Origin of the sequence: Acinetobacter sp. AOR41_HL, from assembly GCF_027854645.1 — a bacterium.
Lineage (GTDB): Bacteria > Pseudomonadota > Gammaproteobacteria > Pseudomonadales > Moraxellaceae > Acinetobacter > Acinetobacter nosocomialis.
Genome location: NZ_JAKTHZ010000023.1, coordinates 1 through 57,671 on the forward strand (window position 1 = coordinate 1; position 57,671 = coordinate 57,671).

At 40.6% G+C, this 57,671-nt stretch carries 48 protein-coding genes, 1 pseudogene and 1 riboswitch (1 of these 50 running past the window's edge); of the genes and pseudogenes, 15 read left to right on the forward strand and 34 right to left on the reverse strand.

The genetic code is table 11. The features are described 5' to 3' along the window. Positions 1-75 precede the first annotated feature (75 nt). The gene (locus tag MKL35_RS08350) at positions 76-1,284 is read left to right on the forward strand and encodes an IS256-like element ISAba26 family transposase (protein ID WP_000343018.1); all 1,209 of its coding nucleotides are present in this window, start codon (positions 76-78) and stop codon (positions 1,282-1,284) included. 88 nt (positions 1,285-1,372) lie between these two features. Here MKL35_RS08350 and MKL35_RS08355 read toward each other — a convergent pair whose 3' ends face one another. Together MKL35_RS08355 and gabT are read right to left on the reverse strand one after the other, a co-directional pair. Continuing rightward, positions 1,373-2,821, reverse strand: a complete 1,449-nt coding sequence (locus tag MKL35_RS08355) for an NAD-dependent succinate-semialdehyde dehydrogenase (protein ID WP_002052182.1) — start codon at positions 2,819-2,821, stop codon at positions 1,373-1,375. Further along, positions 2,818-4,110, reverse strand: coding sequence for a 4-aminobutyrate--2-oxoglutarate transaminase (gabT, locus tag MKL35_RS08360; protein WP_004884860.1), 1,293 nt, complete (start codon positions 4,108-4,110; stop codon positions 2,818-2,820). The genes MKL35_RS08355 and gabT overlap by 4 nt, the downstream gene beginning before the upstream one ends. A gap of 156 nt (positions 4,111-4,266) precedes the next feature. Here gabT and pdxR point away from each other — a divergent pair, with 156 nt between their 5' ends. Further along, positions 4,267-5,766 (forward strand): MocR-like pyridoxine biosynthesis transcription factor PdxR, encoded by a 1,500-nt coding sequence (gene pdxR, locus MKL35_RS08365; RefSeq protein ID WP_032011889.1) that lies wholly within the window; start codon positions 4,267-4,269, stop codon positions 5,764-5,766. Between the two features lie 64 nt (positions 5,767-5,830). Here pdxR and MKL35_RS08370 read toward each other — a convergent pair whose 3' ends face one another. Both MKL35_RS08370 and MKL35_RS08375 read right to left on the reverse strand, forming a co-directional pair. Further along, on the reverse strand, positions 5,831-7,273 hold the full coding sequence (locus MKL35_RS08370; protein ID WP_032011888.1) for an amino acid permease: 1,443 nt from the start codon (positions 7,271-7,273) through the stop codon (positions 5,831-5,833). A gap of 305 nt (positions 7,274-7,578) precedes the next feature. Further along, positions 7,579-8,127, reverse strand: a complete 549-nt coding sequence (locus MKL35_RS08375; protein ID WP_002117406.1) for a helix-turn-helix domain-containing protein — start codon at positions 8,125-8,127, stop codon at positions 7,579-7,581. 68 nt (positions 8,128-8,195) lie between these two features. Between MKL35_RS08375 and MKL35_RS08380 the strand changes: the two genes are divergently transcribed. Together MKL35_RS08380 and MKL35_RS08385 are read left to right on the forward strand one after the other, a co-directional pair. Continuing rightward, entirely contained in the window at positions 8,196-8,891 is a 696-nt protein-coding gene (locus tag MKL35_RS08380; RefSeq protein WP_032011887.1) for an AzlC family ABC transporter permease, read from the forward strand. Beyond that, positions 8,888-9,211, forward strand: a complete 324-nt coding sequence (locus MKL35_RS08385) for an AzlD domain-containing protein (RefSeq protein ID WP_002052226.1) — start codon at positions 8,888-8,890, stop codon at positions 9,209-9,211. Before MKL35_RS08380 ends, MKL35_RS08385 begins: the two co-directional genes overlap by 4 nt. A 40-nt stretch (positions 9,212-9,251) precedes the next feature. Here the strand turns inward: MKL35_RS08385 and ssb are convergent, their stop codons facing one another. The 3 genes from ssb to MKL35_RS08400 form a co-directional block, all read right to left on the reverse strand. Beyond that, entirely contained in the window at positions 9,252-9,836 is a 585-nt protein-coding gene (ssb, locus tag MKL35_RS08390) for a single-stranded DNA-binding protein (RefSeq protein ID WP_002053972.1), read from the reverse strand. A gap of 51 nt (positions 9,837-9,887) precedes the next feature. Further along, a complete protein-coding gene (locus MKL35_RS08395) occupies positions 9,888-11,252 on the reverse strand; it encodes an MFS transporter (protein ID WP_004711530.1) in 1,365 nt (454 codons plus the stop codon). A 146-nt stretch (positions 11,253-11,398) separates the two neighbouring features. Beyond that, positions 11,399-12,481 carry a DUF475 domain-containing protein gene (locus MKL35_RS08400; RefSeq protein ID WP_032011886.1) on the reverse strand — a complete coding sequence of 361 codons (1,083 nt, stop codon included), beginning with the start codon at positions 12,479-12,481 and terminating at the stop codon, positions 11,399-11,401. 263 nt (positions 12,482-12,744) lie between these two features. On the opposite strand from MKL35_RS08400, the gene tenA reads away from it, so the two are divergent. Further along, entirely contained in the window at positions 12,745-13,419 is a 675-nt protein-coding gene (tenA, locus tag MKL35_RS08405) for a thiaminase II (protein WP_004711529.1), read from the forward strand. Positions 13,420-13,469: 50 nt separating this feature from the next. On the opposite strand, the gene MKL35_RS08410 is transcribed toward tenA, so the two are convergent. From MKL35_RS08410 to MKL35_RS08425, 4 genes and pseudogenes are all read right to left on the reverse strand, one after another. After that, complete coding sequence (locus tag MKL35_RS08410) at positions 13,470-13,811, reverse strand: GlpM family protein (RefSeq protein WP_002053924.1); 342 nt, start codon at positions 13,809-13,811, stop codon at positions 13,470-13,472. Between the two features lie 52 nt (positions 13,812-13,863). Beyond that, a pseudogene (locus MKL35_RS08415) lies at positions 13,864-14,217 on the reverse strand (DUF1304 domain-containing protein). Between the two features lie 66 nt (positions 14,218-14,283). Next, positions 14,284-15,261, reverse strand: a complete 978-nt coding sequence (locus MKL35_RS08420) for a zinc-binding dehydrogenase (RefSeq protein ID WP_032011885.1) — start codon at positions 15,259-15,261, stop codon at positions 14,284-14,286. 3 nt (positions 15,262-15,264) lie between these two features. Then, positions 15,265-15,867: a TetR/AcrR family transcriptional regulator gene (locus MKL35_RS08425; RefSeq protein ID WP_004711527.1), complete on the reverse strand. Its 603-nt coding sequence runs from the start codon at positions 15,865-15,867 to the stop codon at positions 15,265-15,267. A gap of 294 nt (positions 15,868-16,161) precedes the next feature. On the opposite strand from MKL35_RS08425, the gene uvrA reads away from it, so the two are divergent. Beyond that, positions 16,162-18,996 (forward strand): excinuclease ABC subunit UvrA, encoded by a 2,835-nt coding sequence (gene uvrA, locus MKL35_RS08430; protein ID WP_032011883.1) that lies wholly within the window; start codon positions 16,162-16,164, stop codon positions 18,994-18,996. A 33-nt stretch (positions 18,997-19,029) separates the two neighbouring features. Here the strand turns inward: uvrA and MKL35_RS08435 are convergent, their stop codons facing one another. Next, positions 19,030-20,736, reverse strand: coding sequence for a GGDEF domain-containing protein (locus MKL35_RS08435; protein WP_032011882.1), 1,707 nt, complete (start codon positions 20,734-20,736; stop codon positions 19,030-19,032). Between the two features lie 992 nt (positions 20,737-21,728). Here MKL35_RS08435 and omp33-36 point away from each other — a divergent pair. After that, on the forward strand, positions 21,729-22,631 hold the full coding sequence (gene omp33-36 / locus MKL35_RS08440) for a porin Omp33-36 (protein WP_002054064.1): 903 nt from the start codon (positions 21,729-21,731) through the stop codon (positions 22,629-22,631). Positions 22,632-22,690: 59 nt separating this feature from the next. On the opposite strand, the gene MKL35_RS08445 is transcribed toward omp33-36, so the two are convergent. From MKL35_RS08445 to MKL35_RS08460, 4 genes are all read right to left on the reverse strand, one after another. Beyond that, positions 22,691-24,658 carry a BCCT family transporter gene (locus MKL35_RS08445; RefSeq protein ID WP_032011881.1) on the reverse strand — a complete coding sequence of 656 codons (1,968 nt, stop codon included), beginning with the start codon at positions 24,656-24,658 and terminating at the stop codon, positions 22,691-22,693. Positions 24,659-24,824: 166 nt separating this feature from the next. After that, positions 24,825-25,517, reverse strand: a complete 693-nt coding sequence (locus tag MKL35_RS08450) for an ion channel (RefSeq protein WP_006580844.1) — start codon at positions 25,515-25,517, stop codon at positions 24,825-24,827. A gap of 169 nt (positions 25,518-25,686) precedes the next feature. Then, the gene (locus MKL35_RS08455; protein WP_016803583.1) at positions 25,687-27,402 is read right to left on the reverse strand and encodes a cation acetate symporter; all 1,716 of its coding nucleotides are present in this window, start codon (positions 27,400-27,402) and stop codon (positions 25,687-25,689) included. 1 nt (position 27,403) lies between these two features. Then, positions 27,404-27,736 carry a DUF485 domain-containing protein gene (locus tag MKL35_RS08460; RefSeq protein WP_002053967.1) on the reverse strand — a complete coding sequence of 111 codons (333 nt, stop codon included), beginning with the start codon at positions 27,734-27,736 and terminating at the stop codon, positions 27,404-27,406. 183 nt (positions 27,737-27,919) lie between these two features. On the opposite strand from MKL35_RS08460, the gene MKL35_RS08465 reads away from it, so the two are divergent. Both MKL35_RS08465 and MKL35_RS08470 read left to right on the forward strand, forming a co-directional pair. Next, positions 27,920-31,417, forward strand: coding sequence for a hybrid sensor histidine kinase/response regulator (locus MKL35_RS08465; RefSeq protein ID WP_209796486.1), 3,498 nt, complete (start codon positions 27,920-27,922; stop codon positions 31,415-31,417). A gap of 389 nt (positions 31,418-31,806) precedes the next feature. Then, positions 31,807-32,574, forward strand: coding sequence for a hypothetical protein (locus MKL35_RS08470; RefSeq protein WP_006580841.1), 768 nt, complete (start codon positions 31,807-31,809; stop codon positions 32,572-32,574). 42 nt (positions 32,575-32,616) lie between these two features. Here MKL35_RS08470 and MKL35_RS08475 read toward each other — a convergent pair whose 3' ends face one another. After that, the gene (locus MKL35_RS08475) at positions 32,617-33,267 is read right to left on the reverse strand and encodes a response regulator (RefSeq protein ID WP_001023261.1); all 651 of its coding nucleotides are present in this window, start codon (positions 33,265-33,267) and stop codon (positions 32,617-32,619) included. A 376-nt stretch (positions 33,268-33,643) separates the two neighbouring features. Here MKL35_RS08475 and msuE point away from each other — a divergent pair, with 376 nt between their 5' ends. After that, entirely contained in the window at positions 33,644-34,381 is a 738-nt protein-coding gene (gene msuE / locus MKL35_RS08480) for an FMN reductase (protein WP_032011878.1), read from the forward strand. A 44-nt stretch (positions 34,382-34,425) separates the two neighbouring features. Next, on the forward strand, positions 34,426-35,538 hold the full coding sequence (sfnG, locus tag MKL35_RS08485) for a dimethylsulfone monooxygenase SfnG (RefSeq protein WP_270913372.1): 1,113 nt from the start codon (positions 34,426-34,428) through the stop codon (positions 35,536-35,538). Positions 35,539-35,630: 92 nt separating this feature from the next. On the opposite strand, the gene MKL35_RS08490 is transcribed toward sfnG, so the two are convergent. Continuing rightward, entirely contained in the window at positions 35,631-36,044 is a 414-nt protein-coding gene (locus MKL35_RS08490) for an Lrp/AsnC family transcriptional regulator (RefSeq protein WP_032011877.1), read from the reverse strand. Between the two features lie 105 nt (positions 36,045-36,149). Between MKL35_RS08490 and MKL35_RS08495 the strand changes: the two genes are divergently transcribed. Further along, entirely contained in the window at positions 36,150-36,692 is a 543-nt protein-coding gene (locus tag MKL35_RS08495) for a cysteine hydrolase family protein (RefSeq protein WP_032011876.1), read from the forward strand. Between the two features lie 42 nt (positions 36,693-36,734). On the opposite strand, the gene acs is transcribed toward MKL35_RS08495, so the two are convergent. Next, entirely contained in the window at positions 36,735-38,684 is a 1,950-nt protein-coding gene (acs, locus tag MKL35_RS08500; RefSeq protein ID WP_031953540.1) for an acetate--CoA ligase, read from the reverse strand. Positions 38,685-38,978: 294 nt separating this feature from the next. Here acs and MKL35_RS08505 point away from each other — a divergent pair, with 294 nt between their 5' ends. After that, on the forward strand, positions 38,979-39,554 hold the full coding sequence (locus MKL35_RS08505; protein WP_002053807.1) for a DUF805 domain-containing protein: 576 nt from the start codon (positions 38,979-38,981) through the stop codon (positions 39,552-39,554). Between the two features lie 113 nt (positions 39,555-39,667). Further along, positions 39,668-40,639 carry a mechanosensitive ion channel family protein gene (locus tag MKL35_RS08510; RefSeq protein WP_002053811.1) on the forward strand — a complete coding sequence of 324 codons (972 nt, stop codon included), beginning with the start codon at positions 39,668-39,670 and terminating at the stop codon, positions 40,637-40,639. On the opposite strand, the gene MKL35_RS08515 is transcribed toward MKL35_RS08510, so the two are convergent. The 5 genes from MKL35_RS08515 to prfB all read right to left on the reverse strand — a co-directional run bounded on the left by MKL35_RS08515 (position 40,628) and on the right by prfB (position 45,477). Further along, positions 40,628-41,335 (reverse strand): 16S rRNA (uracil(1498)-N(3))-methyltransferase, encoded by a 708-nt coding sequence (locus tag MKL35_RS08515; RefSeq protein WP_032011012.1) that lies wholly within the window; start codon positions 41,333-41,335, stop codon positions 40,628-40,630. The genes MKL35_RS08510 and MKL35_RS08515 overlap by 12 nt on opposite strands. Next, positions 41,332-42,624 (reverse strand): 3-deoxy-D-manno-octulosonic acid transferase, encoded by a 1,293-nt coding sequence (locus tag MKL35_RS08520; RefSeq protein ID WP_032011014.1) that lies wholly within the window; start codon positions 42,622-42,624, stop codon positions 41,332-41,334. The genes MKL35_RS08515 and MKL35_RS08520 overlap by 4 nt, the downstream gene beginning before the upstream one ends. A gap of 168 nt (positions 42,625-42,792) precedes the next feature. Beyond that, positions 42,793-43,851, reverse strand: a complete 1,059-nt coding sequence (locus tag MKL35_RS08525) for an alkene reductase (protein WP_209796404.1) — start codon at positions 43,849-43,851, stop codon at positions 42,793-42,795. A 28-nt stretch (positions 43,852-43,879) separates the two neighbouring features. Then, the gene (locus tag MKL35_RS08530) at positions 43,880-44,182 is read right to left on the reverse strand and encodes an ArsR/SmtB family transcription factor (RefSeq protein ID WP_002053977.1); all 303 of its coding nucleotides are present in this window, start codon (positions 44,180-44,182) and stop codon (positions 43,880-43,882) included. Positions 44,183-44,381: 199 nt separating this feature from the next. Continuing rightward, positions 44,382-45,477 (reverse strand): peptide chain release factor 2 gene (gene prfB / locus MKL35_RS08535; protein ID WP_106479485.1). Its coding sequence is split into 2 segments (ribosomal slippage): positions 44,382-45,404 and positions 45,406-45,477, totalling 1,095 coding nucleotides; the frame shifts between segments, so codons are not numbered across the junction. A 392-nt stretch (positions 45,478-45,869) separates the two neighbouring features. Here prfB and MKL35_RS08540 point away from each other — a divergent pair. Beyond that, complete coding sequence (locus tag MKL35_RS08540; protein ID WP_002053751.1) at positions 45,870-46,637, forward strand: putative porin; 768 nt, start codon at positions 45,870-45,872, stop codon at positions 46,635-46,637. A gap of 43 nt (positions 46,638-46,680) precedes the next feature. On the opposite strand, the gene recJ is transcribed toward MKL35_RS08540, so the two are convergent. The 10 genes from recJ to aceE all read right to left on the reverse strand — a co-directional run. Next, a complete protein-coding gene (recJ, locus tag MKL35_RS08545; protein ID WP_032011016.1) occupies positions 46,681-48,381 on the reverse strand; it encodes a single-stranded-DNA-specific exonuclease RecJ in 1,701 nt (566 codons plus the stop codon). Then, the gene (gene pdxH, locus MKL35_RS08550; protein ID WP_006580832.1) at positions 48,382-49,038 is read right to left on the reverse strand and encodes a pyridoxamine 5'-phosphate oxidase; all 657 of its coding nucleotides are present in this window, start codon (positions 49,036-49,038) and stop codon (positions 48,382-48,384) included. It abuts the gene before it with no gap. A gap of 10 nt (positions 49,039-49,048) precedes the next feature. Further along, the gene (gene glmM / locus MKL35_RS08555) at positions 49,049-50,386 is read right to left on the reverse strand and encodes a phosphoglucosamine mutase (protein WP_002053874.1); all 1,338 of its coding nucleotides are present in this window, start codon (positions 50,384-50,386) and stop codon (positions 49,049-49,051) included. 149 nt (positions 50,387-50,535) lie between these two features. Further along, complete coding sequence (guaB, locus tag MKL35_RS08560; protein WP_002053986.1) at positions 50,536-52,002, reverse strand: IMP dehydrogenase; 1,467 nt, start codon at positions 52,000-52,002, stop codon at positions 50,536-50,538. A 135-nt stretch (positions 52,003-52,137) separates the two neighbouring features. Next, complete coding sequence (locus tag MKL35_RS08565) at positions 52,138-52,503, reverse strand: YkgJ family cysteine cluster protein (RefSeq protein WP_023188061.1); 366 nt, start codon at positions 52,501-52,503, stop codon at positions 52,138-52,140. Positions 52,504-52,595: 92 nt separating this feature from the next. Beyond that, a complete protein-coding gene (locus MKL35_RS08570; protein ID WP_009505311.1) occupies positions 52,596-53,393 on the reverse strand; it encodes an MBL fold metallo-hydrolase in 798 nt (265 codons plus the stop codon). Positions 53,394-53,660: 267 nt separating this feature from the next. Continuing rightward, a complete protein-coding gene (locus MKL35_RS08575; RefSeq protein WP_032011020.1) occupies positions 53,661-54,236 on the reverse strand; it encodes a TMEM165/GDT1 family protein in 576 nt (191 codons plus the stop codon). 15 nt (positions 54,237-54,251) lie between these two features. Further along, positions 54,252-54,448: riboswitch (yybP-ykoY riboswitch) on the reverse strand. 36 nt (positions 54,449-54,484) lie between these two features. Further along, positions 54,485-54,757, reverse strand: a complete 273-nt coding sequence (locus tag MKL35_RS08580) for a hypothetical protein (protein WP_006580828.1) — start codon at positions 54,755-54,757, stop codon at positions 54,485-54,487. Positions 54,758-54,906: 149 nt separating this feature from the next. Further along, positions 54,907-56,889: a 2-oxo acid dehydrogenase subunit E2 gene (locus MKL35_RS08585; RefSeq protein WP_032011022.1), complete on the reverse strand. Its 1,983-nt coding sequence runs from the start codon at positions 56,887-56,889 to the stop codon at positions 54,907-54,909. A gap of 2 nt (positions 56,890-56,891) precedes the next feature. Beyond that, positions 56,892-57,671, reverse strand: the 3' portion of a protein-coding gene (gene aceE / locus MKL35_RS08590; RefSeq protein ID WP_032011024.1) for a pyruvate dehydrogenase (acetyl-transferring), homodimeric type. It continues 1,938 nt past the right edge of the window; 780 of the gene's 2,718 nt are visible here — the last part of the coding sequence; the start codon falls outside the window, past its right edge; its stop codon occupies positions 56,892-56,894.

Sequence of the window (57,671 nt, forward strand, 5' to 3'; positions counted from 1 at the left end):
GGGACTGTTCTAAATTTTGTGTAAGTACTTAATTTTCATTTATCCTTCAGAGGATAATTACAAAAGGTACTTCACATGGATGAAGCAACAATCAAAAGTATGGCTGCCGAATTGGCTAAAGGTCTAAAAACACCAGAAGACTTAAACCAAATGACAGCAGTCTTTAAAAAATTCATGATTGAAACTGCACTCAATACTGAACTTTCAGACCATCTCGGTTATGAAAAGCATCAGCCCAAGAAAGGCTCAAATAGCCGTAATGGGTTTAGTTCTAAAACCATTACAACTCAAGATGGACAACTGGCTTTAGATATTCCCCGTGATCGAGAAGGTTCATTTGAGCCACAAATTATAAAAAAGCACCAAACACGCATCACCAGTATGGATGACCAAATCCTCTCACTGTATGCAAAAGGAATGACTAATAGGGAAATTGTAGCCTTCTTCAAAGAAATGTACGATGCCGATGTGTCAGCATCTCTCATCAGCAAAGTTACCGATGCTGTGATTGAGCAAGTGACTGAGTGGCAAAATAGAGCCTTAGATAGCCTTTATCCTGTTGTCTATCTTGACTGTATTGTTGTCAAAGTCCGTCAGCACTCCAATGTGATTAACAAGTCCGTATACCTTGCTTTAGGCATCAATATGGATGGGCAAAAAGAATTACTGGGTATGTGGATTGCTCAGACAGAAGGTGCCAAATTCTGGCTGTCAGTCATGACAGAGCTAAAAAATCGAGGAGTACAGGACATTCTTGTTGCCTGTGTAGATGGATTAAAAGGCTTCCCTGACGCGATAGCCTCTGTTTACCCTCATACTGATATTCAACTGTGTATCGTGCATGTTGTACGCAATAGCCTGAGATTTGTAAGCTGGAAAGACTACAAAGCTGTTACGTCGGGTCTGAAAGCGATTTATCAGGCAAGTACAGAGGAAAATGCTTTAAAATCCCTAGACATCTTCTGTGATCAATGGAATCACCAGTATCCCAAAATTGGAGAATCCTGGCGGGCCAATTGGGAAAATATCCGAACGATCTTTAGCTATCCAGCCGAAATACGTCATGCAATTTATACAACAAATGCGATTGAGTCGTTGAATAGCGTAATACGCCATTCAACGAAGAAAAGGAAAATCTTTTCATCTGATGACTCAGTAAAGAAGGTCATTTACTTAGCAACATCAAATGCTGCGAAGAAATGGACGATGCCAATTCAAAATTGGCGTTTAGCAATGAATTGGTTTACGATTCAGTTCGATGATCGATTAAAAGATCATTTATAAAAAATGGAACTTACACAAAATAATTTACAGGCTCCATACAGCATAACTGCATGTTTTCGTTCAGAACAAAACGAACTCGCTTTGTTCCTTACTCAGATAAGTCTACGCAGAGGTATTTCATTTCGACATATTCTTCAATGCCGAATTTTGAACCTTCACGGCCTAGACCTGATTGTTTTACGCCACCAAACGGAGCAACTTCGTTTGAAATCGCGCCTGTGTTAATGCCGACCATACCGTACTCAAGTGCTTCACCCACTCGCCATTGACGAGCTGTGCTTTGAGTAAACAAATAAGCAGCTAAACCGAACTCGGTATCGTTCGCCATTGCCACTGCTTCATCTTCAGTTTTAAAGCGGAACAGTGGTGCAAGCGGACCAAAAGTTTCTTCTTTAGACACTTTCATGTCTTGTGTTACGCCAGTTAACACAGTCGGTTCAAAGAATGTACCGCCAAGTGCTGAACGCTGCCCACCGATACGAACTGTTGCACCTTTCTCAGTTGCATCTGCAATATGAGACTGAACTTTTGCAACTGCATCTTCATCAATTAAAGGGCCTTGAGTTGAACCTTCTTGACGTCCGTCACCTACTTTAAGCTTAGACACAGCTTCAACCAAACGCTCTGCTAACGCATCATAAATACCGTCTTGAACATAGATACGGTTAGCACATACACAGGTTTGACCACTGTTGCGATATTTACTTGCCATAATGCCCTGAACTGCTTGTTCAAGATTAGCATCGTCAAATACTACAACTGGTGCATTACCACCGAGTTCAAGCGAAAGTTTTTTGATGGTTGGCGCACATTGTTGCATCAAGATACGGCCAACTTGTGTTGAACCTGTAAAGCTTAACTTACGAACAATATCGCTTTCGCATAGGGTTTTACCCACTTCAACCGCATCACCACTAATGTTAATTAAAACATCGGCTGGTAAGCCTGCCTGTAAAGCCAATACTTCAAGTGCATAAGCGGTTAACGGCGTTTGTTCTGCTGGTTTAACCAACATAGAACAACCTGCAGCAATCGCTGGACCTGCTTTACGCGTAATCATGGCAGCCGGGAAGTTCCACGGCGTAATCGCAGCAGTAACACCAATTGCTTGTTTAATTACGAGCAGACGTTGATTTGGTTGAGTAGGTGTTAACACTTCACCATCAATACGGCGAGCTTGCTCGGCAAACCAACGAATGAATGAAGCTGCATAACCAATTTCACCACGTGCTTCTGCCAATGGTTTACCTTGCTCAGCCGTTAAAATCTGTGCCAGATTTTCTTTGTGCTCAAGCATGAGGTTGTACCATGCCAATAACACATCAGCACGCGCCAAGGCAGTTTGCTTTTTCCAAGCAGCTTGCGCTTTTGCCGAACGGTTAATTGCAGCTTCAACCCCTGCACGGTCATAGGTTTTTACCCATGCCAAAGTTTCACCTGTAGCAGCATCATTCACCTCGATATAGTCATTTGATGCAGGTGCTTCTAATGAAATATCAGGATGTTTTAATAAATACTGCAAATTATTTTGAATCATGCAGATTGCTCCATTGCTTTTGCACTACCTGCTTTTAGTGTTGCAAAACCTTGTTTCAAGATATCAAGACCTTGACGGAATTGCTCAGCAGGAATGGTTAATGGATATAAGAAACGAATTACATTACCGTATTTACCACAAGTAAGAAGTAACAACCCGTTTTCCATTGCATAGTTTTGTACAACTTTTGCTTGTTCAGCAGTTTCAAGTTCTACTGCAACCATTGAACCTAATGCACGAATATCAGTGACCACGTCACCTGTTGCTTGCTGAATATCTTTAAGCGTAGCAACTAACTCAGCGCCTAATTCATTTGCACGGTCGCATAGGTTTTCTTCTTCAATCGCGTCAATCACGGCATGCGCAGCTGCAACTGCAATTGGGCTACCTGCATAAGTACCGCCTAGACCACCTGGGTTTGGCGCATCCATGACTTCTGCACGGCCTACAACACCTGAAATAGGGAAACCACCACCCAAGCTTTTCGCCATCGTGATGAGGTCTGCTTTAGTTTCATAATGGTTCATCGCAAACAATTTACCAGTACGGGCAAAACCAGATTGAACTTCATCAGCAACAAGTAAAATACCGTGCTTGTCACAAATTGCGCGTAAACGTTTTAAGAACTCGGCTGGCACAACATTGAAACCGCCCTCACCTTGTACTGGCTCAAGTACAATTGCTGCAACATCATGTGGCGCAATATCTTCACTGAAAATATCTTCAACGCTTTCAATTGCTGCATCTACTGAAATGCCTTTAGCAGGTACTGGGTAACGTGCATGGAACACACCCGCTGGCATTACACCAAAGTCACGTTTGTAAGGCGCAGTTTTACCTGTCATTGCCATAGTCATAAATGAACGGCCGTGGAAACCGTTACCAAACGTGATAATGCCATGACGACCTGTATAAGAACGGGCAATCTTCACTGCATTTTCAACTGCTTCTGCACCTGTTGTGAAAAAAGCTGCCTTCGCAGGACCCGCAATTGGCGCGCGTTCATTAATACGTTCAGCCAAAGCAACATAGCTTTCATAAGGCGTAACTTGATAGGCAGTATGCGTAAATTTAGTGAGTTGTTCAGTCACCGCTGCAATTACTTTAGGGTGGCGATGGCCTGTATTTAAAACCGCGATACCACCAGCAAAGTCGATAAATTGGTTGCCTTCCTTGTCCCAAAGCGTGGCATTTTCAGCTTTTTCCGCATACCACTGACACATCACGCCTACACCACGTGGAGTTGCTTGCTGTTTACGTGCGTTAAGTGCAGAATGTTGATTATCCATTTGATTCCCTCATATTTTCATCATCAGTTGCAGCTTTGGTTTCTTGCATCCTGTGCTTAATTTTCAGGGTGCTTTACAACGACTGCCTATGCATGTAATTTCGCTCGTCTGATGCCAACTGACGAGAGCCACTTTTTAACTGTAGGAGAGAGCCAATTGCGTAGTTTACTTGGAGATCATTTGCTGCAACGACTCCAACAGGACACTGAAGGGAAACTACATCAACGCCTTTTCCGTTGCCTGCGTGGTGCCATTATTGATGGAGTCATCCAGCCGAAGACTCGTCTACCTGCATCACGCGATTTAGCCAGTGAAATTCATGTTTCGAGAAATACGGTACTGAGCGCCTACGAACAACTACAGGCTGAAGGCTACTTAGAAGCACGGACAGGACATGGCACTTGGGTTGCCGAAAAGTTACCAGAGAGTTTTTTAAATACACAAAATAAGAAAAAAGTAGTTTCTAGCCCAAATGTTCAAAGTTCTTACGCCCTCTCACAACGTGGCTCAAATTTATTAGGCTATGCCGCAGCCTCGCCACATCAATGGGGAGCCTTTGTTCCGGGAGCGCCTGATGTTACCGAGTTTCCTCATCATATTTTTAGCCGTATTCAAGCACGCTTAAGTCGCGAACCAGACATTAACCGCCTGATTTATAGCAACGCTGGTGGCTGTATAGAGCTTCGAAGTGCATTGGCAGATTACTTACGTGTTGCACGTTCAGTTCAGTGCGATGCAGACCAGATTATTATTACCGAAGGCATTCACCAAGCGATTGATTTAGTCTCACGTGCACTGAGTGATATGGGAGATAAAGTCTGGATTGAAGATCCCGCTTATTGGGGAATGCGTAATACATTACGAATTAATGGCCTCGATATTCAGCCCATGCCTGTCGATGCTGAAGGCATTATTCCTGAAGAAAATCCGACAGTACCGCCTAAACTCATTTTTGTCACACCATCACATCAATATCCGCTTGGCTCACATCTAAGCCTTGATCGTCGCAGACAATTGATTCAAATTGCACGTCAGCACAATAGCTGGATTGTAGAAGATGACTATGACAGTGAGTTCCGTTTCTCGGGTCAGCCTTATCCATCTTTGCAAGGCTTAGAAAATAACGCACCTGTTTTATATATGGGCACGTTTAGTAAAACCATTTATCCATCCTTAAGAATTGGTTATTTGGTCGTCCCTAAGCCGCTATTTTCACCGCTACGTATTGTCGCAGCCGAGCTTTACCGTGGTGGGCATTTGCTTGAGCAAAAGGCTCTCGCTGAATTTATTCGTGAAGGTCATTATGAAGCGCATATTCGCCGTATGCGTCTGCTCTATGGTAAACGCCGTGACTACTTAGTGAGCTTAATTCAACGCTACCTTGGTCCCGAATTTATTCATGAATATGACGAAGCGGCAGGGTTACATCTGGTTTTAAAACTGCCGAACGCTTGCGATGATGTCGCGATTGCAGCCACAGCGCTTGAACGTGGTGTTAAAGTTCGCCCACTGTCTCAGTACTACATGCAGTCGCATGCACATGCCGAACGTGGACTGCTGATGGGCTTTGCCTGTGTAAATGAAAAAGATATGGTGATGGCTTTTGGTGTCTTGCTCCAATGCTTACGTGAAGCAGGCGTACCTACGCTGAATTAAAGATTCTTCCATATTAAGACAAACAAAAAGAGCCTCATAGTGAGGCTCTTTTTTATTTAAAAATTTAAACTAATTTTTCTTCATGGCTATGAGTTAAATGAGTCGCTCTACGCTCTTTACCCCAACCTAGCTTTTCAGACAACAATCCGAAGAACACAATAATGCCGAATAGCGCTGTAGTGTAAATCACTTCTTTAAAATAGGTGCCTTCAATCAACATGGTAAGAATTGCACCAATAATTGCAAAGATCACCAGGTAAGTTAAGTAAGGGAACATCCACATTTTAAAGTCAATTTTCACGCCTTCAGCTTCTAATTTTTTACGCATACGAAGCTGAGAATAAGCAATGGTTAAGTACACATATAGTGTTGCTGCACCTGTTGTTAGCATGAAAAAGTCATACACATCCATACTCTTGGTTGCAGTTAAAACCACGGCAATTACAGAGAAGAAGCATGACACAATCACGCCCACCCACGGACTACTTTTACTGTTTACAGAGCCAAAACTTTTTGGTGCATCACCACGTTTAGACAACGAGAATAACATTCGTGAACATGTGTAAAGCGCCGAGTTAAAGCAGCTACATACCGATGTTAGAACTACAAAATTTACAATATGGCGCGCGCCCGGAATACCAAGAGCAGACAACGTAACGCTATAAGTACCCCAAGTTGAATCTTTCAAAAGTTCATTGTTGTGAGGAATTAAACATACCGCAACAAACATTGATCCAACGTAGAATAAAATAATTCGCCAAACCACAGAGTTTGAAGCTTTACGAATTTCTTTAGATGGATTTGCAGACTCTGCCGCTGCTACAGTCACAATTTCAGCGCCAATATAGGCAAACATCACCCCAAGCAAGGCGGTAATCACTGATGAACCGCCATTTGGCATAAAGCCTTGAGAGGTTAAGTTACTAATACCAGATGCAGCCGGATTACCCCAAGGCCATAAATGCATGATGGCTAAACTACCAATCACAAGGAAAACAACAATCGCGATAACTTTGATGAGTGCAAACCAGAACTCGAATTCACCATAGTTCTTGACGTTTTGTAAATTAACAGCAACTAGTGCACCAATCACCACGGTCATATAGACCCAGATCGGTATAAACGGGAACCAGTTATTTAAAATTTTTCCTGCTACATAAGCTTCCCAGCCCATGAGCATTGCCAGCGTACACCAGTACAACCAACCAATTGAAAACCCTGCCCAACGACCAATCGCACGATCCGCATAAGTTGAAAAAGAGCCACTGTCGGGATTTAAAACGGCCATCTCGCCTAACATACGCATGATGAACCAAACGAGTAAACCACCTAAAGCATAAGTTAGAAAAACCACCGGACCGGTGTTGTAGATAATACTGCCTGAGCCAACAAAGAGAGAGCCACCAATAACCCCAGCAATCGAGATCATGGTTAAGTGGCGTGATTTAAGTCCATGTTTTAAACTTTGGGAGTGATTGGCTTCAGAACCATTTTGATGAGCTGCCATATCATTTTCCTTAATATATGGAGGATATCGGCTAGTCTCGGAAATCCTCCGAAGCCAAAAAATATCCCCTAAAAATTTAGCCGTTCTGCTCAACTCCTAAAACAGAAAATTCACTGAGCTTATCCGGCGCTTCCGTATGCATACTTCCAATGGCTTTAATTTGTCGTTTCGGCTCTCAAGAAACGAGAGCCATTTTTGTAATAAAAGAGAGAGCCAATTGCAAAATTTATACGCAAAATTGGCCCTTTTTGTATTAAGTGAGGCTAAATAGCTTTTAGTTTTTATTTTAAGCAGTTTGAAATACTTTAGTTTTGTTCAGAAATTAATAACGCTTTTGTGCCTGTTTCTAAGGCTCTAAATATATGTTTTTGATCGGCTGGATAACAAATGTAATCACCAACTCCCAGCTCAACCGCTTCATCAATTAAACCCACCAAAGCTTTACCTTCAACCACAATAATATGTTCGACAGAACCGACCGGATGTGGTTCTGAAAGACGATCTTCACCCGGCTCAACAATCAATAAATACACATCTCGACGCGCATGGGGGGGACAGGTCGCCAACAAAATTGCTTTGTAATTGGCAATCTCCGAACTCACCGTTGGCCCATCACCACAGCGAATGACTTGCACTTGATTGCTCGGTTCTTCCATCAAACGTGCAAATGGAATATTGAGTGCAACACAAAGTGCCCATAAGGTTTCAATACTTGGATTACCTTGCCCTGCCTCTAATTGAGAAAGTGTAGATTTGGCAACACCTGCACGGCGCGCAACCTCCGCTAATGAAAGACCTGCTCTTTGGCGTTCACGCGTTAAACCTTTGGCAATAATTTCAATTGGCTGAGACATTCACCACACCCGTTCTATAAAAAAAACGATCGTTCGTTTTGACAAAACAATCAGACTTATTCATTATAATGGAAAATCGTTCGTTATATCATGCTATGTCTACATACTCTCTGATTAAAAAACTTAGTAAAGACACTACTCGCTCGATTTTCTTTGTGTGTCTAGCAACAAGTGTGGTGGGTATGTCCTTAGGTTCACTCGCCGCAAGTTATGACTTAGCACTCTGGATCCCACTTTGCCTGTCCGTATTTGTGCTGGCAGGAACTGCTGAATTTATCTTTATTGGATTCTTGGCGGTAGGTGGTAGCCCGATTGCGGCTGCAATTGCAGGACTACTCGTCAATTTAAGACATCTACCTTTTGGCATTGCGGTCAATGAACTGATCCGAGGCAAATTCTCTCAGTATTTTGGGTCTCACATCATGAACGATGAAAGCGTTTTGTTTGGCATGGCACAACCTGATTTCCAAACCAAAAAGGCTGCTTACTGGCTATGTGGTATAGGCATCATGCTGACTTGGCCACTCGGCGTCACTGCTGGTTATTTTATTGGGAGTGCTATTCCAGACCCAAAAACATTTGGCTTAGATGCCATTTTTCCTGCCATTTTAATTGCTCTTACTTTTAATGCTTTAAAGAATAAATCGACTCGAAAAGCTGCATTTGCCGGATCAACTTTAGCACTGATGACTACACCTTTTTTAGCCTCAGGGCTTCCAATTCTGATTTCGCTTTTTGGCTTAATATGGGGTAGAAAGAAATGAGTCAACAGTTACTTATTATTGTAGGAATAGCCCTACTTGCATTTGGAACGTATGGTATTCGTTTTGCCGGCTTTCACTTAGGTGCCAAGTTTTCGTTTTCTGAAAAATACCAAGTTTTACTCTCAAATGGCGCAACCGTTTTGCTCTGTGCCATTGCGGTGACCACTACATTTTTTGAAGGCCAACATTTTGCAGGTTTTGCACGTATATTTGGGGTGGCTCTAGCACTGTTCTTGGTTTGGAAAAAAGTACCGTTGTTATTGGTGATTTGTTTGGCTGCTGTGGGTACAGCCTTGTTACGTTTGCTTGGCATTGAATAATAAAAAAGGCGAGATAAACTCGCCTTTTTTGAAACTTTGATTAGAACGGTAAATCGTCGTCTAAATCAGCTGGTGCAGATGCTGGTTGTTGCGGCGCTTTAGGAGCAAAACCACCACCTTGCGGACTGTTGCCACCATTACCGAAACCACCTTGGCCACCATAACCACCACCATTGTTTTGACCGTAGCCGCCACCTTGGTTGTTGTTTTGATAACCGCCACCTTGTTGAGGTGCATTAAAACGTGGTTGATTAAAATCATTACCGCCAGCGAAACCTTGTTCACCTTGTTGACGAGCATCTAACATTTGCATCTGGTCGCCACGGATTTCTGTAGTGTAACGTTCTTGACCATTTTGGTCTGTCCACTGACGCGTACGTAATGAACCTTCGATATAAACCTTAGAACCTTTACGTAAAAACTGCTGAGCAATTTCCCCTAAACGGTTATGCAAAACAATACGGTGCCATTCTGTTTGTTCTTTACGTTCACCTGACGTTTTATCGGTCCAAACTTCACTTGTCGCGATTGAAAACTGGGTTAACGAGCCCCCATTTGGAAAAGTTTTTGTTTCAGGATCACGACCCAAAGTACCAACCAAAATAACCTTATTTACACCACGCATTAGCTGTCTTCATCCTATTCATTTCTATGTTTTACTTTATAAGAGTTATGCTTAAATGGCTACCTCTTTACCAAACAACTGCGTTAAATCACGTCGTGCAGCATCATCAAGAGACTGTTTATCGACTTTAATATAAGCAACTTGCTGGTCAGGCATCACCACAACTTCTTCAATACCACGAATTGCCAATAGCTGTGTGGTCCACTCATTCACCTGTTGCACTTGCGGCAATGGCAGCACAATCGATGACAAATACCGCGGCTGAGCTAAACCAAAACTAATTAGCAGCCATATTATAGCAATCCCTGCTAAGACACTCCATCCAATCGCAGTATTATGTAACATCAATAATTGACCACCTAGTGTGCCGCCAAAAAAAGCCCCTAAAAACTGGCTACTAGCATTTACACCCATAGCGGTGGCTTTCGACTGAATTGGAGCAGACTTTGATAACCAAGATGGTAATAATGCTTCCATCACATTAAAAGCGATAAAGAAAATACCTAAGCCTGCAAGCAAGACATATTTGGACTGATAACCAAATATCAGTAATAGTAAACCTGCAATAATGCCTGTAATTGCGGTTAAGAAAATGCCGCGCATTTTGCGGTATTTCTCAGCGATGATAATGCTCGGAAATGCAAAAAATAAACTAATCACCAAGAGTGGCAAATACACTAAACCATGGCTCGCCAAAGGAATATGCGCAAACTCGATAAGCTGTGAAGGCACATAAATAAACATGGCTGTCAGTAATAAGTGCAATGCAAAAACTGACACATGTAAACGGTTTAAATCACCCATTTGAATGACTTGTTTAAGCTGTGCCATATAGCCTTGCTGATAATTACGATGATGGCGGGTCACTTTAGGCACCAGCAATAACATCAAAATCGCAATTAAGCCCATAATGGTTGTCACAAAGAACAAACCAGAAATACCAACAAGACTGGTGAGCCAAGGCCCTAGACTAAATGCCACCACAAAAGACAGACCAATACTCATGCCCATGGCAGCCATGGCTTTAGTACGCTGCTCTTCACGTGTCACATCGGCTAAAAGCGCCATGACCACTGCCGAAACTGCACCCGCCCCAGCGATAGCACGGCCAATAATTACGCCATAAATCGTGTCTGATAAACCCGCAATTGCTCCACCAATAGCAAAGAGTAGCAGACCAAATACTACAAGTGGTTTACGGCTAAAACGATCTGCCAGTAAGCTAAAAGGAATTTGTAAAATAGCCTGACTTAAGCCATATATACCCACAGCCAAGCCTATGAGTGCTGGAGTCGCATATTGATATGACTGTCCGACTACAGAAAAAACCGGAATAATCATGAACAGACCCAACATGCGTAGTGCAAAAATACTACTTAAAGCAAAAGTTGAGCGGCGTTCCAAAGCATTCATCATATCAATACACGTTATCAAACTAGGCAAATTATAAGCCGATTCGTTTCTAAAAATACGGGAGAGATGATTTAAAATAACGATTTCGGCTTAAAAAAATAAAGAGGCATTTAGCCTCTTTATTCTATCGAACTTTACTGAAAATTAGCTTAAGACGATTCTTGTTCACGTTTTGCATATTGGATAGATGCAATTACTGCCCATGCAATAAATGCAACACCAATGAGGCCTGTCACGACTTCTGGTATATGTAAACCTGTACCACTTGCAATCATAATGAAAGCCAATGCACCAATCGCATAATGTGCACCATGTTCTAAAAACACATAAGCGTCTAATGTGCCCTTTTCAACAAGATAAACCGTCATTGAACGAACGAACATTGCACCAATTGCAAGACCTAACATAATCACGACAACGTCGCTGGTAATGGCAAATGCACCAATTACACCATCGAAACTGAATGATGCATCTAACACTTCAAGGTATAAGAAACCACCCAAACCGGCTTTAATCACACCAGAAGTAGCGCCTGAACCGTCTTGCATGACTGCATTACCATCTTCATCAATTTCAGGTTCGCCGCCCAATAAATGACTAAGAACTTGTACACCAATGTAAACCACAATGCCCCAAACACCAGCCATTGTTACAGCTAAACGCTCATGATCTTCAACATAGCCCGCCATTACAATTAATGCGATGAGTGCAATAAAAACCGACATTGCTGGTACATTGGCTAGGTCAGATAATTTAACTTCAAGCCATCTAAACCAATGGGTTTCTTTCTCTTCATCAAAGAAGAAGTTTAAGAAAACCAACAATAAGAATGTTCCACCAAATGCAGAAATTTCCGCATGGTGAGCCATTAAACGTTCAGAATAGGTTTTTGGATCATTGAGTGCCATTTTAGCAACTTCAATAAAGCCCATGTCGGCAGTCATAGAAACAATCAAGACAGGGAAAATCAATCGCATACCAAAAACGGCGATGAGAATACCGACTGTCAAAAAGATCATTTTCCAAAAATGATCCCAACCACGAAGTACCGATGCATTTACGACAGCATTGTCAAAAGATAATGAAACCTCCATTACAGCTAAAATTGCAGTAATAGTTAAAGCTTTAAACATGGTCGACACGCCAGCTTCAGGTCCATGGGTAAAACCCCAGTAAGCGGCGAGTGCTAAACACACCACCGTAAAAAATATCGAAAATCGGAAATGCTTCATGGATCAGACCTATACCAAGAACTAAATTTAATCTTTATTAAAAACCGCGGCTATTATATCGATAATTAACCACAAAACGATGTTGTTTTATGCCGTTATTACCTTTACTTTATCTTCATGTTTAATAAAGAAATTTATAATATTTAATTAACTTGTTAATCGTATTAAATATTTTCTTGCGATATATCTATCATTATTATTTTTGTATTTTAAAATTGATTTAAAATCGAGGTTAGCTGTCTAATTTTAAATGGAATGATTTTATGCTTTTTTCTCAAGAACTCTGGCAACGTAATTTAAATTTATATCAAAAAATTCTCGACCTGCCTTTTAATCAGGAACTTGCTAACGGTACTTTAGATAAAGAAGCTTTTTGTCATTATGTTATTCAAGATGCTCAATACTTAGTGGCCTATGGTCGCGTACTGGCTGTTGCAGCAGCAAAAGCCTTTGATGCTGACGATATTATGCAGTTTTCAGATGCAGCTAAAATTGCAATTGTGGTTGAGCGCAGTTTGCATGATGACTTTATGAAAAATTTTGGTGTCACCAAAGAAGAATTTCAAAATACACCACTGACCTTGGCAGGCCATCATTACACTTCATTTTTAACAGCAACGGCTTGGTCTGAAAGCTACCCTGTTGTACTTGCTGCACTGTTACCTTGCTTCTGGATTTATGCCGAAGTCGGTAAAGATATTGTAAGCAAATCAATTCCTAACAACCCTTACCAAGCATGGATCGATACCTACGCAGGTGAAGAATTTCATACCGCCGTTCGTAATGTGATTGCCACTATAGACAAAGTTGCTGCACGTTGTGATGCAGATACTTTAGAGAAAATGCATGCTGCTTACACAATGGGTGCAAAACTTGAATGGTTATTTTGGGATAGTGCCTACCATCAAAGACAATGGTTAGGTTTAGATCAGATCTAAAATAAGATGAGGCTCTGACCATTTACTTCGTTAAATGGTCAGTCTTTCATTTAACTTTGGAACAACTGCCAACCATAAATTAAACCTGCCGCAGCGACCACCCAACATAAGGTTGCCAAGCCCAGACACGACCACATCGACACGCGTGTTGCCAGCATGTAAACCGCAACTAAATAAATGGCATAAGGAATAAGTGACCATAGACCAAACAGAGCCGTTTTTTGTAACGCTTCGGCTCCTTTTTGCTGAAAAACAATCACATGAGCAATTAAAGCAAAGGTAGGAAAAAGCGGGACTAAACCTGCAATATAAAATGCCTTACTTTTCGATAAAATCGAAATAATAAGGACAACCCCAGCCCCCAACATACACTTTAAAAATAACGCCCACATGCGCTGATCCTATTTGGTCATTTCCATTTCAAAACGCTTTATTTTGCGCTTTTTAAAGAAAATTAACAGCGGCTAATGCAATCAATGCAGGAACTGCCTGAATATAAATAATCTTTTTACTTGCAGTCAGCCCACCTTAAATACCCGCAATCAGTACACAGCCTAAAAAGAAGTTAGCAATTGATGTGGCAAATGGCGCATCAGCCAATAAAGACCAGAATAAACCTGCTGCTAAAAAGCCATTATAAAGACCTTGGTTCTGTGCCATGACTTTGGTGAGTTTTGCTTTTTCGGCATTATTTCCAAAGGCTTTCATGCCATAAGGTTTGTCCCACAAAAACATCTCTAACACTAAAATATAGACATGTAATATTGCGATAAGCGCAATGAATATTTGTCCGATCATACGTTTTTCCTTTTTATTTTAAAGATATGAAAAAAGATCAGTCTCTCGACTGATCTTTTTTATGTTTTACGGCTTTAGTAATACCTTGCCTTGACGAGCACCCTGCGTTGCTTTTTGAGCAGCAGTTTTAATCTCATCAAAACTAAATACACCTTCTACAGGCAAGATTAATTTTTTCTGAGTCGCTAGTGTTAGCAGCTCAACGATCAGTTCCTTTTTACGCGCGGCTGGCATTTCTTTATTGACCACACTCGCCCAGAAACCTTTTACTGTCGCTTGTTTGAAAATCAAATCGCCCGATGAAATCTGCATGGTTTCGCCAGTCATACTACCAAATGAAACGAGTAGGCTATTTTCACTAAGTAAATTCAGCATTTCGCCACTTGCTGTTCCACCAATCGAGTCCACACCAGCAATAAGAGGTTGGTCACCATGAATCTGTTTAACTTGCTCTTTCCAATTCGGCTGATCAGTCGCAACCACATGTTGGATGCCTAATGCTTGCATCTCGGCAATTGCATCAGTACGACGAACCAGATTAATCACAGGTAAACCACGTGCCTGTGCAATCATCGCAACCGTTTTACCTACTGCACCATTTGCCGTGTTTTGGATTAACCATTGACCCGGTTGAACGTTAACAAAGTCTAAAAGCATGAGAGCACTAATTGGCATACCAATCAGTTGCGCTGCTGTTTCATCATCAATTTCATTATTTAAAGGAATAAGGCCTTGAGCTGGTGCAATAAAGTATTCAGCCCAACTTCCATGCACAGCTGCCACAGCAATACGCTGGCCTACCTGTACATGAGTAACGCCTTCACCCAAGGCATCTACAATACCAACTGCCTCACTGCCACCAATTGCAGGTAAAGTTGGCTTATAGCCATAGCTTCCGCGTACAGTCCATACATCATGATTATGGATAGGAGACATAATGGTTTTAATACGCACTTCGCCTGCTTTCGGTTCTGGCTTTGGCATATCCGCCTGCTCTAAAACGTCTACAGGTTCGCCAAAATTACGATGGATAATACTTCGCATGCTTTATTCCTCTATCGGTTTTAAGAGTTGTTGGGTGGTTTCTAAGGCTAGGTATAAATGCGCTTTGTCTTGCGACAGTTTTGTGAGTAAAGCAGCACCTAACCATAACTGATACATGACTTGCGCAGTTTTTAAAGGCTCAATATGTTTTGGAATTGAACCTTCTTGTTGACCTTCTTTAATTAGCAAAGCCAAACGTTGCGTTAGTTTGTGTACGCCTTCATTGAGAATCTGGCGCATATCTTCTGATAAGTCCGAAACCTCGGCTGCCAGTTTCACAATTAGACAGTTTTCAGCCCAGCTACCATTTACTGGATCATCAATCCACGCCTGCCATAAGGCCATTAAACGGGCATGGGCGCTTTGCTCACCGTGCTGCCAAAGTTGTTCCATACGAACTTTATAGTCAGCCATGTATTGCTCGAGCAACGCACAGCCGAAAGCCTCTTTCGAAGCAAAGTAGTGATAGAACGACCCTTTAGGTACATCACAAGACTTTAAGATTTCTTGCAAACCAACACCGACGAACCCTTTACGTAGTACTAGCTCAAAGCTGGTATCTAGAATGTGTTGTCGTGTAGTTTCGCTTTTGTTTAATCGTTTCATACATTCATCATAAACAACTATTAGACCAGTCGTCTAGTAAAATTATGTTGCTTGTGAAAATAGGCTAAGAGTAGAAATGTAGAGTGAGGAATGTTAAAAATACAATCTGCTTATTTAAACAAATTTTGTCGATTGTCGTTTAACCGTCACAATTTGTCGCTTTAAATCATTTTGTAGCACTTGAACAATTTTAAATCGTTATCATATAGGGTCTGTTGTTTATAAATAGCCATATCTCCCTGTGACTAATCAAACAACACCTAAATTTTCATCAATACATAATTGAGATGTTTTATGAGCCAAAGTCATATCCGTATTCGAGGCGCACGTACCCATAACTTAAAAAATGTGTCTCTCGATATTCCACGCGATAAATTTGTGGTGATTACGGGGCTATCAGGTTCAGGAAAATCTTCTCTTGCCTTTGATACCTTGTACGCCGAAGGACAGCGCCGTTACGTCGAATCACTTTCGGCCTATGCCCGTCAGTTTTTATCGCAAATGGAAAAACCTGAAGTTGACTCGATTGAAGGTTTATCACCAGCGATTGCAATTGAGCAAAAATCTACCAGTCACAACCCACGCTCAACCGTCGGTACCATTACCGAAATTTATGACTATTTACGTTTGCTTTATGCCCGTGTCGGTACGCCTTATTGCCCTGAACACGACTTGCCTATGGTTGCGCAAACCGTTTCTGAAATGGTCGATGCGGTAAAAACGCTTGAGGAAGGTACAGCACTTATGTTGCTTGCCCCAGTGGTACGTGAGCGTAAAGGTGAATACAGCAACCTGTTCGAACAACTACAAGGTCAAGGTTTTGTTCGTGCCCGTGTAGATGGCGAAATTATTGATATTGATACGCCACCGGAACTCGACAAAAAGAAAAAACATACCATTGAAGTCGTTGTTGACCGCTTCAAAGTACGTGATGACTTAGGCAACCGTATTGCTGAATCATTTGAGACCGCACTACGTTTAGGTGGTGATATAGCAGTTTTATCGTGGATGAATGGCGAACACCCAGATCGCGTTTTTTCTGCAAAACACTCATGTCCTGAGTGTGATCGCGCAGTTGCTGAACTTGAGCCACGTTTATTTTCATTTAACAACCCGTTTGGTGCCTGTCCTGTTTGTGATGGCTTAGGTACACGTAGCCATTTTAGTTCTGAGAAACTGATTCCAAATCCTGATCTTGCGATTAGCGAAGGTGCTATTCGTGGTTGGGATCGTCAACGTCCTTATTACTATTCAATGCTGCAAAAAGTTGCCGACCACTTCGGTTTTCAACTTGATACGCCTTGGAACCAGTTAGATAAAGACACGCAAAAGAAATTTCTACAAGGTACTGGCAAAGAAAAAATCGATTTAAGTTATATCGATGAACGCGGCCGCAAACATACACGCGTACAACCTTTTGAAGGAATTTTGCCACACCTTGAGCGTCGCTACCGTGAAACTGAAAGTAACTATGTACGTGATGATTTAGCTCAATATTTATCTAATGCAGCATGTGATGCATGTGGTGGTTCACGTCTAAATGAAATTTCACGTCATGTTCGTGTAAAAGATAAAACCATTGCAGACATTACCCGCATGTCGATTGGCGATGCAGAAAGCTATTATCAAGATTTAAATCTTGAAGGTGCTAAAGGCGAAATTGCCGATAAAATCTTTAAAGAGATTCGTGAACGTCTACACTTCTTGGTAAGTGTTGGTCTGAACTATTTAAGTCTGGCTCGTTCTGCCGAAACACTATCGGGTGGTGAAGCTCAGCGTATCCGTCTAGCTTCGCAAATTGGTGCAGGTTTGATGGGTGTTATGTATGTACTCGATGAACCATCAATTGGTCTCCATCAACGTGATAATGACCGTTTATTACAAACGCTAATTCGCTTACGTGATTTGGGCAATACAGTATTAGTCGTTGAACATGATGAAGATGCAATCCGTGCAGCTGACCATATTATTGATATCGGCCCGGGTGCTGGGGTACATGGTGGCGTTGTCATTGCTGAAGGAACTTATGAGGAGCTGGCTAAACATGCCGACTCTCTTACAGGTCAATACCTTTCAGGCAAGCTTAAAATTGAGGTGCCAAAAAAACGTACTCAATCGCCACGTCCAGATGAATTCATCAAGCTTTCAGGTGCATCAGGCCATAACTTAAAAAATGTCGATTTAACTATTCCACTTGGCATTATGACTTGTGTAACTGGGGTTTCAGGTTCGGGTAAATCAACACTGATTAACCGTACGTTACTTCCATTGGCTGCAACACAGCTCAACGGTGCAACGACTTTAACAGCTGAAAAGTTCGACTCAATTGATGGTCTACAACACCTTGATAAAGTCGTTGATATTGACCAAAGCCCAATTGGCCGTACACCACGTTCTAACCCTGCAACGTACACAGGGCTATTTACACCAATTCGTGAGTTATTTGCTCAAACTCCAGAGGCGAAAGCCCGTGGTTATAGCGCTGGCCGTTTCTCGTTTAACGTGAAAGGCGGACGCTGTGAAGCATGTGAAGGCGACGGCATGATTAAAGTCGCAATGCACTTCTTACCAGACATGTATGTACCTTGCGATGCTTGTCATGGTAAACGCTATAACCGTGAAACACTTGAAGTGGGCTATAAAGGCAAAAACATTTCTGATGTTTTAGAAATGACGGTTGAAGATGCTGCTGAGTTCTTTAGTGCTATTCCAGTCATTCACCGCCGCTTAGAAACCTTAACTCAGGTTGGCTTAGGCTATATTCGTTTAGGTCAAGCTGCTACTACACTTTCTGGTGGTGAAGCGCAACGTGTAAAACTTGCACGTGAGTTAGCAAAACGAGATACAGGTAAAACGCTTTATATCTTGGATGAACCGACAACAGGTCTACATTTCCACGATATTGCTAAGTTGCTCGATATTTTGCATGAGCTACGTAACAAGGGTAATACCATTGTGGTGATTGAACATAACCTTGATGTGATTAAAACAGCGGACTGGGTTGTCGACTTAGGTCCAGAAGGTGGTTCGGGTGGTGGTATGATCATTGCCGAAGGTACACCTGAACAAGTGGCTGAGGTTGAGATTTCCCATACGGGTCGTTTCTTGAAACCGATGTTGAAGCAATAAAACAAAAAAGCCGGAAAGTGATTTCCGGCTTTTTTATCCCTCTACAACATTTCGGCCCCGAGCTTTAGCTCTTAAGAGTGAACGATCTGCTTTTTCTAACAGCTCCATCCAGCTTGTCGCTCCAATCGCAAACCCTATACTGACTGATACATGTAATTTTTCATTTGAGCCAGATAAATTAATTTCTTCTAAAGCAATCGCAATACGAATTTTTTCCGCCAATAGACGCGCATCTAAAAACGGCACCTGTTCTAATAAAATTAAAAACTCATCACCACCATAACGCACAATTAGATCAGAAGCGCGCACATTCGCTTTCAATTGATCGGTAATACGTTTAATCACTTGGTCACCAACAATATGACCATATTGATCATTCACATCTTTAAAGCGATCTATATCAATAATCATTAAACAGGTTTGTGAAAACTTTTGAGGATAGCTCTCAACAATTTTTAAATACTCAGATAAAGCTAAACGGTTGGATACACCAGTTAACGGGTCTGTATTGGCAATATTTTTAAGTTGGAATTCAAACGCATCTCGCTGCTTAAGCATTCTTTGCAAACGGTCAATCGCTTCAAACAGTGAAATGAACTCACCTTTTTTAGGGTTCAATTCATCTACTGGATAATCTTTGCTATGAGACAAATCAAGAATTAAGGTACGAGCTTGAATAAGAGGCTCAAATACCCGTCTCTTTGCATAAATTAAGGTAAGTAAAGCAGCTGCTAACGATATGCTAGAAATAAGCAAAGTAAGAAAGAATTTCTTTTTTGCCAAATAGTTTTCTTGAGATGCAATCAAGACACTTTTATTAAGTAGAAAATTTTGTAAATCAATAACTGTTGTAAATTTATCAACGATTTGGTCTGTAAGTTCAGTTCCATTTAAATGGTAAGCCTCATGCTTCTGGCTTTCTTCTAAAAGTTGACCAACAATAGGCACACCTTTATCTAAAAATTCAGTTTTAACTCTTGCGTAAAGGCGATGATATTCAGGAGTCTTGGCTTGCTCAGACTGTAGCGTATCTACAAGTGCCCATAAGTAACGGGCTTGCTGTTGAGTCTGTAAAGAACGCGCCCGATTATCATTAGGAATCGTTTCTTTAAATGTCACTGGCGCAATAACATTAGATGCGGTACGACCGGCCTGATCACGCATGTCAGTTAAAACCACAATCAAAGTAAAATAGTTATTAATTTGGCTATCTTTACTTTTTAGCTGCAACATAAGCTTTTGCAAAATTTCCCGACAACTATCCCAAGCACCAAACATACCCAAAATGGCATTATCAAATTGCAAAGAGGTTCTTGCCTGTTCAGGTGTTGCGGCATAATAGTCGACTACAGCCCGCGCCTGTTTCAAATCATCTTTAAATTTAGTATCTAAAATACGTGCTAAATCGGAATAACCCTCTTCTTCTAAAATACGAATAGTTTCATTAATTTGCTGATCGACAGTAAGCCGATACTCTAATAACTTTTTCTGATTTTTTAAAAAGTCGGCAGCGTTACTCGACATTAATTTATTTGCTGGCGCACGTTCTTTAGATACTTTATTTGCAACTTCAGCAATCGACCTTAAGCTTTTGATTTCAACCAACGCTTGTTTAGTTTTTAAATATTCTTGATAACTGCTGACAATAAGAGGCACAGCCATAAACAGTAAGGACAGAATAATGACCAACATAAAGAAAAATAGTCGATTACTGATATGTTCTGAACGTAATCCTGACATTTCTAGCTGGTACTCCGTAAATGCCCTACCATCATCACTACTATAAAATGAAGTAATTAATCCGCATCCTAGCACTTTAATGAGCAGAAGTTCAGCAACAAAGTTTGAATAACGTAATATAGGTCTTCATCGTTTGTATTTCATGAAAATCTGATCGAAAGAGCAAATGATGGCTATAGCAAAACTCCATTTTACAGCTGAAGTAAATTTCGCAATTCTATAGTTAGCTTCTTTTTCCTCTTGGATGCCTCTCCCAGCATCCGAAACCCAGCGCTAAGCTGGGTTCTTTTTTATACAGATCAAAAAGAAGAAATTTCATGTAATTTTTTTAATAAATGTTAATGTTTTCTTATAGATAAAAAAAAGCTCAACCTTGGGGAAAGCTGAGCTCGTAAAGTCTGATGTGATAACACATCGTATCTGGGAAAGTACTACCAACTATAAAAATGTTAGATAGTGAACTTTGCAATTGAATTGTGTGACTTATCTCTAATTTTGTAAAGTTGATTAAATTGATCAGAATTAATTTTTTAATCGTTTTTTTGATTTAAAAATGTTTTTTTTTAGCCTTATTCAATTATATAATTATTTTAAATAGATAGATTATTTAGATAAACTTATCAAAATAATGATAACTATTCCTCAAAATATATGAAAATTGAAACAGGAATAATATTCGAACGACTATTTATTAAACGAATCGACAAATTTATGAACGTTAAATCCGATCAATAAAATCATTTTTTCCAATTATAAATGTAATTATTTTGAAACTATTTCAAGCCAAATCCTTATGAATCTTAAGGTTTAGCTTCTTGTTAATGTTCATTTTTTTAGCAGGTTGACATAAGACACTCTGATTGTTTACTTTTTAAACATTTTTAACATAAGTGTCAAATTTCCTTAACATTACGTTTCATCTATTATTGACTTCATAAATTGTTACAATACAATGACCCCAGCTTTATCTCTTGTTAATGCTGGAAATGATTATGAAAAAACTTGGTTTAGCCACTGCTGTATTATTAGCCATGACCGGTGCTCATGCTTATCAATTTGAAGTTCAAGGTCAATCTGAATATGTTGACACAACTGCAAACGATAAGAACTACACTGGTGACGTTGCTGGTACATTCTATTTGAAAAATGTTGATACAGCTAAGGGTCCTTTAGCTGAAGCAGCTTTCTTAAACCAAGCTTCTAGCGTGTCTTTAGGTTACAGCTATCAACAATATGACCAAAACAACGGTTTAAACTACCGTGTAGGTACATACGGCGTTAAAGGTGAGGCTTACGTTCCAACTCCTTACCTTCCTGTATACGCTAGCGCTACTTATAACCACACTGATGTTGACGGTAAAAACGCGATTTCTCGTGATGACCAAGGCGACCGTTATGCTTTAGAAGTTGGTGCAATGTTGTTACCTAACTTCTTGATGGCTGTTGGTTATACAAGCGTAGCTAACCAATTTGCTTTAGATAACTTCGGTATCATGGGCAACGGTATCTACTCTGCTGTTAACCAAACTGCTGCAATCCAAAACGATCAAGATGCTGTTACAGCTCGTGCTAAATATGTAGGTCCAATCGACGGAACTAACATGGCAATCGGTTTTGAAGCTGCTGGTGCTTTCGGTCAAGAAAACCAATACGGTTTAAAAACTGACCTTTACTTAACTCCTAAGTTAAGCGTTGGTGCTGCATTCATCGGTAACGACGGCGTAGCAAACATCAAAGGTAATGACCTTGGTGAATTCCGCCAAGCTTGGGGTGGTAACGTAAACTACTTCATCACTCCTGCTCTTGCAGTTGGTGCGTCTTACATGAAAGCTGACGTTAAAAAGTCTAGCTACGACACACAAACTATCGGCTTAAATGCTAAATTCCGTTTCTAATTTAATTTAGAAATTGAATTAAAAAAAAAGGACTCAATTGAGTCCTTTTTTTATGGCTATTAACTACGTACGATATTTAAGAAATGTAAATGACGTTCATACTGATCAATAATATCCTGAATCAAATCTTCCTGCGTCCAGTCCATTACATCGTAGTTCTGCCCACCCTCTCTCAAAAATACTTCGGCTTGGAAATATTGACCATCTTCTGCTTCCGTACGACCAATTAAAAAACTTGGTGGTACTGTTTCACGTGAAACAACTTTATAAATAAAATTAATTTCATGATGATGATCGACTCGAAGCTGCATACCATCTTCAACTTCACTAATTGAAACTTCAAGATGACGACGTCTAAACTCATGCTGAATATTTTCAAAAGCTCGTGAAACCTGCTTTTCAATATATTGCTTCACCTCTTCTTCACTATGAGGATAATGCATGATCAAACCTAATCGTTGTTGCCAACTTCTTGGGTTATGAATGGCACGTGGGGTAATACGAGCTTCCTGAATTGCTTGCATTTTCGTGACATCAAGATGCAAAGCTTTTATTAACCCCCAACTCATCAAGAGCATGACTACAGTAAACGGCAACGCACTCATAATAATTGAAGACTGGAGTGCAGCAAGACCGCCAACCAAGAGTAAAATAATAGCCAGCACAGCCATCAATACTGTCCAGAACAGGCGCTGCCAAGTTGGTGAATTTTCAGTTTTTGCTGTTAAGTAGTCAGTAACGAGTGCTCCCGAGTCTGCTGAAGTCACAAAAAATAAAACCACTAAAATAGTAGCCAGAATATTCATGACACCTGACCATGGCAAGTGCCCTAAAAACTCAAATAGAGCAACTGAGGAGTCTTGCTGGACAGCCTGAATGAGAGTGGTTTGATGTTCATGGATAATGCTAAATAACGCGGCATTTCCTAAAAAGCCCATCCAAATGATGGTAAAGCCTGTCGGAATAAGAAGAACACCTACAATAAACTCTCGAATGGTACGACCACGGGAAACCCTTGCGATAAACATACCCACAAATGGTGACCATGAAATCCACCAAGCCCAATATAAAATGGTCCATCCCCCAATCCATCCATTTGGCTGATAAGCATATAAATTGAATGTCATGGTAAAAAGGTTAGATATATATTGCCCAGTATTTTGAATAGTAGTCTGGAGTAAATAAATACTAGGGCCAGCGATAAAAACAAATACTAATAATATTAAAGCTAAAACTAAGTTGAGCTCTGATAAGCGTTTAACCCCTTTATCTAGACCTAAGAACACAGATAATGAGGCTAAAATACTCACAAAAATAATAAGTAGAACTTGAATATTGGTACTTTGCTCGACACCAAATAAATAATGTAAACCAGAGTTAATTTGGGTAACACCAAATCCCAGAGAAGTCGCTACACCAAATACCGTACCAATGGTCGCAAATATATCGATACTGTCGCCCAACGGCCCATAAATCTTTTTACCAATGAGGGGGTAAAGGGCTGAGCGGGTCTTTAACGGTAAATTATGACGATAAGCAAAATAAGCTAATGCTAAACCGACCACAGCATAAATTGCCCATGCGTGTAAGCCCCAGTGGAAAAAAGTCACACGTAGAGCTTGCTGAGCTGCATCAATTGTCTGCGCATCTCCACTTGGTGGATTTACATAGTGCATGACAGGTTCAGCAACACCGAAGAACATTAAGCCAATACCCATACCGGCAGTAAACAGCATGGCAAACCATGAACCGTTACTATATTCGGGCTGGCTATGGTCAGGGCCTAATTTAATCCGACCTATCGCAGAACAGGCAATATAAATGAGTAAAATAAGAAAGAATGCAACTGATAGAACATAGAACCAGCTAAATGAATCGGTGATCCACTGCTTTAACTGTTGCGTTAAAAGTTCAAAAGAACTCGGAGCGATCACGACAACTGCTAGGAACAAAGCAATAATAATGACCGTACCCAAAAAGACATTGGGATTAACATTTGCGAACCAACTCGTTTGTTTGGAAGGCATAAATCCTCCATGTTATTTTAATGAAAAGTGACAGGCATGAAGCCAATAAAGACATTCAGGAATGAACAAAGTTATATCTTTCAATAGAGAAAGCCGATCATACTGTAAACAAACTTAATTAATATTGCAGTTACAAAGGTGTAAATAAATTAAAACACCTCCTTCTTTATTTATCAGAATTCTTTTTAGGGGCGTGTGAAATATACTGTAAAGCGATCAAACGCGTAACAATTAATGCCAAATACATAACACCACAAAACATTTGTAACATCGCTAGAACACGTGCTGGTGGACTAAGGGGCATGAGGTCAGACAACCCTGTCGCTGACTGCAAACTAAAGCTTAAAAATAATAAATCTAGCCAAGTTTGTAAGTGATAAACATGGTTTGGATTTTGGAAGCTATTTGGAATTAACAACTGACAAATGTTGTATAAAAAAGCAAATCCCCAAGCAATTAAGGTAAAAACAGCTGCTGCTGCAAACAGCTCATCTCGTGTCAAATATCGGTCAGCAAACATATAACGAAATAACCCATAAGCTGCCGAGAAGTAAGCTAAAGCTTCACAGCTGTGAGCAAAAATCTGGATGGTTAAATTGCTGTAGCCTAATAAAATAAACACTGACGATATAATTGCGCCACTTACAAAAGTAAGTCCTAAAAAGGTAAACATAGGTGTTTGACGAATCACTTTAGCAATAATGAGTAAAGCAAGTACTCCTAATGCCCAAGTTAAGGTTCTATAAACCTCATTATCAAAAGTCAGCATAGCCAGAATAAGTAAAATGAATTGCACAAACAGCAACCATGCAGAAGGCAATAATCGAAAGCTCGCCCAGAACTCGATAATAGATCGCATTTAATTATTTTCCATTTTTTCATTATGTTTTGAATTATAGAAAATCATACTGTACAAAAAATAGGATAAACAAGTTGTTCTTTATTAAGGAGCTTCTTTTCAATAACCTTTAGGAGAAAAACAAAAAAAGCCCCGTAGGGCTTTTTATGACATGTTTAATACATTCTGATTAGTGGTCTGATGCACCAGAAGCACCAATACCTGTCATTGAACGTACATATTGTGCGTCGAAAGCAGCACGTTCTTTTTTCGCACGTGCTGAGTTATCAGTCACTGAGAAGAACCAACAGCAAAGGAACGACAATGGCATCGCAAACAATGCAGGACCATTGAACGGGTTAATTGGTGTATCTGAGATTTTTAAAGTATCAACCCATACCGCTTTAGATAAGATGATCAGTACAACAGCTGTTACCAAACCAACCACCCCACCAATCACAGCGCCACGTGTGGTTAAACCTTTCCAGAACATTGAAAGAACAAGTACTGGGAAGTTCGCACAACAAGCTACAGAGAACGCTAAACCTACCATGAATGCTACGTTTTGCTTTTCAAACAAAATACCCAAGATCATGGCAAAAACTGCTAAACCAAGCGTCGCGATTTTTGACATACGAAGTTCAGAAGCAGGAGTCGTTTGACCCTTTTTAAATACGTTAGCGTATAAGTCGTGTGAAATTGCAGATGCACCTGAAAGTGTTAAACCAGCAACAACAGCAAGAATCGTTGCGAACGCTACTGCTGAAATGAAGCCCATGAACAAGTCACCGCCTAAAGCGTCACTTAAATGCACAGCTGCCATGTTGTTACCGCCAACCAGCTCAAGCTTTCCTGTCATTGCCATTTTCGCAACATCAAGGAATTGCGGGTTATTTGATACAAAAAGGATCGCACCGAAACCAATAATGAAAGTTAAAAGGTAGAAGTAACCAATAAAACCTGTTGCAACGACTACAGATTTACGTGCTTCTTTTGCGTCTTTTACAGTGAAGAAACGCATAAGAATGTGTGGAAGACCCGCTGTACCAAACATGAGTGCTAAACCAAGAGATAAAGCATCAATTGGGTTTGCAGCAAGTTTACCAGGACCCATAATTTTTGCAGCGTCTTCAAGGCTTATGTTATGGACTTTACTGAACACTTCAATAGATTGGGTGAACATATTGCTGAAACTGAAACCAACAGCTTTCATGACCATAAATGCCATAAAGGTTGCACCGCTCAGTAACATGACCGCTTTAATGATTTGTACCCATGTGGTTGCCAACATGCCACCAAAAATTACGTATGCCATCATCAATAGACCAACGATGACTACAGCAATGTTGTAGTTCAAACCAAATAGCAATTTAATCAGCTGACCTGCACCCACCATTTGCGCAATTAAATAAAATGCAACAACTACAAGTGAGCTAAAAGCAGCTAAAGTACGAACTGGTTTTTCTTCAAGACGGAATGACACTACGTCGGAAAGGTTATATTTACCGAGGTTACGTAAACGCTCTGCTACCAAGAATAAAACGATTGGCCAACCGACCATGAACCCCAGAGAATAAAGTAAGCCATCAAAACCAGAGCTAAACACCATTGCAGAAATACCAAGGAATGACGCCGCTGACATAAAGTCACCCGCAATTGCCAAACCATTTTGGAAACCACTAATTCCGCCACCAGCCGTATAGAAATCTTGTGCTGATTGAGTTTGTTTTGCAGCCCATTTAGTAATGAACAATGTGAAACCAACAAAGATGACAAACATGATGATGGCATGCCAGTTGGTTGCTTGCTGCTCAGCTTCACCTAAATCCGGGCCTGCCATAGCAACAGTTGAATATAGCGATGCTGCCGCCAGTAAGGCTTTCGCTTTTAATGAATTCCATTTCATATTAGTGTAATCCTTTCTCGTGCGTGATGGCCTCGACTTCCTTCAACGCTTCTTCACTCAACTGATCAAGGGTGTTATTCGCGATGTAGGAATACACGCCACAAAGTACGAAAGATAAAATGATAATTCCTATTCCAAGAGGAATCCCCCATGTCGTTACACCGCCACTAAATGAACTCATCAAAAATTCTTTGTTGTAGCCTACAAGTAGCATAAAGCCCACGTAGAGAATTAACATGATGATGGTGAGGGTCCAACTTAATGCACTTTTTGTCTTGACCATTTTTTGAAACTTTGGATTACGTAGAATCTGTTCCACTTGGCTTTGATCCATAACCAAACTCCTTACATAGTGCCCAACCTTGGTCACTTTTTTTTAATGTATTTTTTCATTATTAAAGTTAGCAAGATTACCTCTAAGTCGTAACTTAGACTTTGGTCGTTAAAATTTAATCAATTTATAGCTTTGTATCGGCATAGGTTATGATAGACACACGGTTTCACTTATGTAGGTCATATGAACAGCTGGCTGATTATTGGGGTGCTCACTCTTTATATTGCGCTTTTATTTGTCTGTGCTTTTTTTGGTGAGAAGCATGCCAGTCGTCTTGGCACACGTGGCCGCATGTTTTTATTTAGTTTAACTTTAGGTGTCTATTGCTCATCATGGACATTTTATGGGGCAACCGGTGCAGCCGTACGTGAAGGCGTCATCTTCTTGCCTATTTATTTAGGCCCACTGTTATTTGTCTGGTTTGGTTACGATATCTGGCGGCGTTTAGGTCGAGTACGCCAGCACCATGCGATTTCGTCAATCGCTGACTTCGTCGCAGCGCGCTATGGTAAAAGTGGTGTGCTGGCCTCATTAGTTACTATTCTGGCGGTTATCGCGATTATCCCCTATCTCGCATTACAGCTCCGTGCAATCGCTTTAAGTACCTCGGTCATTATGGAGCAAAGCTCGCATATTCATACAACGACCAACAGTGTGTTATTGCTCACCAGTGTGCTTGCGATTTTAGCCATGATCTTTGGCACCAGACAGATCGCAAACACGGAACAGCACGGCGGCCTCATGCTTGCAGTTGCATTTGAGTCATTTGTGAAGTTATTTGCCTTACTTTGCGTTGCTTTATTTTTTATTTTTGAATCACCAGCTAACCTCAGCCAAATGACCTCTGATGTAAACCAGACTTTTCAGGAGGTTCAGCTCTTTGGTGTACCTGAAACTTTCTGGATTCAAACTTTACTGGCAGGCTTAGCCATTATTTGTTTACCACGCCAGTTCCACGTGGCGGTAGTCGAGCTACGCGATGAAAAGCATATTCGCGGTGCCCGTAAATGGTTCGCGGTTTATCTCATTTTAACTATTTTAGCTATTATCCCAATCGCAAGCTGGGCTTTGCATGCCGCACCGAAATTCCTAACTGTACCCGATGTGGCTGTACTGTCACTGCCATTAAGTTACAACCAAGAATGGCTCGCTTTACTGGCCTTTTTAGGTGGCTTTTCAGCTTCGACAGGTATGTTACTGGTTTCATCAGTTGCATTGTCTATCATGCTCAGTAACGACTTGATTATGCCTGCCTTATGGCGTTTTAAATTGCTGTCGCGTCATGATAAACATTTACCTAAAGTTCTGAAGTTCAGCCGTCGTATCAGTATTGTCGCAGTGATGCTACTTGGCTTTTTATTTTTCCATTTCTTTAATGATATTAACCAACTTTCAGTTTTTGGTTTATTGGCGTTTAGTGCTGTAGCGCAGTTTGCTCCGGCACTGATTGGTGGTTTGTACTGGCGTGGCGGAAGCCGCCAAGGTGTCTATGCAGGTCTGATTGTTGGATTTTTAATGTGGAGTTATACCTTACTCTTTCCAACAATTTTGCGTAGCTTGCCTGAAGCCTATCAGGATGCTGCTCAAAGTATTTTGCTTTTTGGTCCTTTTGGCATTAATGCCTTACGTCCGGAATCTTTATTTGGTTTTGAGTCATTTGCACCTTTAACTCACGGTGTCATTTGGTCACTTGGTTTAAATATTGTTTTATATATCTGGATTTCAAAAATTTATCGACCAAGTGTGGCAGAACAAATTCAGGCAGAAAGCTTCTTCTACTATGAAACTAAGCCTTTACCATCACCGCACACATCTACTGATTTAACCTATCTTCCTCATGACGCGGCCCGTTTAAAAGTAGGTGATTTATTTGCCTTGGCAAAAAGAATTACAGGTGAGCAACCCACTACACAAGCGTTCGAGAACTTTTGTGAGCAAAATCATCTCACACTCAATCCAAATACAATTGCCAATGGTATGTGGTGGCGTTTTACCGAGCAATATCTGGCCGGTATTATCGGTGCTGCTTCTGCACGTACTTTGCTTACGACAGCCATGATTAATAACGGCCTTGCTTTGGGTCAAGTCGCTAATATTTTAGACCAAGCATCTCAGTGGCAACGTTTCAATCAAAATCTGCTTATGACCATGATTGACCACATGACCCAAGGGGTAAGTGTGGTCGATAAAAATATGTGTCTGGTCGCGTGGAACAACCAATATTTAAAACTATTTGGTTATCCAAAAGACCTTGTTTATGTCGGCTGCCCAATTGCCGACCTGATTCGTTATAACGCTGAACGCGGCGAATGTGGCCCCGGTTCAGTCGAAGAGCATGTACGCAAACGTCTTCACTGGATGAAAGTCGGCAGCGCCCACGAGTTTGAACGTATCCGTAAAGACGGCCGCGTTATTCAAATGCGAGGTAACCCAATTTCAGGCGGTGGTTTCGTCACGACATTTGCCGATATTACGGCCTTCCGTGCGAACGAAGCCGTACTTGAAGCTCGCGTAAAAGATCGGACTCAACAGCTTGCTGATGCCTTAACTGAACAACAGCTTGCACGTGAGCAAGCTGATATGGCCAATATGTCCAAGAGCCGATTTATTGCTGCGGCAAGTCACGATCTATTACAGCCTATGCATGCTGCTCGTCTGTTTAGTACTGTTCTTGAGCAAAGCATTTCGACTGAAGAAGACCGCCAAACCTTACAGCAACTTGACCGAGCACTCTATGGTGCAGAAAGTATGCTGTCTGCCCTACTCGATATTGCACGTTTGGAAGGCGGCACCATACAACCAAAAAGACAACCTTATCCGTTGCATGATTTACTCAGTGACCTTGAGTTGCAGTTTAAATCGATTGCCGCTCAGCGGAATATTTCACTAAAAGTCCACGATGTGTCTTTCTGGATCGATACTGACCCGCAGTGGATTCGTCGTATTATTCAAAACTTTGTCAGCAATGCCCTACGCTATACCGCCAAAGGTCGAGTAGTCGTAGGCGTACTTCGTTCTGCACAGCAATCTGGTCATATTCGAATTGGGGTTTGGGATACTGGACCTGGTATTGCTGAAGAACAACGAATTAAGCTATTCCAAGAGTTTGAACGTTGCGGGCATTTATCACCTTGGGGTGAACAAGGTTTAGGATTAGGTCTCGCCATCGTACAACGTATGACAGGTTTGCTAAATTACCCTGTTCATGTTTACTCGGAGCTGGGCAAAGGCTCATGCTTTATGATTGAGGTGCCTATTGTCGAGCCACCAAAAGTAGCAACACCAACTGTACAGGCCGTGCCTTTAAAAACAAAAGCCTATCGTATTTTGTGCCTAGACAATGATGAAACGATTCTTGAAGGTATGAGTAGTTTATTAGGTCGATGGGGTTATCAAGTTTTTAAAGCCACTGAACCTGAGCAAGCTCTAGACATTATTCAAAAAGAGAATATTCAGGTTTGGCTCATTGACCAGCATTTAAATAACAATCAGCTTGGCGTTGATTTTATTAATCAAAATCGTCAAGAAGATGTTCGAGTTGCCTTAATTACAGCGGACTCCCACCCCGAGTTACCACAGCAATTAAAAGAACTAAATATAGTTCTACTTAAAAAACCACTAAAACCGGCCTCATTAAGAGCGTGGTTATCTGGTCTTAAAATTGCTAGTACGACAGACTAATCATTTATCGCTTCCCAACTTTTGATAAATTTGGGGAGCGATGCTTGGCAAAAATGTTTAGCTAAATTTAAGCCAATAGGCAGAAATGCTCAAAATGTCTACTTTTACTCAATAAATTATTGACCAAAATTTCCAAAGATTCTTTTTCTATGGCAAAGCTCACCTTTTTTGTAAGTGAACACTTGTACACTTAGTTACAATTTAATAAGTCATTGTTTTTACAATTATTTATTTACTAAAAATCACTATATACGACTTTAGTCGTATTCTACTTGCATTCTGCATGACACATAAATATTCAAAACGCATTTTATTCGTCTGACGATTTATTTGAACTTATTTTGCCTGATCGCACCCCTGCTCATGAATTAACGCAAAGGACCACTGCCATGAATATTTCTGATAACAGCCCGCAAGGCCAACTTTCTTCTCAACAGTTTTATCGCCAATACAGTGCCAATGCCTTACTTCCAGAGTTAGATTGGCAAAGTATTTTTCCGCACAGCAAGCTGAGCGAAGCACATATCAAAGCTCTTAATACAATTTATCAGTGTGCTGTGCCCCTCGCACTTAATGTGTTTCATGATTTAAATTTTGATGTATTTGCACCTGCTGCTTATCATCCGCAAGGTTTGGGCTTATTTGACAAGTTAGCGCAACAAGAAGAGAACTTCTTAAAAGTCCTCACTGCTGAAAGTGAAAATCTTGATCATGACACACGCCATCAAATCTGGAGCATGTTACTCCGCGGTGGTGCTGTTCTGGTTTTCAAGGCTTGGCTTGGCCATGTCAAACTCGGAGAAAACCAGTTAGATATGACTCAGTTCGATGAGCTTTCTGACTTGCTCTTTATTAAGACACCTCCACATCAACTTGCTGAGCGTTTGCATGTAGATGAAAAAGCAAAACTTGACCATATCTTCTTAATGTATGGCAATGATATTTTTCTTGATCGGTTCAACAGTCTAGAAACCGCAGCACTTTTTGTTGATTTAGGGGTTTATGATGCAGCTTTCTTAAGCTTACGTGATGACCGCGTGGCTGAATATTTAAAAAGTAAAGGCTACGTAACTCAAGAACAAATTGATGATTTGCAATGTGCTCTTAACCCACTGTACTGCGACAGCCTAACACCTAAGCAAGATTGCCTTGCTTAAGTGGAACATATAAAAAAGACCTCAATTGAGGTCTTTTTTATTTTAGATTTTTTTATCTTCAATATTTAATGCGCTGATTGCCAATACAGCCTGTGTACGATTTTGTACGCCTAATTTTCTGAAAATGGCGGTTACATGCGCTTTAATGGTAGCCTCTGAAACATCGAGTTCATAAGCGATCTGTTTATTTAATAAACCTTCTGCAACCATCATCAAAACACGGAATTGTTGAGGCGTTAACGACTGAATACGTTCAGCCAAAGCAGTTTCATCTGCCGCTCTCGGATCAAGATTAATATTTGATGGAAGGTTTGGTGGTAACCAGATTTCGCCATCTAGAACTTGACGAATCGCTTCACCAATATGACTTGGATGAGCCGATTTAGGAATATAACCCATTGCACCATGTGCAATCGCACGTTGGATAATTGACGCTTCTTCGTGTGCAGAAACCACAATAATTGGAATAGAGGGATATTGTGCTCTTACATAGACCAGAGCAGAAAAGCCTGAAGCACCTGGTAAGTTTAAATCAAGTAATACCAGATCAGGTTCTGCCCCATTTTCCAAACGCTCATAAAACTCATCAACCGAAGCTGTTTCATGAATTTGTGCCTGTGGCAGGCTATAACGTACTGCTTGAATCAAAGCATGACGAAACAAAGGATGATCATCAACGATTAAAATATTCATAAGCGATTAAAGTAATCTTGAGCATAAGTATGGCCTATTGTAACCCTACTATTTAGATGAAAGATATGCTCATCTTATCCATTTTTATGCAAAATGTTGTTAAATACAGACCTTTGCTTCGTTTTTCCGTTGTTTTTTACCTTTTAATCAAAATTAATCTATTTTTTATATAAGCTTCATTTTTATTCTAAAAAAGATATCACCAATAATTATATAAAATAAAAACAATTGCTTAACTTACTATTAAATTATAAAAATCAACTATTCGGGTTTTATATTTAAAACTGATAAGGTTGACCAATTTCGTTATTTTACAGTTTGCCGTCATTGTTGATTAATAAGTCCAATGTTGTTTTTTAGGCTTAGGAACCAAATCATGACTGGTATCGTATCATCAAAACCTTTAAATATTGTTGCTGTTTCTGGTGGCTTAAATACCCCATCTAAAACCGAAAGTCTAGTTCAGGCCATTCTTGATGAGTTATCTGAAGCAATTGATATTCAAGTTCACTTTATTAAATTAAGTGAAATCGGACCATTATTAGGCGGTGCATTTTATCGAAATCAACTTCCGCAACGTGTACAAGATGACCTTGCTGCAGTTGAAGCAGCAGATGCCTTGATTGTGGGTACACCTGTCTACCGTGCCTCTTTTACCGGTCTTTTCAAACACTTCTTTGACTTCGTTGAACAAACTGCATTAGTCGATGTACCTGTACTTTTAGCTGCATCAGGTGGTAGTGATCGCCATGCTCTGGTACTCGAACACCAACTTCGCCCATTGTTCAGCTTCTTCCAAGCACAAACTTTACCAATTGGCGTATACGCAACAGATCGCGACTTTACTCCTGAATATACAGTGAAAAGTGAGCAACTAGCTGACCGTATTACACTGGCCGTAGCGCGTGCATTGCCAATTCTAGAATGGGCGCCAGCAAAAGGTAAACGTGCTGAGGTGGTTAAACCTAAATCTCAACAAGCGAATCAAGAGCTTGGTATTAACAAGCAAATTGAGCAAGAAGAAGTATTACCTTCGGCAGCTGTACCAAACCTTGATGCAGCAGAATCTCGTTTGCATCACAAGTCCGGTAAATCATTAACGCATGTTGCCTAAGCGCAATATAGCTAAATAAAAATAACGAATGGGGAGAGAGCACCATGACGCAATTACAACAACCAATTAAATTTGCTTATTGGGTACCAAATGTAAGCGGTGGCCTTGTAGTGAGTAACATCGAACAGCGTACAGACTGGAGTTATGACTACAATGTTCGACTTGCACAGGCAGCCGAAAACAATGGTTTTGAATATGCGCTCACCCAAATTCGTTTTACGGCGGGCTATGGGGCAGAAAACCAGCATGAGTCTGTGAGTTTCAGTCATGCATTACTTGCAAAAACTGAAAAACTTAAAGTGATTGCGGCAATTCTGCCCGGCCCTTGGAAACCGGCACTTGCAGCTAAACAGTTGGCTACGATTGATTATCTAACCGAAGGCCGTATTGCTATTAATGTGGTAAGTGGCTGGTTTAGAGGCGAGTTTGATGCCATTGGTGAAGAGTGGCCTGAGCATGATGAGCGTTATGTTCGCTCTGAAGAGTTTATTCGCACGCTAAAAGGAATCTGGACCACAGATAACTATAGTTTCGATGGTAAGTATTACCAATTCCAGAACTACACACTTAAGCCGAAACCTCTGCAAAAACCACACATTGAAGTCTTTCAGGGCGGCAGTTCACGTGCAGCAAGAGATATGGCGTCTCGTGTATCCGACTGGTATTTTACCAATGGTAATACTGTAGAAGAAATTCAAAAACAAGTCGAAGATATTCGTACCAAAGCAAAAGCCAATAATCACCATGTCAAAATTGGGGTAAATGCGTTCATTATTGCCAGAGATACCGAAGGAGAAGCAAAAGCGGTACTGCAAGAAATTATTGATAAAGCCAACACTGAAGCCGTAAATGCGTTTGGCGATGCAACTCGTGAAGCGGGTGCGGCTTCACCAGAACAAGAAGGCAACTGGGCAAAATCAACTTTTGAAGATTTAGTTCAATATAACGATGGCTTTAAAACCAATTTAATTGGTACACCTCAGCAAATTGCAGAGCGTATTGTGGCGCTTAAAAATGTAGGTGTCGATTTGGTACTTTCCGGATTCTTACACTTTATTGAAGAGGTGGAATATTTCGGAGAAAAAGTGCTGCCGCTCGTTCGTCAGTTAGAACTTCAACAGGAAAAGGAGGTAGAAATCCAAGCGAAATCAGCCTAAAAAACTCCAGTTAAAACAGCGCAAGATAATAAAAACAACAAATTAAAATAAAGTTTTATTGGCTCCAAGACTCGGCTTGGAGCTTTTATTTTTTAAGGTTTCTCAACTTCTCGAACGACTGTTTCAACCGAATATCGGCACCATTTTGAAAGAACCTCAATAAATTCATTTAATGCTGCAGGTTCAAAATGACTTACAATCATATAACAGGCATTACCCATAACCTTAAAGCATTCATCAATCTGTTCGTATTGCTTGACCAAATTTTCAATTTCTTCAAAAGCGCGTTGTTCATTTAAATGCAAATGAATAAATTGTTTATGTAGGTATTGCACAGCAATGGTGTAGTTTTTGATAACTCCTGCATCCATCAACTGGGCTATTCGAGCACCTACAGCCTGCCCCGTTCGATGGACACGCTGACCAATTTCTTTATTTGTTAAACGGGAATCTTGCTTGAGTAATGCAATAATTTTTAGATCAATCGGGTCTAATTCAATATTCATTTTTCATGGCGAAAGAAAACTTGCGATAATGCTTTCATTTGACTATAGCCGATTTTTCAAGCAGAGAATAATCTTGTTTTATCTCATATCAACAAGAGTGTTCTCATGAAACAAGCACTGTTAGTTATCGATGTTCAAAATGATTATTTTAAAAATGGCAAAATGGAATTAGTTGGGCCAGATCAAGCGCTCGATAAAATAAAGCAGCTTGAACAATATTTTAACGAGAAAAATTTACCAATCATTTATGTACAACATATTAACCCACCACAAGCGAGTTTCTTCCAAGAAAATACAGATGGGGTTTTACTTCATCCTGAACTTAGTGTCGATAGTGATTCATTAATCGTGACAAAGCATTATCCAAATAGTTTTTTAGAGACCAATTTAGAAGAACTTTTAAAAGCGCATCAAATTGAGCAACTCGTGATTACAGGCATGATGACACATATGTGTATTGACTCAGGGACACGTGCGGCTAAAGAACTAGGTTATCAACCCATCTTAATTGCAGATGCAACAGCAACTCGTGATTTAAGCTATGCTGGAAAGACTGCAAAAGCTGAAGACGTGCAAATAGCTTTTTTAACTGCGCTTAGTACATTTGCAAATGTACAAAATACGACTGACTTTCTAGCAAGCTCTTAATGGCGCTTAATAAAAAAGCCCCCTTAGGGGCTTTTTTAGAGATTATTTTTGTCTATCGGGATAAACCGTGGCAATTAACTGCTCTACTACAGCAGGTTCAGCTAAGGTTGAGGTATCGCCCAAACTATCAAGCTCGTTTGCCGCAATCTTTCTTAAAATACGGCGCATGATTTTGCCAGAGCGCGTTTTAGGTAATGCTGGCGCCCAATGCAATGCATCTGGTGACGCTACTGGCCCGAGTACTTTACGTACCCAGTTAATTAACTCTTTACGCAGCTCTTCCGATTCTGGAACACCCGCCTGTAAGGTCACGAAAGTACAAATACCTTGTCCTTTAATATCATGCGGCATACCCACCACGGCTGCTTCTGCTACTGATTCATGTGAAACAAGAGCACTTTCAATTTCAGCCGTACCTAGACGGTGGCCTGAAACGTTTAATACATCGTCAACACGACCTGTAATCCAGTAATAACCATCTTCATCACGGCGGGCGCCATCACCTGTAAAATAAGTATTTTTGAAGGTTGAGAAATACGCCTCAATAAAGCGGTCTGGGTCCCCCCAAATGGTACGCATCTGACCTGGCCATGAATCTTTAATCACAAGGTTACCTTCAGCTGCACCTTCTAACTCGTTACCTTCACCATCTACAATCGCTGGTTGAATACCAAATAAAGGACGCGTTGCCGAACCTGGTTTTAAAGCTGTTGCACCCGGTAATGGCGCAATCAAAATACCACCTGTCTCAGTTTGCCACCATGTATCAACAATCGGGCAACGGCCTTCGCCGACAACATTGTAGTACCAGTTCCAAGCCTCTGGGTTAATAGGTTCACCAACCGAACCAAGTAAACGTAAACTGCTACGATTACTTTCACGTACATACGAATCGCCTTCTCGCATCATGGCACGAATCGCGGTTGGCGCTGTATACAAGATAGAAACTTTATGTTTATCGACCACATGACCAAGACGTGCCCATGTTGGATATTGAGGTACACCTTCGAACATTAAGGTGGTCGTACCATTTGCCAACGGACCATAAATCAGATAACTATGCCCTGTAATCCAACCAATATCGGCTGTACACCAATACACATCGTCTTGTTTTAAATCGAAGACTTCTTTGAAAGTACTGGTTACATAGACCAGATAACCGCCTGTGGTATGCAACACACCTTTGGGTTTACCTGTTGAGCCTGAGGTATAAAGAATAAATAAAGGGTCTTCTGCCTTCATTGGTTCTGGAGGACAGTCAGCATCCACCTCCATAATAATAAGGTGATACCACAAATCACGGCCTGGCTTCATTTCGATTGGGTTTGCATTACGGTAAACCACAATCACATTTTCAACACATTCGGTACCCGGCAATGCTAAAGCCAAATCGACATTTTCTTTAAGTGGTAACAGCTTACCGGCACGTAGGCTTGAGTCTGCGGTAATTACAAGTTTAGCTTGGCTGTCTTCAATACGGCTTGCCAAAGAGTCTGGCGAGAAGCCACCAAATACCACACAGTGAACTGCACCAATACGGGCACAGGCTAACATGGCAATTGCAGCCTCAGTCACCATTGGCATATACAGCACAACGCGGTCACCTTTACCAATGCCATATTTCTTCAAAACGTTGGCAAAGCGGCAGACTTCATCGTGTAATTCTTTATAAGAAACGATTTTATGACGAGAAGGATGGTCACCTTCCCAAATAATGGCAGGTTTATGTGGATGTTCTTTAAGATGCCTGTCCAAACAGTTTGCTGACACGTTCAACTCACCATCAGCAAACCACTCAATTTTGAAATTGTCTTTGTCAAAACTGGTATTTTTAACTTGGGTAAATGGCTTTATCCAATCGACAATTTTAGCTTGCTCTGCCCAGAATTCATCTGGGTTTTCGATAGAGTGTTGATAACGTTTAAAGTAGTCTGCTTCAACAGTACGAGCTGTTTTTTTAAATTCATCTGGTACTGGATAGATCTCATTCATACGCAACTTCCTTGATCTTGTGCATCCCATCTCGAGACTGTGGCTATTATTTTACTGGATCTTATTTGTATGCCTTTTCAGTATGATGACTCTCTCAAAGTCAAAACAATCCAACTTTGGTCATATATTGACCACTTACTCAAACATACGAAATTGTGAACATTTTTATAAAATTAAGTTGATTTAAAACATTTGTCTATAGCTTTTACTTTTATAATTTTTTTAAGTTTTGATGGTTTTGACCATCAACAAAGTTTATTTTAGCTTTTAGAAGCAGTGCAGGAATAAAATAAGATGTTTGCCGAAACTCCCTCTTCACGACCACCAGAGCTTCCGTTTAAAGATAGTCCTTTTTCAATTCATGGTCGCTTTAACCGCATGAGTTATTTAGGTGGATATGGCCTAATTTATTTAATTACACTTATAGGTTATTTCATTTTAGCTTCCTTTCTTGGAAGTTTTCAGCTTTCAAGCGATCTATTTAATTTTGAGTTTTATAGCTCTCTTTCCGGCGTAAGTGCCTTAGTAGTATGGGCTTTTTGGCTATTTTTGATCTACCTCAATATTATTCTGGTCGTTCGGCGCTTACACGATTTAAATAAAAGTGGCTGGATGGGCCTGCTGTTATTTATTCCGGTGGTTCAGTTCTTTTTTATGATCTATTTATTACTTGCTTCTGGTACTGCAGGCCCAAATCAGTATGGCCCTGTTCGGCCTTCAACCTTTATCGAGAAACTGATGGCTTGGCTTATTTTAATCGCTATTTTAATTAGCCTTATTTCTACCGCAGGCTTTTTTTACTACTTCTCTGGTACCGATACTATCCAAACCCCAACACAAATTTTACAAAAAGGAACGCAATACTTTTAATTAAAAAACACTTTATTATTTAGATGAACTCATTATAGTAGGCGCACATTTTATCTCCTACTATGATGAAAGCTAAAAAAGCTTTCATGAATTTATTTAATTAGAGACTTGTCGTGGCTGATGAACAAAAATCCTTAACGGATGTTGCAAAAAATACAGGCGAACTTTTGCAAGAAGCAGGTACTAAAACCACTCAAACGGTTCTAGCACATACCGAGAAATATCATGATGCCTATACTACTATCGACAAAATCGTAGATAGTTTTTGGGAACGTGTACCTTATATCTGCATTGCGATTACCGTTTTTATTATTTTTTGGCTACTGACCAAATTATTTAAATTCTTTGTGCGTAAGACTTTAGAAAATCGTTCTTATACTCGCCAAAATTTGGTTCTTGTTTTAAACCGTGTCGGTAGTACAGCAATCTTATTCTTTGGTTTCTTAATTGCTTTAGTCATTATGATTCCAGGGTTTACGCCAGGCCAACTCATGAGTGCATTGGGTATTGGTTCGGTCGCAATTGGTTTTGCATTTAAAGATATTTTCCAAAACCTGCTTTCAGGTATTTTGATTTTATTGAGCGAGCCATTCCGTATTGGCGATTCGATTGTAGTGAATTCACTTGAAGGAACTGTAGAAGATATTCAGATTCGTGCAACGTTCCTGCGCTCACCGGATGGCCGTCGTATCGTTATTCCAAATGCAACCGTTTATACGAGTGCTTTAACGGTAAATACGGCTTACCAACAACGTCGCTGTGAGTTCGTAGTCGGTATTGGTTATGATGACGATGAGCAAAAAGCGAAACAAATTATTTTAGATATTCTCAATAATGACCGTAATGTACTCAGCCAGCCTGCTTTCTCGGTTAACGTGACAGCTCTAGCAGACTTCTCGGTTAACCTTACGGTACGTTGGTGGATTAATACCACTGAGACAGATATTTCGTCATCTACAAGCACTATTCAAGCTGAAGTAAAACAAGCCTTTAATGCAAATGGCATTAATATTCCTTACCCTATTCAGGAATTAAAAATGGCCGCTAATCATTCGCCATTGAATGCTGAGAACTCAGCTAAATAAACGCCCTAAAATATAAGAAATAGACGTTTCGGTTCTTAAAATACGGTTGCCTAAGCTCATCGCTTGGCAACCGTTTTTTATGAGTAAATCAACTTCATAAGGAATAAATCCCCCTTCCGGCCCAACCACTACACTACAAGCATGGCTAATATTAATTGGCATACTCTGCTCGGCATAAGGGTGAGCCACATAGGCAGGAGATTCTTCTGAAATTAGGGCTGGCAAAACGTCTTCAACAAAAGGTTTAAAACGTTTATACATTTGAATTTCAGGAACAATTGTGTCGCCTGCTTGCTCAAGTCCAAGCGTAACGTATTGTTCAATTTGCTGTAAAAATGGCGTTTGCCAATAGCTTTTATCAACGCGATAACTATGAATTAGGCTTATCTTTTCAACACCTAAAGTCACACTGTCCATAATTAGGCGACGTAAGACTTTAGGCCGTGGTAAAGCCAAAATTAAATGAACTGGAAGCTTCGTTGGTACTGCTTCTTCACGAATAGGGCGTATACGGACTTCGTGCTCATTTATTGAAACAATTTCAGTGATATAACGGACGCTGTTACGAATACCAACTTTTAGGTTCTGGCCGACCGTGATATCAAGATGTTCACGCAAATGCTGTAATTGACGTTTTGAATGGATAGACCATGTATCCGATTGAACATCTTCAGGCTCTAGTAAAACAATATTCATGGTTTTTCGGCCAAATACCGGTTAATCACCCCGATATGTTTTTGTAATGAACCTTGATTACGATGCAATACTTTATGCGCCTGTGCCACTAGCTGTTCAGTCGCCTCAGGTTCTGCCAGACACGCTAGCCAGATATCAACGACCTGCTGTGCATCTTGAGCGATAAGCACAGCATTTTCATCAATGAATTCATCAACGATCGTTTGAAAGTTAAAGTAACGCGGTCCAACCACTGTAGGTACATTTAAAACCATAGGTTCTAAAATGTTATGTCCACCACCCGGCTCATTTAAAGAACCACCTACAAAGCACACCTGACTTAAGGCATACCATAACCAAAGCTCCCCCATGCTGTCGGCTAAATAAACCTGTGTGCTCGCATGGATACTCTGTCCCATACTTCTACGATGCGTAACTAAATTTAAATTTTGGCAAATTTCAAATACTTCGTCGAAACGTTCAGGATGACGAGGCACCACAATACACACCAACTCACGGTCTGAATTTAAATGAGGCGCAAGTGCTTCTAAAATTTGTTGTTCTTCAGGTGCATGTGTACTGGCAATCGTCACAACCTGACGGTTTTCCAAATACCACTGCTGATGCAATTGGGCAGCTTGCTTAATAAAAGCCTCAGGTGCATGAATATCAAATTTAATATTTCCAACAACCTGACTTTTATGCTCATCTAAACCAAGCTCGACATAACGCTGACGGGTTGCACTATCTTGCGCTAATACCCAATCGATTTGCTTTAACATACCGGCAGTTAAACTTGAGACTTTACTATAACCCTTTGCTGACTTTTCAGATAAACGAGCATTAAGTAATAAGCATGGTACATGCTGTAATTTGGCTTGATCAATTAAATTGGGCCAAAGCTCAGTTTCAACTAATGCTAAAAGTCTCGGTTTGTATGATTCGAAAAATTGTTTTAAAAGAGGCTTTTGATCTACAGGCAAATAAACTGCTTGGAATAAATCTAAATATGGCTCTTTTAAAAAAAGTGACTTAGCGCGTGCCTGACCGGTTTTTGTAGTATTGGTCACTAAAACTGGCTGGCCAAGTTTGAGATAGTGCTCAATAAGTGGCTGCGCAGCATTGGTTTCTCCAACTGAAACCGCATGAAACCAGATGGCTTTTACATTTTTCGGATCTTCAAACGGCCCAAATCGTTCCAGACATTCCTGATGATATAATTCCAGACTTTCTGCACGTCTTTTTATCCGCCAACGATAAAACGGTTTTAATAAATGGAGTGCTGTGTTGTACCAAAAAGGGGTCGCCAAGCGGTTTGCCTCAAATAGTCAAAATTTAAAAACTGGGGAAAATATAACATAGATAAAAAAAATGGCAGAGTTTCGATACCTAAACTCTACCATATACAAGAAAAGTCATTGACTGAACTCACAAAAGAGCAAGTTCAGTAAATAGTAAATCTAAATAAAATAATGATTTTAAGAAGCTTCTAAAGCAGGATAGTCCGTATAACCTTCAGCGCCTTTAGCATATAAAGTCGTTGGTTGAAGCTCATTTAATGGCAGACCTTGCTCTAAACGTTGTAATAGATCAGGGTTAGCAATATAAGCCTTACCAAAAGATACAGCATCTGCCTGACCTTCACGCAAAATACGTTTTGCTGACTCTGGTGTCAGGTTTTCATTGGCAATCCACACGCCATTAAATTTTTGACGTAATTGTGGACCGATACTATCGGCTGCTTCATATTCACGAGAGAAAATGAAGGCAACATTACGTTGACTTAATTGTTCAACCACATAACCGAATGTCGCTAGCGGATTTTCATCACCCATATCATGAGAGTCGCCACGCGGTGCAATATGTACACCTACTCGGCCAGCGCCCCACACTTCAATAAATGCATCAACCACTTCCAATAACAAGCGGGCGCGGTTTTCAACTGGACCGCCATACTCATCATTACGTTGGTTGGTATTACTTTGAAGGAACTGGTCAACTAAATAACCATTTGCAGCATGTAATTCAACACCATCAAAACCTGCTGCTTTAGCTAGTTCTGCTGAATGTTTATATTGAGCAACAACTTCTTTAATTTCTTCAATCGAAAGCGCACGTGGTTTTACATATGGGCGTTTAGGGCGTAATAAACTTACTTCACCCGCAGGTTGAATTGCACTTGGAGCAACAGGAATATCACCATCCAAAAGTTCAGGATCGGAAATACGACCCACATGCCAAAGTTGAACTACAATTTTTGAACCTTGTGCATGAACTGCTTCAATAATCTTATTCCACGCTTGTGCCTGCTCTTGTGACCATAGTCCAGGGGTGTCTGCATAACCCACAGTTTTTGAACCAATCACTGTTGCTTCAGTGAGAATGAGACCAGCATTTGCACGTTGCTGATAATATTCCACCATTAAGTCGTTTGGAACACGACTTTCTCCACTACGTGCACGTGTTAATGGGGCCATTACCAGTCGATTTTTAATTTCAAAATCACCAACTGTTAAGGGAGTATTGAGTTCAGCCATGATCGCCTCGACTTACACTTTATTTGTTTTAAAGTGTTTGTTTTAAATGTTCGATATATTGCTGAATCAAAGCTTCGTTACGTGAAAAATAAGACCATTGTCCATATTTTTGGACCTGAATGAGACCAGCCTGCTGTAATACAGACAAATGATTGGACATTGTAGACTGAGCTACTTTACCCAAACGTTCAATATGACCTGCGCAAACCCCTTTTTCAAAACTACCACCACATTCTTCTACCGGTAAATAATGCGCAGGTTCCTTTAACCATTGCAGAATCTGCCGACGAAGAGGATTGGCTAGGGCTTTGCTAATTGCATCAATATCCATAGGCTCAACACGTCTTTTAAACGAACAAAGCTTTGTTCAGCATTTCGAAAACATAATATCGCATTTTTTCGATATTCATATCCATTTTTTTCGATATTCATATCGTATTTTTCCGATTAACTTCCGATCACTGAACTGCTTTGCCGTTTTAATCGCTAAAAATTTAATAGTTTAAAAGAACTAAAAGTTCAAAAGACTCTTATAACCCCTGCTTTAAACTCGCTTCAATGAAGCGATCAAGATCACCGTCAAGAACTGCACCAGTATTTGAGTTTTCAACACCTGTACGTAAGTCCTTAATACGAGAGTCATCAAGTACATAAGAACGAATTTGGCTACCCCAACCAATATCAGACTTCGAGTCTTCAAGTGCTTGAGCTGCTTCATTACGTTTTTGCATTTCTAGTTCATATAATTTTGCACGTAACTGTTTCCATGCATGATCACGGTTCGCATGTTGTGAACGTTGGTTCTGACATGCAACCACAATACCTGATGGAATGTGCGTCAAACGAACTGCTGAATCTGTTTTGTTAATGTGCTGACCACCTGCACCAGATGCACGGTAAGTATCGGTACGAACATCAGAAGGATTAATATCGATTTCGATATTGTCATCAACTTCTGGTGAAATAAATACCGCAGAGAATGAAGTATGACGACGGTTACCACTGTCAAATGGTGACTTACGCACTAAACGGTGTACACCAGATTCTGTACGTAACCAGCCATATGCATATTCACCTTCAACGCGAATCGTTGCAGATTTGATACCTGCTACATCACCATCAGATACTTCCATAAGTTCTGCTTTAAAACCGTGACGTTCAATCCAGCGCATATACATACGTAATAACATTGAAGCCCAATCTTGTGCTTCTGTACCGCCTGAACCTGCTTGAATCTCGACATAGCAAGGATTCGGGTCCATTGGGTTGCTAAACATACGGCGGAATTCAAGTTTTGCTAATTCTTCTTCGGCAGTGCCAAGCTCAGATTGTACATCTACCAGCAAGCTTTCATCATCAGCTTCAACAGCTAAATCCAGCATTGCTTTTGCATCTTCAAGCTGTGTAGATAAACCATCTAAAACGTTAATAACGTTTTCTAGTTCGCCCTTTTCTTTTGCCATTGCCTGAGCACGGTTTTGATCATTCCAGATCGCAGGGTCTTCTAACTCACGTAAAACTTCTTCTAAACGTTCTTTTTTCAGATCGTAGTCAAAGATACCCCCGTAGTGTTTGGCTACGATCAGTTAAGTCTTTCAATTGGTTTAGATAAGGATTAATTTCCACGCGAGTGTTCCCATAAAAACAGATAAACAGTCGAATATTTTATCATAGCTATGGTTATCTTCGAACCTGCTTTAATTTATAACTGTCATTTCAATTTATAAATTTTTTAATTTTCTTTCAGAAGATTTTAAGCTTAATTCGTAACATCCCCATACAAAATTGGGTACTTTTCCAGCATTTTTGAATTTCTACACAAAATCTCCTCAATTTTAATAAAATAAAACATTATGTTTTTATTATTTAAAATCAATATATTAAATTAAATATAGTTACAGAAAAAGCACATGGTTACAGTCCGGTTACTTGCACAAGATTGACGGTAAATGATTTTGCTCTAGACTAAAAGTTGTAACAAAACATTTATAAAATCGTTTTTAGAGGGGAGAGATTCCATGAAAAAACTAGCAATTGCATCAGCTCTTTTATCTGCACTTGCAGTAAGTGGCGCAGCAAACGCTTACCAAGCTGAAGTTGGTGGTTCTTACACTTATCTTGATCCAGATAACGGCAGCAGCGTAAGTAAATTTGGTGTTGATGGGACTTATTATTTCAACCCTGTTCAAACACGTAATGCACCGCTTGCTGAAGCAGCATTCTTAAACCGTGCAAGCAACGTTAACGCACACGTTAACTATGGCGATAACAGCGGTACTAAAGATACTCAATATGGCGTAGGCGTTGAATACTATGTTCCTAACACTGACTTCTACCTTAGCGGTGATGTAGGCAGAAATGAACGTGAAATCGACAACACAAACTACGATCAAAAAGTTACAACTTATGCTGCTGAAGTAGGTTACTTACCAGCACCAGGTTTGTTACTTGCTTTGGGTGTTAAAGGTTATGACGAAAAAGACGGTAAAGACGGCGCAGATCCTACCGTTCGTGCGAAATACGTAACTCAAGTTGGTCAACATGACGTAAACCTTGAAGCGTATGGTGCGTTTGGTGACCTTGACGAATATAAAGTGCGTGGTGACTACTACATCGATAAAACTTTAAGTTTAGGTGTGGACTACTACAACAATGACTTAACTGATAAAGACGAATGGGGCATTAATGCTAAAAAATTCTTAAATCAGCAAGTAAGTCTTGAAGGTCGTATTGGTTTCGGTGATAACGACAACACTTATGGTGTTCGTGCAGCATACCGCTTCTAATCTTACCTAAATTTAAAAAATCCGCTCAATTGAGCGGATTTTTTTATTGATTTAAATGCACAATTCGTAGCTGTAAGCTCACATTGCCATTAAAAACATTACGGTCTATTTCATAAACTAAATGTACATGGTCACGCATTGGATCAAACTCGAAGCGGCCTGCTGCGTTAAAAGCAATCGCATCGAAACTGTATTGATCTATCGCTAGTCTAAGTTTCAGGTGTGTCTCTTTGAGCCAACGGAAATCGATAACTTTAAAATGTCCCTCAAATTGAGGCAGTGGAAATTTTTGTCCCCAGGGCCCTAACTGCTCAATCCAGTTCAAGGTATCTAACTGCAAAGCAGAGACAGGTAACTCACCATCAGTCCATAATGTCGCTTGAAAGATTGATTCATCCATCGTAGCGACACAATCATTAAATACTGTCTTAAAAGCTTCAAAGTTTTCTTTACGAATCGTAAGGCCGGCTGCCGCAGCATGTCCACCAAAATGGCTGACCAACTCAGGATGTTGTTCAGCAACTTGCTCAATAGTATCTCGAATGTGAACACCATCGATTGAACGTGCTGAGCCCTTAATATGAATGCCATCCTCATCGGGTGCAAAAACAATCGTTGGCCGATGGAATTGCTCTTTCAAACGCCCCGCGACAATCCCGATGACACCTTGGTGCCAGTTTTCTTCAAACAGAACAAGCGCCGCAGGAATATCTTGTTGTGAGAGTTGTAAACTGTCTAAAGCAGATAAAGCTTGTTGCTTCATCTCCCCTTCAATTTGACGGCGATCGATATTTAACTGATTTAATTGCTGAGCAATGGGGTATGCAGTTTCCATCGTATCAGCTAATAAACACTCGATCCCAATGCGCATGCTCTCCATACGCCCAGCAGCATTAATGCGTGGTCCAAGCACAAAACCTAAGTCTTGCGCACGTATTGAAGTTGCTTCCCGACCAGCAATATCGAGTAAAGCTAAAATCCCTACTCGACACTGATGTTGCTGAATACGTTTTACACCGGCATCAACCAAAATACGGTTGTTATAATCCAAAACAGCAACATCGGCATAAGTTCCCAAAGCGACTAAATCTAAATATTGAGTCACCTTACTTGTGCTTTTGCCTTGTCTATTGCGTAGACTCGCCAAATTGGCAAGTACATAAAAAGCAACGCCAACACCGGCAAGCGCCTTACTTGGAAACTCACATCCTAATTGGTTCGGGTTTACTACCGCCTCAGCAAGCGGGGTTTCTTTGGTCGTTAAATGATGGTCGGTAATAATCACTTGCATGCCTAAGGCATGTGCTGCATCAACACCAGCATGGCTGGAAATTCCATTATCTACCGTAATTAATAGATCGGGTTTATAAGTTTGATAAGCAAGCTCAGCAATGGCTGGAGTAAGGCCATAACCATATTTGAAACGATCTGGTACCAGATAGTCGACTTGTGCGCCCATATCGCGAAGCACGAGCATCATTAAAGCAGTGCTAGTTGCACCATCAGCATCATAGTCTCCTACAATGACAATTTTTTTCTGCTCATCGATGGCTTGGTCCATTAATGCGACAGCAGCGTCCAACCCTTTGAGCTCTGGAGCAAGCAGGTTCTTAAGTTTTAGCTCTAATTCTTGTTCAGATTGCACCCCACGTCTTGCCAAAATCTCGGCAATAAACGGAGGCACGCCCTGAAACTGTTCAGGGCGCGTCAATAAAGGTCTTTGTTTAATTTGTATTTTTGTCATTTAAGGCATCAGTCGGTGCAATGTCCATTGACCGTCGATTTTTTCATAACTCAAGCGGTCATGTAAACGATTTGGTCGTCCTTGCCAGAATTCATAATAGTCCGGTTGCAGACGATATCCGCCCCAAAACTCTGGCTTATCGAGTACTTCACGGCTTTGAACTTGTTGTTGCAAGTCTTGAAAACGCTGTTGCAACAACTCTCGGCTTTCTATCTTACCGCTTTGCGGTGTACTGATATGAGCTGCAATCTGGCTATCACGTGGACGCTTATGATAATAGTCGGTAGATTCCTGTTCAGGAATTTTGACGACATGACCACCCACTCGTACCTGACGCTCTAAGCTAGGCCAATAAAATAACAGTTCAGCATAGGGATTTTCTGCCAAATCTGCCCCTTTCTGACTGTCATAGTTGGTATAGAAATCATAACCTGCTTCTGTCGCACCGCGTAACAATACAGTTCTGACATGTGGACGACCGCTAGCGCTCGCAGTTGCTAAAGACATCGCATATGGTTCGTGCAAGTTGGCGGCTAAGGCATGATTAAACCAACCTAAGAATTGTTCATGCGGATTACTCGCGACTTGTGTTTCGTACAATTCACCTTGTTCATAGCTTAAACGTAATTCGCTTAAGTCTTTAATGACGTCACTCATGCCATATACCTTATGCAACTTGCGCTTGTGAACGGACTGCATTTGCCAAATGTTCAGCCAAAGCATTCACTTCTTGTTCGTCATCACCTTCAACCATGACACGAATGACTGGCTCAGTTCCAGACTTACGAACTAAAATACGTCCACGTCCTTTAAGCTGTTCTTCTGCTTTATTGAACTCAGTCACTAATGCTGGAATAGAGTATGGATCAAGCATTTGTTCTAAACGTATATTTACAAGCACTTGTGGGAATAATTTAAAGTCCTGAACCAATTCATGGAGCGCTTTATTTTGCTCAACCATTACAGTTAACACTTGAAGTGCTGCAATAATCGCATCACCTGTTGTGCTCTTATCTAACGTTAAAATATGTCCAGATGGCTCTCCACCTGTAACCCATCCATTTTCATCTAATGCTTGTAATACATAGCGGTCACCAACTTTTGCACGAACAAAGCCAACGTTTGCTTTTTCAAGTGCAATTTCAAGCGCCATATTACTCATAACAGTACCAACAATACCTACTGGCTTGTTTTTCGCTTGAGTCGCCAAAATATATAAGATGTGGTCACCATCAATTAAGTTCCCAAACTTATCAACCATCACGACACGGTCGGCATCGCCATCAAAGGCAATTCCTAGATCAGCTTCTTGCTCAACTACTGCTTTTTGTAAACTTTCTGGGTGAGTCGAACCACAGTTTTCATTAATATTTAAACCATCTGGTTCGTTGTACAGAGCAACAACTTTGGCACCTAACTCACGGAAAACTGATGGACCAACGCTATAAGCTGCACCATGTGCACAATCCACAACAATTTTTAAATTATTTAAATCGAAGTGATATGGAAATGTAGACTTACAAAATTCAATGTAACGACCATTTGCATCATTTACACGAACACTTTTACCTAAGTTCGCAGTGTCATCAATAAATAACTCTTTTTCTAATTCTTTATTAATTTCTTCCTGTAATGAATCTGGTAATTTTTTACCTTCACTTGAGAAAAATTTAATTCCATTATCAAAATAAGGATTATGTGATGCAGAAATAACAATACCTGCATGCGCATGTAAGGCACGGGTAAGATGTGCAATAGCCGGTGTCGGCAATGGTCCAAGTAAGTGAACATATACGCCAGCAGCGTTTAATCCCGCCTGCAAAGCAGACTCTAAAATATAGCCAGATAAACGTGTATCTTTTCCTAATACCACAAGCGGTTTATTTTTTGGACTCGTTCGTTTTAATACCTTCCCTGCGGCGAACCCGAGTTTTAAAGCAAACTCTGGTGTAATCGGCATTTGCCCAAATTTTCCACGAATACCATCCGTTCCAAAATAACTCATAGCTTATCTCATTTTTACGCCACTTCAGCCGTGGCTCATTTCATATATGGCTATTCTGCCATATCTATTTTCATCAGATTTACTTTACACCAAAAACAAAAAGCCGTCAGTGTACTGACGGCTTTCTTACTTGATTTGGTTACTAAAATCTAACCAACACGATAGTTCGGAGCTTCTTTAGTAATCGTTACATCATGAACATGTGACTCTGACATGCCCGCTGAAGTAATTTTCACAAATTTTGCATTTTGGCGAAGGTCTTCAATCACTGATGAACCTGTATAGCCCATAGATGAACGTAAACCACCCATCATTTGATGAACGATGTTACCCATTGGGCCTTTATATGGAACACGGCCTTCAATTCCTTCTGGTACTAACTTTTCAGCACCTGCTTTTGAATCCTGGAAGTAGCGGTCAGCAGAACCTGTCGCTCCAGCCATTGCACCTAATGAGCCCATACCACGATATGCTTTGTAGTAACGGCCTTGGAAGAATTCAACCTCACCAGGCGCTTCTTCAGTACCCGCTAGAAGTGAACCAACCATGATTGTGCTTGCACCCGCACCGATCGCTTTTGCCATATCGCCAGAAAAACGGATACCGCCATCTGCGATTAGAGGAATTTGATCTTTCAGTGCATTAGCAACGCTGTCAATCGCAGAAATTTGCGGCATACCAATACCTGCCACAATACGTGTCGTACAGATAGAACCAGGGCCAATACCTACTTTTACAGCATCTGCGCCTGCATCTAATAATGCCAATGCAGCATCACCAGTTGCGATATTACCGCCAATCACTTGGACTTGAGGGAAGTTTTGTTTTACCCAACGTACACGTTCAATAACACCAGCAGAGTGGCCATGTGCTGTATCAACAACAATGACGTCAACACCAGCTTCAACCAATGCTTCTACACGACTTGGTGTTTCAACACCTGTACCTACCGCAGCACCAACACGTAAACGACCAAGATCATCTTTACAACTATTTGGATAACTCTCAGCTTTACGGAAGTCAGTTACCGTAATTAAACCTTTAAGTTCGTTGTTTTCGCCAACGACCAAAACTTTTTCAATGCGATGCTTTTGCAATAATGCTTGAATATTTTCTTTAGACTCGCCTTCACGCACAGTCACCAAACGATCTTGGCCTGTCATGATGTTGCTAACAGGTTGTTCCAAGTTAGTTTCAAAACGTGTATCACGGCCTGTCACAATACCAACAACCTTGCCGTCTTTAACAACAGGTACACCGCTAATGTTATTAGCGCTGGTAATTGCAATAAGTTCACGTACTGTGGTTTCTGGGGTTACAGTGATTGGATCTTTCACCATACCCGCTTCGAATTTTTTCACACGGCGTACTTCTGCAGCTTGAGCAGCAATATCCATGTTTTTGTGCAAAATCCCGATACCACCATTTTGCGCCATTGCAATCGCCATACGTGACTCAGTCACTGTATCCATTGCAGCTGAAACTAATGGGATATTTAAATGAATGCCGCGAGTTAAACGTGTCTTTAAAGAGACATCTTTTGGGAGAACAGTAGAGTAGGCAGGAAGTAATAAGACATCATCGAAGGTTAGCGCTTCTTGAACGATGGTCAGCATAACAATCTCACTGGTAAATTCCGTGAGCTATTATAAACAAATTTCAATGCAATTTTCATATTATCTTTGCCTTTTTCAGCAATAGATATTTACCTACTCTAAATATTTCTCACTTATTATCGTGTTAGCTCATATTTAACTCACCTGATCATAATCATGATCATTTTCTGAATCTGCTGGGCTTACCTCAATCAAAGGAATCAATTGGTGCGCCAAGCGTGCTTTATTACACTGTTCATCTGCAATCTGTACTTCTTTACAGGTAGAACTACGCACAGCATAAATAGAACAACCTACCTCTTTACCAATTTCACCTGTTAAAGCCTGACATCGTGGCTGAGCTTGATTGGTTCCACGCATACACGAATAAACGGGTGTTAAAGGTTCAACGAGATATTCATCCATTAACTCGGCCTCAGCCCAATAAAATGAAACCCGAAAATGTGCACAACACGCCCCACAGCGTAGGCACTCATCTGGAGTCGCAACTTGAGATAACATTTTTATTCAAATTCTCGTCATCAAAAATTTTTTCTATGGCGCAAAATCCTAAAAAAATTTCAAATTGGACTCAAGATATTGAAGATAACTTTTTATGTCGGACAGCTAAAAATTTGCTCAGTCATTAAATCTACGCCGCATGGTAAGGTCTCAATCCAGTCTAAAAACTGATTAATTATTTCTTTACCAATAAATGGAGTACCATGCTGAGGTACAATCATCTCAATATCCATTTGACGGACCATGTTGACCCATAAACGAATAACTTTATTGGAGCACATATAGCGCTGATGAAAAGCCTTCATTTTCATCACATGGGCATCAAAATCTTTGAGAGGCTGACTTGCATCCTCCACAATAGAAGCCCCCATATCACCAGAAAATAAAATCTTGGCAACTGGATCATAAAACTGAAAATTACCTACCGAATGTAGGAAATGGGCCGGAACCATGACAAGCTTTGATTCGCCTAGTTGAATCACTTGACCACGATCTGGTAGCTCAATCAGACGATCTTCCCAATTTCCTTTCATACGCTCACTCATAAATGATGAATTTAAGTGAGGTAAAAATCGTGCCCACAATTTAGAGGCCACCACCTTAGCATCGGTATAAACCAGCCAACGAGGCATTGAAGTAATAATATCTGGGTCCTGATGCGAAGCCATTACATAGTCCAAATTTTTAAGACGAGTATATTTATTAAGTTCCATCGTCAATGGAACGTAGGTCAAGTCACCACCTGGGTCAATAACGGCTGCTCGTTCATGATCAATAATTAAAAATTGATTGGCTTGTATGCCTTCCCCTTTGACCAAACTGGTAAAACTAATACATTTATGTACGCCATTATCAAATAATATCTGTGATGTTGTTTTTTCAAACCCCATACAATTCCCCAAAAAAATTTTAAATATTAGATATTTTTATATCCCTACTAAAATAAAGGGATTCTAAAATGCTTGCAATGAATTAATTGATATTTCTCATAATATTTTAAAATAGATTTTACTTTTCTTATTCTAGAAATGAATCATCAAGAAATTGAGTAATCCTCTAACATTTCTTAAATAAGCTATATCGTAAAGTTTAACTTCTTCAAAGCTCAAAAAAAACGCACTCTTCATGAATGCGTTTTTATACAAATTGAAAATAACTTAGAAGAAATAATGCTGTACTAGCGTAGAAACACCTACAACGAAGAAAATAGCTGCACCAATTTTATGAATCAGTGAGATAGAGAGACGTTCAGCTAATTTATTACCAATAAATACAGCTGGTGCATTGGCAATCATCATACCTAATGTTGTACCTAGCATCACCCAGAAAATACTGTCATAGCGTGCAGCTAAAGCGACTGTCGCAATTTGGGTTTTATCACCAATTTCTGCTAAGAAAAATAAAATAAAGGTTGCCCCAAAAACACCAAGTTTTTGCCATTTATTAATGCTATCAGTTTCATCATCGAGCTTATCCGGAATAAGCATCCAGAATGCCATACCAATGAAACCAACAGCGAGAACCCAGACTAAAATTTCAGGGCTTAGAACTGTGGTAATCCATTGCCCAAGCACAGCAGAAATACCATGATTAATAAGTGTTGCTAAAAGAATCGCAATTAAAATAGGAATTGGCTTACGGAAACGCGCAGATAGTAAAAGTGCCAACAATTGAGTTTTATCGCCCATTTCAGCGAGGGCAACAATCGAGGTAGAAATCAGAAATTCTTGCATGTCGGTTCTCTGGCTAGCATAAATGCCTATGACCTACCCCTCCTGCTAGCCAAATATCATAAAATGATTGCAGAGTGGTAAATCAAAGGTCTTGCCAACTCAGAAACGATGAGACGTTTAAGCTATGATGACCATGTTCTGTTGAACAATTATGTTGACCATCACCTATTCACCTTTGCTGTGAATAGCGGCTACTCCCCAATGAAGTATGCGTTTATTATATTCAAGTCACTCGATTTTTCAAACTTTCAAGTAACAAATTTTACCCACGCCCACACGACTAATCGTGCAATACCTAATATCACTGCAAAATAAGCACTTATATGAATAAAACCAATAGGGCTACTGCTCGTTCCAGCCTGATATTCAAAGGGCAAAATCAAAGTAGCAACAAACACCTCAAAACCCATCACCACATAAGTCATCCATTCCCACGGGAAGTGTAAAATACTGACCCATATTCCCATCAATAAAAACACAATCAATAGTAAGGGCAACATAATTTTCAGAAAACCTAACATTTACTACTTCTCCTTTATGTAATAACGAGAAATTTCTCCTCACTCTCGATAAACCCTGCTTAATCTGTAGATTAACCTAAAAATTAAGTCAAATAGACATTAAAACAAAACCCCGCCGAAGCGAGGTTTTAGTATGTTCTTTCAAAGCATTAGATTAATAAAGTACGAATATCTTTAAGAAGTTTCGTAAGTTTATTTGTAAAGCGAGCTGCATCCGCACCATTAATTACACGGTGGTCATAAGACAATGACAACGGCAACATTAAGCGTGGATCAAAGTCTTTACCATTCCATACAGGCTGCATCGTTGCAGGTGAAATACCCAAAATTGCAACTTGTGGCCAGTTAACTAGTGGGGTAAATGCTGTACCGCCAATTGAACCTAAGCTTGTAATCGTGAAGTTAGCACCTTGTAAATCTTTCGGTGTTAATTTCTTATCACGCGCTTTTTTACTGAGCTCACCTAATTCAACAGCAATTTGCTTAATTGATTTTTGGTCAGGATTACGTAGTACAGGTACTGTCAAACCATCTGGAGTTGCAACCGCAATACCCATATGGATTTCATTACGGAGCAATACAGATTTCTGATCATCTGCTAAGTGACCCGCGAAATAAGGCTCTTCTTTCAACAAGTGTGCTACAGCTTTTGCAATAAATGCCAAAATTGTTAGGCTTACACCTTGTTTCTTAAAGCCGTCTTTCAACTCACCACGCCAAGCTTCTAACTCAGTAATATCCGCAAGGTCAAACTGAGTTACTTGTGGAATGTAGTTGTTTAAAGACAACTGCGGAATTGATACTTGCTGCAAACGCGTCAGTACTTTTTCTTCCACGCCACCAAATGCAGTAAAGTCAGGAAGCTTTGGTAAACCCGAAACTGCTGGTGCAGCCGCAGCAACTGGTGCCGCTTGTGGTGCCGTTAAACGACTCTTCACATAAGCAAAGATATCTTCTTTAACAACACGGCCATGCTCACCAGAAGTTTTAACTTGTGACAAAATCACGCCAAGTTCACGAGCAAGCTTACGAACAGCAGGACCTGCATATACTTTAGCGTTTTCTGCTTCTTGCTCTTTCGTTAACTTATCAGTACCAGATGTAGGCGCCGCAGGTGCAGACTGTGTTGTAGCAGGAGCAGCTGCTTTAGGTGCTGCTGCCTGTGGAGCTGGGGCTACTTCTGCTTTTGCCGCTGGTGCAGCAGCAGGTGCTTGGCCTTCAGCTTCAATTGTTGCAAGCAATATACCTTGTGAAACTTGTTGGCCTGCTTGCAAGTGAATTGCTTTTACAACACCAGCAACGGTACTTGGAACTTCCACAGTTGCTTTATCTGATTCAACTACAACAAGGCTTTGGTCTACATCAACTTTATCGCCAACTTGTACTAAGATTTCAGCAACAACTGCTTTATCTACGCCCAAGTCAGGAACATTGATATCAACTGGACCAGATTGAGTAGTAGCTGCCGCAACAGTTTCTTGCTTTGTAGCAACTGGTTCAGCGGCTGCAGATGGTACTGGTGTAGAAGCAGGAGCTTCTGCTTGCGCATTAGATGCAGCTGCTGTTTTCACTTGAATAAGGACAACACCTTCTTTAACGGTATCACCTTCTTTCACTTGAATACTTTCTACAGTACCAGCAACGCTACTTGGAACTTCCACAGTCGCTTTATCTGACTCTACAACAACAATACTTTGTTCAACATCAATTTGGTCACCCACTTTAACGAGGATTTCACCAACCAATGCTTTTTCAACGCCAATGTCAGGTACAGTCACTTCAACAGTAGAAGTTGATGTAGAGGCAGCAGGTTGAGCTGAAGCTTGAGTTTGCTGTGCAGGTGCTGGAGCAGCTGGCTTTTCAGCTGCAGGAGCTGGTGTTGGTTCCGGAGCTGCTTGTGCCGCACCTTCTGCTTCGATCTCAATCAAAGCAACACCTTCAGTCACATCATCACCTTGATTAATCAAGATGCTTTTTACGACACCTGCTGAAGTGCTAGGCACTTCAACAGTTGCTTTATCAGACTCAAGCACAACGATACTGTCGTCAACTTCAACACGGTCGCCAACTTTTACTAAAATTTCAGCGACGTTTGCTTTATCTACACCAATATCAGGGGTCTTAATTTGCATGCTTAGTTCCCCTCACCTGTTTGCGTTTCATTGTATTCAGCAACTGGCTGAACTTCCGGATGTGCTTGTGGAGCCCATGCAACCGGACGGTCAGTATCTAACTCAAAGTTAGAAATTGCATCTTTCACTAAACGTGCGTCTACTTCACCTTCGTCAGCTAATTTTTTCAAAGTAGCAACAACAATGTGTGCAGCATCAACACCAAAGAAACTACGTAAGTTCGCGCGTGTATCTGAACGGCCGTAACCATCTGTACCTAATGCAACAAATGGGCGACCATCTGGAAGATACGCACGGATTTGTTCGCTATAAGCACGCATATGGTCGGTAGCAGAAACTACGATACCTTCCGTACCACGTAATTGTTTAGATACCCATGATTCTTTAACTTCTTCAGCAAGTGGGTGTAGGCGGTTGTATTCTTCACATGCCATACCATCACGTGCTAGCTCATTGAAGCTTGTTACACTCCAAACGTTTGAATGGATTTGGTATTCATCACGTAAGATTTTCGCAGCTTTAATCACTTCGCGAAGGATTACACCTGAACCAAGTAACTGGACAGTTGCTTTTTCATCTTTCTCGAATAAATACATACCACGTTTAATGCCTTCTTCAACGCCCTCTGGCATTTCAGGATGCTCGTAGTTCTCATTCATTACTGTTAAGTAATAGAACACACGCTCTTGGTTCACATACATACGTTGTAAACCATCATGTACGATTACCGCTAACTCATAACCAAAACATGGGTCATAAGACACGCAGTTTGGAATCGTGTT

Bases quoted from the DNA above. Each gene is read 5' to 3' on its own strand.
- MKL35_RS08350 (WP_000343018.1), top strand. From the start codon at position 76: ATGGATGAAGCAACAATCAAAAGTATGGCTGCCGAATTGGCTAAAGGT.
- MKL35_RS08355 (WP_002052182.1), bottom strand. From the start codon at position 2,821: ATGATTCAAAATAATTTGCAGTATTTATTAAAACATCCTGATATTTCA.
- gabT (WP_004884860.1), bottom strand. From the start codon at position 4,110: ATGGATAATCAACATTCTGCACTTAACGCACGTAAACAGCAAGCAACT.
- MKL35_RS08370 (WP_032011888.1), bottom strand. From the start codon at position 7,273: ATGGCAGCTCATCAAAATGGTTCTGAAGCCAATCACTCCCAAAGTTTA.
- MKL35_RS08375 (WP_002117406.1), bottom strand. From the start codon at position 8,127: ATGTCTCAGCCAATTGAAATTATTGCCAAAGGTTTAACGCGTGAACGC.
- MKL35_RS08380 (WP_032011887.1), top strand. From the start codon at position 8,196: ATGGAAAATCGTTCGTTATATCATGCTATGTCTACATACTCTCTGATT.
- MKL35_RS08385 (WP_002052226.1), top strand. From the start codon at position 8,888: ATGAGTCAACAGTTACTTATTATTGTAGGAATAGCCCTACTTGCATTT.
- ssb (WP_002053972.1), bottom strand. From the start codon at position 9,836: ATGCGTGGTGTAAATAAGGTTATTTTGGTTGGTACTTTGGGTCGTGAT.
- MKL35_RS08395 (WP_004711530.1), bottom strand. From the start codon at position 11,252: ATGATGAATGCTTTGGAACGCCGCTCAACTTTTGCTTTAAGTAGTATT.
- MKL35_RS08400 (WP_032011886.1), bottom strand. From the start codon at position 12,481: ATGAAGCATTTCCGATTTTCGATATTTTTTACGGTGGTGTGTTTAGCA.
- tenA (WP_004711529.1), top strand. From the start codon at position 12,745: ATGCTTTTTTCTCAAGAACTCTGGCAACGTAATTTAAATTTATATCAA.
- MKL35_RS08410 (WP_002053924.1), bottom strand. From the start codon at position 13,811: ATGTGGGCGTTATTTTTAAAGTGTATGTTGGGGGCTGGGGTTGTCCTT.
- MKL35_RS08420 (WP_032011885.1), bottom strand. From the start codon at position 15,261: ATGCGAAGTATTATCCATCGTAATTTTGGCGAACCTGTAGACGTTTTA.
- MKL35_RS08425 (WP_004711527.1), bottom strand. From the start codon at position 15,867: ATGAAACGATTAAACAAAAGCGAAACTACACGACAACACATTCTAGAT.
- uvrA (WP_032011883.1), top strand. From the start codon at position 16,162: ATGAGCCAAAGTCATATCCGTATTCGAGGCGCACGTACCCATAACTTA.
- MKL35_RS08435 (WP_032011882.1), bottom strand. From the start codon at position 20,736: ATGTCAGGATTACGTTCAGAACATATCAGTAATCGACTATTTTTCTTT.
- omp33-36 (WP_002054064.1), top strand. From the start codon at position 21,729: ATGAAAAAACTTGGTTTAGCCACTGCTGTATTATTAGCCATGACCGGT.
- MKL35_RS08445 (WP_032011881.1), bottom strand. From the start codon at position 24,658: ATGCCTTCCAAACAAACGAGTTGGTTCGCAAATGTTAATCCCAATGTC.
- MKL35_RS08450 (WP_006580844.1), bottom strand. From the start codon at position 25,517: ATGCGATCTATTATCGAGTTCTGGGCGAGCTTTCGATTATTGCCTTCT.
- MKL35_RS08455 (WP_016803583.1), bottom strand. From the start codon at position 27,402: ATGAAATGGAATTCATTAAAAGCGAAAGCCTTACTGGCGGCAGCATCG.
- MKL35_RS08460 (WP_002053967.1), bottom strand. From the start codon at position 27,736: ATGGATCAAAGCCAAGTGGAACAGATTCTACGTAATCCAAAGTTTCAA.
- MKL35_RS08465 (WP_209796486.1), top strand. From the start codon at position 27,920: ATGAACAGCTGGCTGATTATTGGGGTGCTCACTCTTTATATTGCGCTT.
- MKL35_RS08470 (WP_006580841.1), top strand. From the start codon at position 31,807: ATGAATATTTCTGATAACAGCCCGCAAGGCCAACTTTCTTCTCAACAG.
- MKL35_RS08475 (WP_001023261.1), bottom strand. From the start codon at position 33,267: ATGAATATTTTAATCGTTGATGATCATCCTTTGTTTCGTCATGCTTTG.
- msuE (WP_032011878.1), top strand. From the start codon at position 33,644: ATGACTGGTATCGTATCATCAAAACCTTTAAATATTGTTGCTGTTTCT.
- sfnG (WP_270913372.1), top strand. From the start codon at position 34,426: ATGACGCAATTACAACAACCAATTAAATTTGCTTATTGGGTACCAAAT.
- MKL35_RS08490 (WP_032011877.1), bottom strand. From the start codon at position 36,044: ATGAATATTGAATTAGACCCGATTGATCTAAAAATTATTGCATTACTC.
- MKL35_RS08495 (WP_032011876.1), top strand. From the start codon at position 36,150: ATGAAACAAGCACTGTTAGTTATCGATGTTCAAAATGATTATTTTAAA.
- acs (WP_031953540.1), bottom strand. From the start codon at position 38,684: ATGAATGAGATCTATCCAGTACCAGATGAATTTAAAAAAACAGCTCGT.
- MKL35_RS08505 (WP_002053807.1), top strand. From the start codon at position 38,979: ATGTTTGCCGAAACTCCCTCTTCACGACCACCAGAGCTTCCGTTTAAA.
- MKL35_RS08515 (WP_032011012.1), bottom strand. From the start codon at position 41,335: ATGAATATTGTTTTACTAGAGCCTGAAGATGTTCAATCGGATACATGG.
- MKL35_RS08525 (WP_209796404.1), bottom strand. From the start codon at position 43,851: ATGGCTGAACTCAATACTCCCTTAACAGTTGGTGATTTTGAAATTAAA.
- MKL35_RS08530 (WP_002053977.1), bottom strand. From the start codon at position 44,182: ATGGATATTGATGCAATTAGCAAAGCCCTAGCCAATCCTCTTCGTCGG.
- MKL35_RS08540 (WP_002053751.1), top strand. From the start codon at position 45,870: ATGAAAAAACTAGCAATTGCATCAGCTCTTTTATCTGCACTTGCAGTA.
- recJ (WP_032011016.1), bottom strand. From the start codon at position 48,381: ATGACAAAAATACAAATTAAACAAAGACCTTTATTGACGCGCCCTGAA.
- pdxH (WP_006580832.1), bottom strand. From the start codon at position 49,038: ATGAGTGACGTCATTAAAGACTTAAGCGAATTACGTTTAAGCTATGAA.
- glmM (WP_002053874.1), bottom strand. From the start codon at position 50,386: ATGAGTTATTTTGGAACGGATGGTATTCGTGGAAAATTTGGGCAAATG.
- guaB (WP_002053986.1), bottom strand. From the start codon at position 52,002: ATGCTGACCATCGTTCAAGAAGCGCTAACCTTCGATGATGTCTTATTA.
- MKL35_RS08565 (WP_023188061.1), bottom strand. From the start codon at position 52,503: ATGTTATCTCAAGTTGCGACTCCAGATGAGTGCCTACGCTGTGGGGCG.
- MKL35_RS08570 (WP_009505311.1), bottom strand. From the start codon at position 53,393: ATGGGGTTTGAAAAAACAACATCACAGATATTATTTGATAATGGCGTA.
- MKL35_RS08575 (WP_032011020.1), bottom strand. From the start codon at position 54,236: ATGCAAGAATTTCTGATTTCTACCTCGATTGTTGCCCTCGCTGAAATG.
- MKL35_RS08580 (WP_006580828.1), bottom strand. From the start codon at position 54,757: ATGTTAGGTTTTCTGAAAATTATGTTGCCCTTACTATTGATTGTGTTT.
- MKL35_RS08585 (WP_032011022.1), bottom strand. From the start codon at position 56,889: ATGCAAATTAAGACCCCTGATATTGGTGTAGATAAAGCAAACGTCGCT.